Source organism: Blastococcus sp. TF02-09 (assembly GCF_003319105.1).
Classification (GTDB): Bacteria; Actinomycetota; Actinomycetes; order Mycobacteriales; family Geodermatophilaceae; genus Blastococcus.
Genome location: NZ_QOHH01000002.1, coordinates 451,517 through 506,299 on the forward strand (window position 1 = coordinate 451,517; position 54,783 = coordinate 506,299).

Annotated in this window: 62 protein-coding genes and 4 tRNA genes (2 of these 66 only partly in view); 22 read left to right on the top strand and 44 right to left on the bottom strand. The window is 73.0% G+C overall.

All coding sequences use genetic code 11. The features are described 5' to 3' along the window. Positions 1-178: the 5' portion of a hypothetical protein gene (locus tag DQ239_RS04690; protein ID WP_113833206.1), read on the bottom strand. The gene continues 26 nt to the left of window position 1, outside the view; 178 of the gene's 204 nt are visible here — the first part of the coding sequence; the start codon lies at positions 176-178; the stop codon falls past the left edge of the window. A 310-nt stretch (positions 179-488) separates the two neighbouring features. Between DQ239_RS04690 and DQ239_RS04695 the strand changes: the two genes are divergently transcribed. The 3 genes from DQ239_RS04695 (at position 489) to DQ239_RS04705 (ending at position 2,615) form a co-directional block, all read left to right on the top strand. Continuing rightward, positions 489-797: a hypothetical protein gene (locus tag DQ239_RS04695; RefSeq protein ID WP_113833208.1), complete on the top strand. Its 309-nt coding sequence runs from the start codon at positions 489-491 to the stop codon at positions 795-797. 878 nt (positions 798-1,675) lie between these two features. Continuing rightward, complete coding sequence (locus DQ239_RS04700) at positions 1,676-2,059, top strand: hypothetical protein (RefSeq protein ID WP_113833210.1); 384 nt, start codon at positions 1,676-1,678, stop codon at positions 2,057-2,059. Between the two features lie 145 nt (positions 2,060-2,204). Then, entirely contained in the window at positions 2,205-2,615 is a 411-nt protein-coding gene (locus DQ239_RS04705; protein WP_113833212.1) for a hypothetical protein, read from the top strand. Between the two features lie 199 nt (positions 2,616-2,814). Here DQ239_RS04705 and DQ239_RS04710 read toward each other — a convergent pair. Then, positions 2,815-2,887, bottom strand: a tRNA-Lys gene (locus tag DQ239_RS04710). Positions 2,888-3,103: 216 nt separating this feature from the next. On the opposite strand from DQ239_RS04710, the gene DQ239_RS04715 reads away from it, so the two are divergent. Next, positions 3,104-3,475 (top strand): hypothetical protein, encoded by a 372-nt coding sequence (locus tag DQ239_RS04715; protein WP_113833214.1) that lies wholly within the window; start codon positions 3,104-3,106, stop codon positions 3,473-3,475. Between the two features lie 21 nt (positions 3,476-3,496). On the opposite strand, the gene DQ239_RS21145 is transcribed toward DQ239_RS04715, so the two are convergent. Beyond that, on the bottom strand, positions 3,497-3,628 hold the full coding sequence (locus tag DQ239_RS21145; RefSeq protein WP_255411194.1) for a hypothetical protein: 132 nt from the start codon (positions 3,626-3,628) through the stop codon (positions 3,497-3,499). Between the two features lie 192 nt (positions 3,629-3,820). Beyond that, the gene (locus DQ239_RS04720) at positions 3,821-4,702 is read right to left on the bottom strand and encodes a Rieske (2Fe-2S) protein (protein WP_113833217.1); all 882 of its coding nucleotides are present in this window, start codon (positions 4,700-4,702) and stop codon (positions 3,821-3,823) included. Between the two features lie 175 nt (positions 4,703-4,877). On the opposite strand from DQ239_RS04720, the gene DQ239_RS04725 reads away from it, so the two are divergent. The 6 genes from DQ239_RS04725 to DQ239_RS04750 all read left to right on the top strand — a co-directional run bounded on the left by DQ239_RS04725 (position 4,878) and on the right by DQ239_RS04750 (position 7,617). After that, the gene (locus DQ239_RS04725) at positions 4,878-5,402 is read left to right on the top strand and encodes a GtrA family protein (protein WP_233488749.1); all 525 of its coding nucleotides are present in this window, start codon (positions 4,878-4,880) and stop codon (positions 5,400-5,402) included. 49 nt (positions 5,403-5,451) lie between these two features. Next, the gene (locus DQ239_RS04730) at positions 5,452-6,915 is read left to right on the top strand and encodes a metallophosphoesterase (protein WP_233488751.1); all 1,464 of its coding nucleotides are present in this window, start codon (positions 5,452-5,454) and stop codon (positions 6,913-6,915) included. A 23-nt stretch (positions 6,916-6,938) separates the two neighbouring features. After that, complete coding sequence (locus tag DQ239_RS04735) at positions 6,939-7,265, top strand: hypothetical protein (protein WP_113833328.1); 327 nt, start codon at positions 6,939-6,941, stop codon at positions 7,263-7,265. An 89-nt stretch (positions 7,266-7,354) separates the two neighbouring features. Next, a tRNA-Glu gene (locus DQ239_RS04740) sits at positions 7,355-7,427 on the top strand. A gap of 17 nt (positions 7,428-7,444) precedes the next feature. Next, a tRNA-Asp gene (locus DQ239_RS04745) sits at positions 7,445-7,521 on the top strand. A 22-nt stretch (positions 7,522-7,543) separates the two neighbouring features. Further along, positions 7,544-7,617, top strand: a tRNA-Phe gene (locus tag DQ239_RS04750). A 147-nt stretch (positions 7,618-7,764) separates the two neighbouring features. Here DQ239_RS04750 and DQ239_RS04755 read toward each other — a convergent pair. From DQ239_RS04755 to DQ239_RS04785, 7 genes are read right to left on the bottom strand one after another with little or no spacing between them, the layout of a single operon-like run. Beyond that, positions 7,765-8,337, bottom strand: a complete 573-nt coding sequence (locus tag DQ239_RS04755; protein ID WP_113833221.1) for an alkaline shock response membrane anchor protein AmaP — start codon at positions 8,335-8,337, stop codon at positions 7,765-7,767. Then, on the bottom strand, positions 8,334-8,861 hold the full coding sequence (locus DQ239_RS04760; protein WP_113833224.1) for a DUF6286 domain-containing protein: 528 nt from the start codon (positions 8,859-8,861) through the stop codon (positions 8,334-8,336). The genes DQ239_RS04755 and DQ239_RS04760 overlap by 4 nt, the downstream gene beginning before the upstream one ends. A gap of 34 nt (positions 8,862-8,895) precedes the next feature. Continuing rightward, the gene (locus tag DQ239_RS04765) at positions 8,896-9,342 is read right to left on the bottom strand and encodes an Asp23/Gls24 family envelope stress response protein (protein WP_113833226.1); all 447 of its coding nucleotides are present in this window, start codon (positions 9,340-9,342) and stop codon (positions 8,896-8,898) included. Beyond that, positions 9,339-9,524 (bottom strand): hypothetical protein, encoded by a 186-nt coding sequence (locus DQ239_RS04770; protein WP_113833228.1) that lies wholly within the window; start codon positions 9,522-9,524, stop codon positions 9,339-9,341. Before DQ239_RS04770 ends, DQ239_RS04765 begins: the two co-directional genes overlap by 4 nt. A gap of 34 nt (positions 9,525-9,558) precedes the next feature. After that, positions 9,559-9,807 (bottom strand): hypothetical protein, encoded by a 249-nt coding sequence (locus DQ239_RS04775; RefSeq protein ID WP_113833229.1) that lies wholly within the window; start codon positions 9,805-9,807, stop codon positions 9,559-9,561. A gap of 14 nt (positions 9,808-9,821) precedes the next feature. After that, positions 9,822-10,166 (bottom strand): hypothetical protein, encoded by a 345-nt coding sequence (locus tag DQ239_RS04780; RefSeq protein WP_113833230.1) that lies wholly within the window; start codon positions 10,164-10,166, stop codon positions 9,822-9,824. Continuing rightward, positions 10,163-10,615, bottom strand: a complete 453-nt coding sequence (locus DQ239_RS04785; RefSeq protein WP_113833231.1) for an Asp23/Gls24 family envelope stress response protein — start codon at positions 10,613-10,615, stop codon at positions 10,163-10,165. Before DQ239_RS04785 ends, DQ239_RS04780 begins: the two co-directional genes overlap by 4 nt. A 209-nt stretch (positions 10,616-10,824) precedes the next feature. On the opposite strand from DQ239_RS04785, the gene DQ239_RS04790 reads away from it, so the two are divergent. Both DQ239_RS04790 and DQ239_RS04795 read left to right on the top strand, forming a co-directional pair. Further along, positions 10,825-11,346: a sigma-70 family RNA polymerase sigma factor gene (locus DQ239_RS04790; protein WP_158544783.1), complete on the top strand. Its 522-nt coding sequence runs from the start codon at positions 10,825-10,827 to the stop codon at positions 11,344-11,346. 5 nt (positions 11,347-11,351) lie between these two features. After that, positions 11,352-11,936: an Asp23/Gls24 family envelope stress response protein gene (locus DQ239_RS04795; protein ID WP_147251996.1), complete on the top strand. Its 585-nt coding sequence runs from the start codon at positions 11,352-11,354 to the stop codon at positions 11,934-11,936. A gap of 16 nt (positions 11,937-11,952) precedes the next feature. On the opposite strand, the gene DQ239_RS04800 is transcribed toward DQ239_RS04795, so the two are convergent. Together DQ239_RS04800 and DQ239_RS04805 are read right to left on the bottom strand one after the other, a co-directional pair. Beyond that, entirely contained in the window at positions 11,953-12,981 is a 1,029-nt protein-coding gene (locus DQ239_RS04800) for a glycosyltransferase (protein WP_113833234.1), read from the bottom strand. Positions 12,982-13,148: 167 nt separating this feature from the next. Further along, positions 13,149-13,835 (bottom strand): phosphodiesterase, encoded by a 687-nt coding sequence (locus tag DQ239_RS04805; protein WP_113833235.1) that lies wholly within the window; start codon positions 13,833-13,835, stop codon positions 13,149-13,151. Positions 13,836-14,065: 230 nt separating this feature from the next. Here DQ239_RS04805 and DQ239_RS04810 point away from each other — a divergent pair, with 230 nt between their 5' ends. Next, a complete protein-coding gene (locus DQ239_RS04810) occupies positions 14,066-14,281 on the top strand; it encodes a hypothetical protein (protein WP_113833236.1) in 216 nt (71 codons plus the stop codon). Between the two features lie 61 nt (positions 14,282-14,342). Here DQ239_RS04810 and DQ239_RS04815 read toward each other — a convergent pair whose 3' ends face one another. The 12 genes from DQ239_RS04815 to DQ239_RS04865 all read right to left on the bottom strand — a co-directional run bounded on the left by DQ239_RS04815 (position 14,343) and on the right by DQ239_RS04865 (position 27,187). Next, positions 14,343-15,317, bottom strand: a complete 975-nt coding sequence (locus DQ239_RS04815) for a phosphotriesterase (RefSeq protein ID WP_113833237.1) — start codon at positions 15,315-15,317, stop codon at positions 14,343-14,345. Positions 15,318-15,411: 94 nt separating this feature from the next. Then, on the bottom strand, positions 15,412-16,884 hold the full coding sequence (gene mftG / locus DQ239_RS04820) for a mycofactocin system GMC family oxidoreductase MftG (protein ID WP_233488753.1): 1,473 nt from the start codon (positions 16,882-16,884) through the stop codon (positions 15,412-15,414). Between the two features lies 1 nt (position 16,885). After that, a complete protein-coding gene (locus DQ239_RS04825; RefSeq protein WP_113833239.1) occupies positions 16,886-17,422 on the bottom strand; it encodes an AAA family ATPase in 537 nt (178 codons plus the stop codon). Beyond that, positions 17,415-18,389, bottom strand: a complete 975-nt coding sequence (locus DQ239_RS04830) for a thymidylate synthase (RefSeq protein ID WP_113833240.1) — start codon at positions 18,387-18,389, stop codon at positions 17,415-17,417. Before DQ239_RS04830 ends, DQ239_RS04825 begins: the two co-directional genes overlap by 8 nt. After that, on the bottom strand, positions 18,379-19,305 hold the full coding sequence (locus tag DQ239_RS20090; protein WP_147251998.1) for a hypothetical protein: 927 nt from the start codon (positions 19,303-19,305) through the stop codon (positions 18,379-18,381). The genes DQ239_RS04830 and DQ239_RS20090 overlap by 11 nt, the downstream gene beginning before the upstream one ends. 19 nt (positions 19,306-19,324) lie before the next feature. Continuing rightward, positions 19,325-20,182, bottom strand: a complete 858-nt coding sequence (locus DQ239_RS04835; protein WP_113833241.1) for an HAD family hydrolase — start codon at positions 20,180-20,182, stop codon at positions 19,325-19,327. A gap of 273 nt (positions 20,183-20,455) precedes the next feature. Continuing rightward, positions 20,456-21,775 (bottom strand): AMP-binding protein, encoded by a 1,320-nt coding sequence (locus DQ239_RS04840; protein WP_233488755.1) that lies wholly within the window; start codon positions 21,773-21,775, stop codon positions 20,456-20,458. Beyond that, the gene (locus DQ239_RS04845) at positions 21,772-22,641 is read right to left on the bottom strand and encodes an MBL fold metallo-hydrolase (protein ID WP_113833242.1); all 870 of its coding nucleotides are present in this window, start codon (positions 22,639-22,641) and stop codon (positions 21,772-21,774) included. The genes DQ239_RS04840 and DQ239_RS04845 overlap by 4 nt, the downstream gene beginning before the upstream one ends. A gap of 27 nt (positions 22,642-22,668) precedes the next feature. After that, a complete protein-coding gene (locus tag DQ239_RS04850) occupies positions 22,669-24,012 on the bottom strand; it encodes a M23 family metallopeptidase (protein ID WP_113833243.1) in 1,344 nt (447 codons plus the stop codon). Between the two features lie 300 nt (positions 24,013-24,312). Beyond that, positions 24,313-25,122 carry an ATP-binding cassette domain-containing protein gene (locus DQ239_RS04855; RefSeq protein ID WP_113833244.1) on the bottom strand — a complete coding sequence of 270 codons (810 nt, stop codon included), beginning with the start codon at positions 25,120-25,122 and terminating at the stop codon, positions 24,313-24,315. Then, on the bottom strand, positions 25,119-26,036 hold the full coding sequence (locus DQ239_RS04860; protein ID WP_233488757.1) for an ABC transporter permease: 918 nt from the start codon (positions 26,034-26,036) through the stop codon (positions 25,119-25,121). Before DQ239_RS04860 ends, DQ239_RS04855 begins: the two co-directional genes overlap by 4 nt. 164 nt (positions 26,037-26,200) lie before the next feature. Further along, positions 26,201-27,187 carry a sugar ABC transporter substrate-binding protein gene (locus DQ239_RS04865; RefSeq protein ID WP_113833245.1) on the bottom strand — a complete coding sequence of 329 codons (987 nt, stop codon included), beginning with the start codon at positions 27,185-27,187 and terminating at the stop codon, positions 26,201-26,203. Between the two features lie 135 nt (positions 27,188-27,322). Here DQ239_RS04865 and DQ239_RS04870 point away from each other — a divergent pair, with 135 nt between their 5' ends. Then, a complete protein-coding gene (locus DQ239_RS04870) occupies positions 27,323-28,387 on the top strand; it encodes a Glu/Leu/Phe/Val dehydrogenase dimerization domain-containing protein (protein WP_113833246.1) in 1,065 nt (354 codons plus the stop codon). 154 nt (positions 28,388-28,541) lie between these two features. Continuing rightward, a complete protein-coding gene (locus DQ239_RS04875; protein WP_091769198.1) occupies positions 28,542-28,769 on the top strand; it encodes a DUF3073 domain-containing protein in 228 nt (75 codons plus the stop codon). Between the two features lie 106 nt (positions 28,770-28,875). On the opposite strand, the gene purM is transcribed toward DQ239_RS04875, so the two are convergent. Then, a complete protein-coding gene (purM, locus tag DQ239_RS04880; protein ID WP_113833247.1) occupies positions 28,876-29,940 on the bottom strand; it encodes a phosphoribosylformylglycinamidine cyclo-ligase in 1,065 nt (354 codons plus the stop codon). Continuing rightward, a complete protein-coding gene (gene purF / locus DQ239_RS04885; RefSeq protein ID WP_113833248.1) occupies positions 29,937-31,475 on the bottom strand; it encodes an amidophosphoribosyltransferase in 1,539 nt (512 codons plus the stop codon). Before purF ends, purM begins: the two co-directional genes overlap by 4 nt. A 205-nt stretch (positions 31,476-31,680) precedes the next feature. Here purF and DQ239_RS04890 point away from each other — a divergent pair, with 205 nt between their 5' ends. Next, the gene (locus DQ239_RS04890; protein WP_113833331.1) at positions 31,681-32,301 is read left to right on the top strand and encodes a DUF5701 family protein; all 621 of its coding nucleotides are present in this window, start codon (positions 31,681-31,683) and stop codon (positions 32,299-32,301) included. Between the two features lie 11 nt (positions 32,302-32,312). Here DQ239_RS04890 and DQ239_RS04895 read toward each other — a convergent pair whose 3' ends face one another. Both DQ239_RS04895 and DQ239_RS04900 read right to left on the bottom strand, forming a co-directional pair. Continuing rightward, positions 32,313-32,921, bottom strand: a complete 609-nt coding sequence (locus DQ239_RS04895) for an MBL fold metallo-hydrolase (protein ID WP_113833249.1) — start codon at positions 32,919-32,921, stop codon at positions 32,313-32,315. Further along, complete coding sequence (locus tag DQ239_RS04900; protein ID WP_113833250.1) at positions 32,918-34,003, bottom strand: S-(hydroxymethyl)mycothiol dehydrogenase; 1,086 nt, start codon at positions 34,001-34,003, stop codon at positions 32,918-32,920. The genes DQ239_RS04895 and DQ239_RS04900 overlap by 4 nt, the downstream gene beginning before the upstream one ends. Positions 34,004-34,207: 204 nt before the next feature. Here DQ239_RS04900 and DQ239_RS04905 point away from each other — a divergent pair, with 204 nt between their 5' ends. Together DQ239_RS04905 and DQ239_RS20555 are read left to right on the top strand one after the other, a co-directional pair. Then, positions 34,208-35,623 (top strand): OFA family MFS transporter, encoded by a 1,416-nt coding sequence (locus DQ239_RS04905; RefSeq protein WP_113833251.1) that lies wholly within the window; start codon positions 34,208-34,210, stop codon positions 35,621-35,623. After that, positions 35,620-35,778: a hypothetical protein gene (locus tag DQ239_RS20555; protein WP_199582628.1), complete on the top strand. Its 159-nt coding sequence runs from the start codon at positions 35,620-35,622 to the stop codon at positions 35,776-35,778. The genes DQ239_RS04905 and DQ239_RS20555 overlap by 4 nt, the downstream gene beginning before the upstream one ends. 62 nt (positions 35,779-35,840) lie before the next feature. On the opposite strand, the gene DQ239_RS04910 is transcribed toward DQ239_RS20555, so the two are convergent. From DQ239_RS04910 to rsgA, 11 genes are all read right to left on the bottom strand, one after another. Further along, positions 35,841-36,608, bottom strand: coding sequence for a thioesterase family protein (locus DQ239_RS04910; RefSeq protein WP_113833252.1), 768 nt, complete (start codon positions 36,606-36,608; stop codon positions 35,841-35,843). Between the two features lie 56 nt (positions 36,609-36,664). After that, positions 36,665-37,054 (bottom strand): sterol carrier family protein, encoded by a 390-nt coding sequence (locus DQ239_RS04915; RefSeq protein ID WP_113833253.1) that lies wholly within the window; start codon positions 37,052-37,054, stop codon positions 36,665-36,667. Continuing rightward, the gene (gene purL, locus DQ239_RS04920) at positions 37,054-39,339 is read right to left on the bottom strand and encodes a phosphoribosylformylglycinamidine synthase subunit PurL (RefSeq protein WP_113833254.1); all 2,286 of its coding nucleotides are present in this window, start codon (positions 39,337-39,339) and stop codon (positions 37,054-37,056) included. The genes DQ239_RS04915 and purL overlap by 1 nt, the downstream gene beginning before the upstream one ends. After that, positions 39,336-40,007, bottom strand: coding sequence for a phosphoribosylformylglycinamidine synthase subunit PurQ (gene purQ / locus DQ239_RS04925; RefSeq protein WP_113833255.1), 672 nt, complete (start codon positions 40,005-40,007; stop codon positions 39,336-39,338). Before purQ ends, purL begins: the two co-directional genes overlap by 4 nt. A gap of 11 nt (positions 40,008-40,018) precedes the next feature. Next, the gene (purS, locus tag DQ239_RS04930; RefSeq protein ID WP_113833256.1) at positions 40,019-40,258 is read right to left on the bottom strand and encodes a phosphoribosylformylglycinamidine synthase subunit PurS; all 240 of its coding nucleotides are present in this window, start codon (positions 40,256-40,258) and stop codon (positions 40,019-40,021) included. 124 nt (positions 40,259-40,382) lie between these two features. Then, entirely contained in the window at positions 40,383-41,204 is an 822-nt protein-coding gene (locus DQ239_RS04935; protein ID WP_113833257.1) for a DUF559 domain-containing protein, read from the bottom strand. Positions 41,205-41,380: 176 nt separating this feature from the next. Then, entirely contained in the window at positions 41,381-42,235 is an 855-nt protein-coding gene (locus tag DQ239_RS04940) for a phosphoribosylaminoimidazolesuccinocarboxamide synthase (RefSeq protein WP_113833333.1), read from the bottom strand. After that, positions 42,235-43,542, bottom strand: a complete 1,308-nt coding sequence (purB, locus tag DQ239_RS04945) for an adenylosuccinate lyase (protein WP_113833332.1) — start codon at positions 43,540-43,542, stop codon at positions 42,235-42,237. Before purB ends, DQ239_RS04940 begins: the two co-directional genes overlap by 1 nt. Before the next feature lie 78 nt (positions 43,543-43,620). After that, positions 43,621-45,042 carry a selenium-binding protein SBP56-related protein gene (locus DQ239_RS04950; protein ID WP_113833258.1) on the bottom strand — a complete coding sequence of 474 codons (1,422 nt, stop codon included), beginning with the start codon at positions 45,040-45,042 and terminating at the stop codon, positions 43,621-43,623. Between the two features lie 92 nt (positions 45,043-45,134). After that, positions 45,135-46,412 (bottom strand): phosphoribosylamine--glycine ligase, encoded by a 1,278-nt coding sequence (gene purD, locus DQ239_RS04955; protein ID WP_113833259.1) that lies wholly within the window; start codon positions 46,410-46,412, stop codon positions 45,135-45,137. A gap of 24 nt (positions 46,413-46,436) precedes the next feature. Beyond that, positions 46,437-47,468 carry a ribosome small subunit-dependent GTPase A gene (gene rsgA, locus DQ239_RS04960; protein ID WP_113833260.1) on the bottom strand — a complete coding sequence of 344 codons (1,032 nt, stop codon included), beginning with the start codon at positions 47,466-47,468 and terminating at the stop codon, positions 46,437-46,439. A gap of 264 nt (positions 47,469-47,732) precedes the next feature. Between rsgA and DQ239_RS04965 the strand changes: the two genes are divergently transcribed. Continuing rightward, complete coding sequence (locus tag DQ239_RS04965; RefSeq protein WP_113833261.1) at positions 47,733-48,758, top strand: glycerophosphodiester phosphodiesterase family protein; 1,026 nt, start codon at positions 47,733-47,735, stop codon at positions 48,756-48,758. A gap of 72 nt (positions 48,759-48,830) precedes the next feature. On the opposite strand, the gene DQ239_RS04970 is transcribed toward DQ239_RS04965, so the two are convergent. Next, positions 48,831-50,120: an adenylosuccinate synthase gene (locus DQ239_RS04970; RefSeq protein ID WP_113833262.1), complete on the bottom strand. Its 1,290-nt coding sequence runs from the start codon at positions 50,118-50,120 to the stop codon at positions 48,831-48,833. A gap of 61 nt (positions 50,121-50,181) precedes the next feature. Between DQ239_RS04970 and DQ239_RS04975 the strand changes: the two genes are divergently transcribed. The 3 genes from DQ239_RS04975 to DQ239_RS04985 all read left to right on the top strand — a co-directional run bounded on the left by DQ239_RS04975 (position 50,182) and on the right by DQ239_RS04985 (position 52,762). Next, positions 50,182-50,796, top strand: coding sequence for a hypothetical protein (locus tag DQ239_RS04975; protein ID WP_113833263.1), 615 nt, complete (start codon positions 50,182-50,184; stop codon positions 50,794-50,796). A gap of 92 nt (positions 50,797-50,888) precedes the next feature. Then, complete coding sequence (locus tag DQ239_RS04980; RefSeq protein WP_233488761.1) at positions 50,889-51,959, top strand: ABC transporter permease; 1,071 nt, start codon at positions 50,889-50,891, stop codon at positions 51,957-51,959. Next, positions 51,956-52,762, top strand: a complete 807-nt coding sequence (locus DQ239_RS04985) for an ATP-binding cassette domain-containing protein (RefSeq protein ID WP_113833264.1) — start codon at positions 51,956-51,958, stop codon at positions 52,760-52,762. Before DQ239_RS04980 ends, DQ239_RS04985 begins: the two co-directional genes overlap by 4 nt. Before the next feature lie 52 nt (positions 52,763-52,814). Here DQ239_RS04985 and DQ239_RS04990 read toward each other — a convergent pair whose 3' ends face one another. From DQ239_RS04990 to DQ239_RS05000, 3 genes are all read right to left on the bottom strand, one after another. After that, on the bottom strand, positions 52,815-53,237 hold the full coding sequence (locus DQ239_RS04990) for a DUF3151 domain-containing protein (protein WP_113833265.1): 423 nt from the start codon (positions 53,235-53,237) through the stop codon (positions 52,815-52,817). A gap of 2 nt (positions 53,238-53,239) precedes the next feature. Next, on the bottom strand, positions 53,240-54,274 hold the full coding sequence (fbaA, locus tag DQ239_RS04995; protein WP_113833266.1) for a class II fructose-bisphosphate aldolase: 1,035 nt from the start codon (positions 54,272-54,274) through the stop codon (positions 53,240-53,242). A 64-nt stretch (positions 54,275-54,338) separates the two neighbouring features. Continuing rightward, positions 54,339-54,783 carry the 3' portion of a pentapeptide repeat-containing protein gene (locus DQ239_RS05000; RefSeq protein ID WP_199582631.1) on the bottom strand. It continues 176 nt past the right edge of the window, so the window shows 445 of its 621 coding nt (coding positions 177-621); the start codon falls outside the window, past its right edge; it ends in the stop codon at positions 54,339-54,341.

Here is a 54,783-nt window from a genome sequence, read left to right on the forward strand (position 1 = left end):
CCACCACCACGAGCACGATCATCACGAGCGCCAGCGGCGCCCAGCCCGGCAGGCCGAACTGCCCCAGGAGCAGCTCGGCGACGAACAACAGCAGCTGGAAGCCGACGAAGATGCCGACGAAGAGCACCAGGATGAACAGCACCGGGCTCTCCGCCTGGAGGCGGCGAAGGTAGTTCATCGGTCTCTCCTCGATCCGGGCCGTGACGAGCGGGGTGCCCCGCGTCCCGAGCTTCGGCCGCGCACCGGGGCGATTCAAGCCGTACGCGCGACGCTCCCCCCACTATGGGCCACCGAGCGGCCCGCGCGCCGCTCCCGCGGCCGTCGGCCTCGACGACGGGCGTCGCGCGCGGCCGTCGACGCAGGGTGCGGACACGCCGGGGCCGCCCCCTCGCGCGGCGCGAACCCATCCGGCGCCGCGCCGTCGGACTAGCGTCGGCCGCCCGTCCGGCGAGCCCGCCGGGCGGGCCCGGACGGATGCGGAGTTCGTCATGACTTACGGGCTGGTCGTGGATTCCCCGGGACCGATAGAGTTCTACGACGCCTTGCACGCCGAGGTGAAACACCGGAGCGCGGGTACCGCCGACGGCCTGCTGCTGCACGTCGGCAGGGCCACGACCGGTGGCTTCCAGATGCTGGAGATCTGGGAGTCCAAGGAGAAGTTCGAGCGCTTCTTCGGTGAGGTCGTGCTCCCCGCGATGGAGGCGGTTTCGGGCGACCGTGCGCCGGCGAGCCAGCCGGTGATGGAGGAGTTCGAACCGCGCGGCCTGGTCGTCCCGAGCGCGGTCATCGCCGTCTGACCGTCCGCGGTGGCTGTTCCCCGACCTTGTGCCGGGTCAGCGCGGGTGGGCCCCGTGGGGATCGAACCCACAACCCGCGGATCGTCGTCGTCCAGGACGCGCGTCGGTCGTCAGCCCGAGCCCGAGCAAGACGACGTGGGCGAGCCAGATGACCATGACCACAGCCATGTACGCCCTGGCCAGGCGTTCGGACAGGTGTCACTCCTCGGTGGGAGGCGCTGGGCGCGGGACCGCTGACAGCCGGCCTCTTCCTACCTGTCGCGCTTCCGACGTCTGTTGTGCCTCACCCCGAGGACAACGAGCGTCACCCAGGCGATCACGAAGAGGACCTGCGCCCACACCGGCCACTCCGGGCCACCACTCGGGATCGGCGCAGACAGCACGCTGGTCATCTGGCTTTCCAACCGCCCAGCTCCACCCCACGCCTCGAAAGTCCAGCGTGTGACGCCCCCTACCACCACGCGAGCCATGCTCAGCCGACAAGATCATTGGAGCAACTTGGCAGTGGTTCCGCCCTGAGCAGGCCGGGTCAGCCTCCTGTCCGTGGATCCGCCTTCAGGGTCATAGGTGACGGCGCACCAACCCGCAAGGCGGCTCCCGTCCTCTGATCCGAGCCCCCGGACTCCACACCTGGATCGACGTCTACGAGTGAACATGCTGGTCGGAGTCTTGCGCGGTGGGCCCCGTGGGGATCGAACCCACAACCCACGGATTAGTTGGCAGGGGCTCACGCGCTTTCACGCTGAGCACTGACCGTGCTGGTCAGCTCCGGGAAGTGTCACTCGCGGCTCATCGAGACTCACGGCGACTCCCGCTGAAAGTGAGGGGTTTTCGATGGGCTGCAACGCCTTGGCCGATAGGCGGGAAAGACTTCGCGCATGAGCGCGGTCTTCGTCTTCGACACCAGCGGTGACATGAACGTGTTCGCATCCGAGGACCACGCTGCTGGATGGATGGAGGCCATCGACGTCGACGACGGCGAGTACGCGGCCGCCTACCTCCACGACGGCACTGTGATCGAGCTTGGGACCGCAGATGAGCGGGTCATCCTGCGACGGACGAACCGGAAAGACCTGCCCGCACTGATGGCTGGTCTGCGCGCTCACCAACGCGCTGTCGGCGGTCCGGAGGAAGTGGGCGACCTGGTGGCCTTCGCCAACGACATCCTGCGGATGGAGTGGGAAGGTCGCTGGCCACGTCCGCCTCGCTGGTTGAAGCGGTGGTTCCCGGGCAAGGGGCCGCCGCAGGTTGCGGAGACATGACCCTCTGCGCAGGAGTGCTCCATGCGGTTCCGCCTCGCGGGTGCCTGCACGACCTGTAGCGCATGTGGCCATCACTGGTACCGCTGTCCCTGAACGGCCCACTATGGGACACCCCAGTCCGGGGCTGACCTGGAACAATGCAGAGGTGCAGATGGACGACCCGGTCTGGCAGATGCTTGAGAGGCCACGTGCCCTCTCGCAGGCGGAGTGCCGGGTCATTGCGCGACTAGCGACTGCCGTCGATGAGCCGTTGTTGCACCGCCAGGCGGCCTCAGCCACCGTGGCGGCGGTGTGCCGCTGCGGGTGCTCCTCGATTCGTTTGAACTCTGATGAGCAGCCCATCCCCGAGCCTCGGGTCGTGGAGTTGTCCCAGGACGACCGCCCGGACTACTTCCAAGTGAACGGTTTCGGCCACACCCCGGACTTGCTCGACGTGCAGGTGGTCCTGCATGTCATCCAGGGCCGCGTCTACGAGCTTGAGGTCTTCGCCGGGGAAGAAGGCGTCGCGGTTTCACTTGCCAGCCTGTCTGATCTGGCCGACGTCACTGTGGACTGAGCGGGCCCTCAGGGTGTCCCTGAAGCCGCCTTCAGGGACATGAGTGGCGGCGCACCTAACCCGCAAGACAGGCTCTCGTCCTCTGATCCGAGCCCGCCCCGAGAAGCAAAGTGAGGGGTTTGTGAGGGATCAGCCCCCGGACTCCACACCTAGATCGGCCCCTGGCTGACGAAACATGCTGGTCAGGTGCCGTGTTACGTGGGCCCCGTGGGGATCGAACCCACAACCCGCGGATTAAAAGTCCGCTGCTCTGCCAGTTGAGCTAGAGGCCCCGGTAGGTGCAGAAGCCTCCGGAGGCCCCACGGACACCGCCGTGAGACATCTGCGGCCCTGCGCCCCGCTGCGAGGCTAGCGCGTCGCCCGAGCCGCCGACCGGTCGATACGCCGCCGGCCCCACCCGCCGTCGGCGCTCCCCCACCAGGCAGGACGCGGCCCGCGCGGGGATCGAGCACGCCCTCGGACCCGGCGGCGAGGCCTAGCGTCTGCGCATGGTCCTCGGACTGCTCCAACTGGTGCTGGTCCTCGCCGTCCTCTGGATCCTCGGGATCCTCGGCTGGACGATCTGGACCGCCGTGCGCCCGCGTGACCCCGGGTCGACCCTGCCCGGCCGGCAGCGCGCCGAGCTCGCCGCCGCTGTGGCCCGAGCGCGCTGGGTGCCGGCCCACGACGAGGTCGACGGCACCACCCGGGTGCTCGTGCGCCGGACCTACACCGGGCTGGACGGTCTGCCGGCGGTGCTCGACGAGCGGGTGCTGGAGACCTTCCCGGCGCAGGACCCGGCCTGGGAGGCCCGGTTCACCGAGGCGATGGCCGCCGCGCGGTACCGCTGCACCTATTTGAACGCCGAGGAGTCGCCGTGACGCCGTCCCCGGTAGGGCGGCTCACAGCACGTCGAAGGCCACGAGCAGGAGCAGGGTGAGCAGGGCGGAGACGGCGAGCGAGCCGAGGCAGCCCAGACGGCTGGAGAAGAGGAAGAACACCGGCGGGCCGTGCCCGCCGAGCCGGCCCGCCAACCGCGGACGGCCGCGGGCGCGTGCTTTCCGTCACCTCGGCGTCCGCGTTACACCCGTTCAGGGGATCGCCCCGGTCGGTCCCGGTTACATACAGTCATCAACGTCCCGCCCGGGCTGCACGCACGGGTGGCCACGAACCCCGGCCCGGCCGACCCGTTCCCCCCGGGCCGGCCGGGCCGGCTTCTTCCCGGCTCAGCGGTGCCGGCTGGGCACCCGCGCCATCACGCGCCCGGCCTGCATCCGGACCTCGAGCTTCTCCTGCGGGTTCGCGGCCGGCCCGCGCCGCGGCTCCCCGTTGTCCAAGTCGAACGCCGAGCCGTGCCACGGGCAGACCAGGCACTGCGAACCGCGCACGTCCTCGACCGTCCCCTCGTGCAACGGGCCGGACAGGTGCGAGCAAGCCCCGACGAAGACGTCGACCCGAGCGCCGCGCCGCACCACCGCGAGCGGGACGTCGGCCGAGCCGCCCGTGCCGGTGCGCAGCGCCGGTCGGCCCTCCGGGAAGTCGTCCAGCGGGCCGAGGTCCAGCCAGTCCGTCGACAGGGCGCGGACCGCCGCCGCGGCGTGCGAGGCCCCGGACGACTGCGCGTACGACATGTGGCCGCCGATCGCCGCGGAGCCACCGGCGAGGGCCAGCCCGCTGTAGGACAGCACCCGCCCGAGCGCGCCCCGGTCCTTGCCCCGCGCCGCGAGCGAGCCCACGTACAGCGCGAGGGCGGCGGAGTTGAGGACGGCGTGCAGCGCCCCGAGCCGGCGCACGCCGGTGCCCTGCTCCGACCAGTCGGCCGCCCCGGACGCCGCGGCCGGCACGGCTGCGGCCACCCCGACACCGATGAGGGTCGTGGCCGCCGGCCGCATCCTGGGGACGGCGTCGAGCAGGCCTGCGGAGACCCAGCTGCCCACCGGCACCTGCACCAGGACCGGGTGCAGCGGGTGGCCGAGCCACGTGCCGTGGAGGAGGTCCTTGACCACCGGCGGCCTGAGGGCGCCCAGCACCGCGCGGCGGGCCGGCTCGATCACCTTGTCGAACGTCGCGACGTCCGCGACCCGGTCGAGGAACCCCATGAGACTCATCGCCGTCCTCTACCCGCGACGCCCGGTGACGACTCCCGGTCACGAGGTGGTCTCGTCCGGGTGCTTTTCAGCCACATCCAAGCGTTCCGCCAGCAGTGACGGGCATGCTGACCGGTGACGACGCGTTGTCAGGTACGACTGCTGACCCCGCACCACCTGCGCCAGAAGGATTCCCGTGACCCGCCAGACCCTGTTGCGCCGCTGTGCCCCGGGCCGCGACGCCGTGGGCGTGCCGGTCGAGGGGATCGCCACCCCGCCCTCCCCGTGGACCGAACGCCTGCTCCACCGGCTGCGGCAGGACGACACCCTGGCCCAGTTCACCCGGTTCCTGCTGGTCGGCGGCTCGACCACGCTCGTCTACGCGCTGCTCTTCATCCCCTTCCGGGGGCTGGGCTACCTGGCCGCACACCTCATCGCGACCGTCGCGTCCACGGTGCTGGCCAACGAGATGCACCGCCGCCTGACCTTCCACGCCGAGGACCGGGTGGGCTGGTTCACCGCACAGGTGGAGGCCAGCACCGTCGCCGCGCTCGGCCTGCTGGCGACCAGCGCCACCCTGGGCTGGATCAACACGACGGCGGCCGAGGACGAGGTCTGGTTGCAGATCACCGCCGTGGTGACCGTGACGGCGATCATCGGCCTGTTGCGCTTCATCGCGCTGCGCTGGATCTTCCGCCGGCCTGCCCTGTCCGAGGGCTGACCGGCCGCTGTCCCGGGCCGGCGCCTCGCTGCGTCACTAGCCTGGGCGGGTGGAGCAGCCGCAGGACGTCGCGTCGCCGTGGCGGCGCAGAGGACGGATGGCCGGCCGCTGGGCGGCGAGGGTCGCGCTGGCGCTCGCCGGCGCGCTGATCGCCGTCCTCCTGTTCGCGCGCATCTCCGCACCCATCGGCCCCTTCGACGCCACGCTCTCGATCCGCCCGGGCTCCGGCGGCGCCGAGGTCGCCGTCCCCCCGCTGGGCTCGCTGGCCGCCGACGTCTTCGACGGGCCCCTGCGCCTGGACGTCGAGCTACAGCGCGTGGACCAGTCGCGCGCCGAGGCGCTGGCCGAGGACCCGGTCCGCCTCGCCGGCGTCGTCGACCGGGTCACCGCGGACCTGCAGGACGCCGTGGTGAAGCTGGTGGTCATCACCGTGCTCGCGGCACTGGGCGGCGCGGCCCTGGTGTCCTGGGTGGTGCTGCGGCGGCGGCGCGAGCCGGCCATCGCCGCCGGCCTCGCCGGAGCGCTGCTGCTGGGCATCGGGGGCGTCGGGGCCACCACCTGGCGGCCCGAGGCGCTGTCCAGTCCCACGTACACCGGGCTGCTGGTCAACGCCAACAGCCTCATCGGCAGCGCCCAGGACCTCGTCGCCCGGTTCGACGCCTACCGCGCCTCCCTGACCGATCTCGTCGCGAACGTCGGCTCGCTGTACAGCACGTTGTCCGCGCTGCCGGCCCCCGGCGCGGACGACGACACCGTCACGCTGCTGCACGTCTCCGACCTCCACCTGAACCCGGCCGGCTTCGACCTCGTGCGGCAGGTGACCGAACAGTTCCAGGTGGACGGCGTGCTCGACACCGGCGACATCGTCGACTGGGGCAGCCCGGTGGAGAACCGGGTGGTCACCGACGTCGGCGCCCTGGACGTGCCGTACGTCTTCATCCGCGGCAACCACGACTCGGCGGTGACCGCCGACCGGATGGCGGCGCTGCCCAACGTCACCGTGCTCGACGACTCGCAGGTCGAGATCGCCGGGCTGTCCGTCGTCGGCGCGCCGGACCCCCGGTTCACACCCGACAAGAGCACCGGGGACGACGACGCCGGGCCCGAGGTGCTGACCCGCTCGGGCGAGCGGCTGGCCGACCTCGTCGAATCGCTGGACGAGCCGCCGGACGTCGCCCTCGTGCACGACCCCCGGCAGGCGCCCCCGCTGGACGGGCTCACCCCGGTGGTCCTCGCCGGCCACACGCACGACCGCGACGTCTCCGAGCTCGACGACGGCACCCTGCTCATGGTGCAGGGGTCGACCGGCGGAGCAGGACTGCGCGCGCTGGAGGGCGAGTACCCCGAGCCGCTGACCTGCACGGTGCTCTACTTCTCGGCCTCCACCGGGCGGCTGCAGGCCTACGACGACATCACCCTCGGCGGTCTGGGCGAGTCCGAGGTGACCATCGAGCGCACCGTCGTCCCCCCGGCGGGAGACGACGGCGGTACCCCGGCCAGCCCACCCGGATGACCGCGCGCCTCTACCCTCGGACCATGTCCGCGACGAACTCCCGCTCCCGCCTCGCCGCCGGCCTGTTCGCCTGCGGGCTGGGTCTCCTGACCGGCTGCACCTTCGGCTCGGAGAACGTGCAGTGCTCCCCCAGCTCGTGCACCGTGACCCTCGAGGGCACCGACGCGCAGGTCGAGGTCCTGGGCACCACGCTGACCTTCTCCGGCACCCAGGACGGCCGGGCCTCGCTCGGCGTCGCCGGCGCCAACGTCTCCTGCGCCGAGGGCGAGAGCGTCACGGCGGGTCCGCTGGACCTGGAGTGCACGTCGGTCACGGAGGACGCCGTGGAGCTCACCGCCTCGCTCGGCTGAGGACGGCGCGGGGGAGCGGCACGGTCGATGCCCCTGTGCGGAGGGCGCTCCGGCGGCATGTATTGTTTCCCCTGCCCCCGGCAGAACGAGCCCTCATCGTCTAGTGGTCCAGGACGCCGCCCTTTCAAGGCGGTAGCACGGGTTCGAACCCCGTTGGGGGCACAGCATCACCACAGCAAGGCCCTGTAGCGCAGTTGGTTAGCGCGCCGCCCTGTCACGGCGGAGGTCGCGGGTTCGAGTCCCGTCAGGGTCGCCACCCGGTGCGCGAGCACCGGGAGGGGCAGGTAGCTCAGTCGGTACGAGCGCTCGCCTGAAAAGTGAGAGGTCGGCGGTTCGACCCCGCCCCTGCCCACCCTCTTCTCTTCCCCGCCGCCGGATCCCGGCCGCGGGTCCTCCCGCGCCGCTCTGCCTCAGCAGCAGGCCGCTACGACCGCCCCGTGACGCCGATCGCCGCAGCGGGGCGGCCCGCTGCGGCGATCGGAAGTGCTTGACGCGTCGGTCAGCGCAGGCCGCGCCCGCCCGACCGGCTCGCGCTGGGCCGCAGCTCCACGTCGACGAGCAGGTCCGGGTCGTCGACGGCCTGGCGCGTGTGGGCGACCACGCGGTCCTCCACCGCCGAGCGCACCTCGGCGATGTCCGCGTACTCGGCCAGGTCCACGTCCAGCACCAGCCGCCGTCCCCGCCGGTCCAGCAGGTGGGCCGACGCACTCACGACCCCGCGGAGCTTCTCGGTCTCGGACTGCACGGCCTCGGTCAGCGCGCCGCCGCGGACGGAGGTCACGCCGTCCCGGTCGTCCGTGGTGAGATCCAGCCGGCCGACCCGGTCGGTGGCGAGCTGGGCCAGCAGCCAGCGGAGCGCGAGCAGCGCGATGAGCAGGCAGACGCCCGCGACCGCCCACCAGAACCAGGGCTGGTCCGAGGCGACGTCGCGCAGCTCCTGCGGCACGAGCGGTCGCTCGCCCTGCCCGAAGGCACCGAAGCTGTAGGCCAGGCCCAGACCTCCCGCGGCCAGCAGGAGCAGGCCCAGCAGCGTGAGCACCGTGCGGTTGACGCCGTTGACGCGAGAGCTCATCGGGACCTCTCCTGGGAGACGGTGATGCGGGGGCGCAGGACGCCGGACAGGCCCAGCTCCTCGAGCCGCTCGGTGACACCGGCGGTGATCGGCTGCCGCACGTCGCCGGACCGGACGCCGGTCGTCGCGGCCACCTTGACGGTGCGCCGTCCGACCTTCGCCCGGGCGCTGCGCACGCCGTCCACGCGGCGGGCGGAGGTGGCGATCGAGCGCTCGATGCCCCGGCGCGAGGCGGTCACCGAGACGCCGTCGCTGCGCTCCGGCAGCGGGATCGACCCCGGCTTGCCCCGGCGCAGCCCGACCACCAGCAGCAGGAGGCCGGCGAGCACCAGGCCGATCAGCACGGCGCGGACGACACCTGCGGTGAAGGACTCCCCGGTCAGCGTCTCGCTCCACTCCTGGTGCGGGACCAGCCACGGCGGCCGGTCGAGGCCGGCCAGCACGATCTCGACGACCGCGAGCAGCCCGCCGAGGAACAGCGCCAGCGCGACGAGCGCGGCGAGGACCCGGTTCAGCACGGTCACGTGCGCTCCTCTGGTCTTGGGGTGGGGGCGGTGGTCACTGGACGCGCCGCCGTGCCGACGGAGGGGCGCTCAGGCTCACCACGTCGATGTCGACGTGGGCGACCCGCACGCCGGTGATGCGCTCGACGTCGTCGCGGACCTGGCGCCGCAACCGGTCGGCGACCGTGCGCACCGAGGCGGGCCAGCCGACGGCGACCGAGGCCGCCACGGTGGCGACGTGCCCGTCGACGCGGGCGTCGACCGAGGCCGCGCGGTCGTCCCGGCTCTCCCCCACCGAGACGCCCAGCACCCGGCGGGGTGCGGCGCTCGCACCCTCGACGAGGGTGACGGCGTGGCCGGCGACGCGCTCGACGACCCGGTCGGCGACGGTCAGGCTGCCCCGCTCGGCGGGGTCACCGAGGGCAGGGAGACCCGGGCCGTCGGTGGGCGTCCCGGTGTCGGGCGAGGACGGTTCCGGTGCGACGTCGACGGCGGTGCTCATCGAGAGCCGCGGCCGCCGCCGCCGAGGTAGGTGGTGAGGTCGAGCTGGCCGGCGGCGACCTTGCCGACGACGAAGCCGACGGCGCCCAGCAGGGCGGTGCCGAGGAAGGCGTCGAAACCGGCGACGACCCAGGCGATGCCCAGCAGGAGGCCGGTGAACAGACCGATGACGGACAGGGGCATGGGGTCCTCCAGGACCGAGGGGGGACGGATCAGGTCAGTGCACGCGCGGGGGGCGCCGGCGGCGCCGGTACCAGGCGGTCAGCCGCCCGAGGCCGCGCGGCCGCCGGACGAAGCGGACCTCGTCGCCGAGGCGGGTGGGCGTCGCCGGAGGGCGACGCCTACCCGTCCCGAGCTCGGCCGCCACCCGGATGAAGTCCACGGCGTTCCCGCCGAGGTCCGGGTGGTGGGCCTTGAGGACCTGCCGGCGTCGGCGGCGCTCCTCGCGACCGGGGTCTGGGGTCACCGGACGCCGCCGGCTCAGGCCGGTGCCGCGGGCGGCAGTGCGGGCGGTTCCTCGGCGAGCCGTTGCAGGTCGGCGACGTGCACGTCGACGCGCCGTCCGCCGGCCAGGGGCGCGACCGCGCTGCGCACCTGGTCGGCGAGCAGCACGACCGGGATGCCCTGCCGGCCGACGACGGACACGGCGATGCGGTCGTCGTCGACGCGCACGCCGTCGACCCGGCGTCCCGGCAGGTAGGTCACCGTCCGGTGCAGCAGCCCGCCGGGGTGCAGCGCGGCCACGGCCGGGCACCGCAGCACGGCCGCAGCGACCGCGTCAGCGGTGGTGGCCTCGACCGTCACCGGGCTGGGCGACCCGCTCATCGGACCCGCGCAGGCTCCTGCTGGCCCTCGTCCTCCGTGGGCAGGTGGATGTCGTTGACCGAGATGTTCACCTCGGTCACCTGCAGGCCGGTCATCCCCTCGACCGAGGAGATGACGTTGCGGCGCACGGAGCGGGCCACGTCGGCGATCGGGGCGCCGTACTCGGTCACCAGGTCCAGGTCGACGGCGGCCTGCCGCTCGCCCACCTCGACCGAGACGCCCTGGCCGATGGACTGCGACGCGCCCGGGATGCGCTCGCGGAGGGCACCCAGCGTGCGGGCGGCGCCGCCACCGAGGGCGTACACACCGGACACCTCGCGGGCGGCGAGACCGGCGATCTTCTGGACGACGTCCTGGGCGATCGTGGTCGTGCCCTGGCTGCTCTGCAGACCGGAGGGGGCGGCGGTGGCGACGGCGCTCGAGGAGGCGGTGCCGGAGGACTCAGTCACGGTTTGGACCTTCTTCTGCTCGGGGATTTTTCGGCCACGGGTCGCGAGCCCGGGGGGTTCCCGGCTCTTCAGCGGCCCACACTCCAGTTGGACACCACGGAAGCGGGAGGGTTACCGCAGATGGCCGAGAACTTTGCGTCCCTCCCCGTTCACACCGCGTGACCCGCCCCGCGGGCGGAAGCAGCCGGGATCCCCTGGAGGCCGCTCGGGTGGACCTGGCGCGCCGGGGGGACGAGGACGCCTTCGCCGCGCTCGTCCGCACGCACCAGGACCAGCTGTACCGGGTCGCGCTGCGCATGACGGGCAACCCCTCGGACGCGCAGGACGTCGTCCAGGAGACCTTCCTCCAGGCGTGGCAGCACCTGCCCGGCTTCCGCGGTGAGTCCGGGTTCTCCACCTGGGTGACCCGCATCCTGATCAACCGGTGTCACAACGCGCGCCGGGCACAGGACCCGGTCGTCCCGCTGTCCGAGCAGGACGAGTCCGCTGCCGGGATGCCCCGGTCCCCGGGCGCCGAGACCCTGGCGATGACGGCCCAGAGCCGCGACGCCGTGCGGCGCGCACTGCTGGAGCTGCCGCTGGAGCAGCGGGCACCGCTGGTCCTCACCACCTTCGCGGGATACACACACGCCGAGACAGGGCGCATCCTCGGTATCAGCGAGGGGACGGCCAAGGTCCGCGCCCACCGTGCCCGCCGAGCGCTCGCGACCCTGCTGGAGGACTGGAGGTGACCGGCATGAGCAACCCCGCCACGACGCGCGACGAGCGGCTGCCGTGCGGCGCGCACTCCGCGGACCTGCTCGCCCAGGTGGTCGACGGCGCGGCCCCCCGGGACCCGGAGCACCAGGCGCACTGCCCGCACTGCCGCGCCACCCTGGCCTACCTCACCGAGCTGTGGGCCCCGGTCCTCGACGTCGCCGCGGAGGACGTGCGCGCGCCCGCGGGGCTGCTGCAGGCCGTGATGTCCGAGGTGCGCGTGCTCGCCCGCGCCGGATGGTCGGCCGTGCTGCGCGAGGAGGGTGGGCAGACCCGGATCGCCGCCCGGGTCGTCGGGGCGGTCGCCCGCCTGGCGGCGGAATCGGTCCCCTCCGTGAGCCTGGCCCTCGGCGGCGGGCGGATCGCCACCACGGACGTCGGCCTGGCGGGGGACCGGGTGGTCGTGGACGTGCAGATCGCCGTCGACTTCGGGGTGTCGGTGCACCGCGTCGCCCAGCAGGTCCGCGACCGGATCGCCGCGCACCTGCACGCCCAGACGGGCCTGACCACGACCGAGGTCAACGTCGTCGTGGTCGACGTCCGGCTCCCGCCCGGCACGGCCTGATCCGGGCCCGCCGCCGTCAGACCCAGCTGCGGTCGGCCGCCACCTGGGCGTAGACCTCGGCGTGCACCCGCCGGACCGCCTCCGCCTGCTCTTCGCGCCAGCCGCGATCGGCCGGCCGCGGCATCGGGCTGGTGAGCGCCACGGACACCGCCGCGGTGAGCGACACCGGGTCCAGGCCGTCGACCTCGTCGTTGGCGTACGTGACCACCTCCGACCACTGGTCGGCGAAGAACCCGCAGCTCGGCGCCACCACCCGGGTGCCGACGTCCCGGCACACCTCGACGTCCCGGGAGTGCGTGCCGCACCGCTCCGGCAGGACCGCCACGTGCAACTGCTGCAGCTGGGCGGCCAGGTCTTCGCGCCGGTGCACGACCAGTTCCAGCTCGCCGTGCTCGGCCATCGCGCGCACGCCCGGGTCGATGTCGGACCCCACCCGGGCCAGCACCCGCAGGCGCCCGCCGCCGGAGACCGCCCCGGACGCCGCGGCCCGCGCGACCGCCGCCGGGTCCGGCACGGCCGGGGACGCCGGACCGAGCGGCACGCCGACGAGGCCCCGCTCGGCGCCCAGCTCCGGGTCCGGCACCGCCATCGAGGGGTGGGCGAGGACGATCGCGGTCCGTCCGTAGCGCTCGGCGATCTCGTCCGCGGCCGACGGGGTGAGGGTCAGCACCACCTCCGCCGTCCCGAGGACCGCCCGCAGGTGGGCGTCGTGTCGGCTCCGGGTGCCCTGGCCGGCGTCGCGCAGCTGGTGCACCGTGACGACCAGCGGGACGCCGAGGCGCCGCACGGTCTCCGCCCAGCGCTCGATCTCCCGGACGCCCAGGTGCCCGTAGCCGGAGTGCAGGTGCAGCACGTCGACCTCTCCGGCGTGCGCCACGAGGAACTCCTCGTCCAGCCAGCGGCTGGGCTCCTGCTCCGGCCCCACGCGCACCGCGCCCGGGGGCAGGACGGCGTCGACGTACCGGTCGCTGAACGGCACGCTGGCCACGCGGAGCGGGGCCGGCTCCCCGGGGACGGGCTCGCCCCGGGACGGGTCGACGGACATCACTGGCTGGGTTCTGCTCCTCGTGCGGTCGAGCACGGCGTCGCTCGGTGAGCTCGACGCGGGGCCCCGGTCAGATGGTTCCGTCGGGGGCGGCTTCTCTCCCTACCCTGCCAAAGCGCAGCCAACCCGTGCTCGACTCCATCGGGTGATCGACCGGATCCGGGCGGTCAGCGGCGGTCCCGGGCCTCCTGCGCCGCGGCGTAGGCCGGTGCACGGAACCGGGCGAGCGGGCCGTCGGCCACCAGGCCCGGCGGCGGGTGGCGCACCGCGTCGAACCGAAGGTCCGGGTCCAGGGGCTGCGCGGGCTCGCCGACGACGAGCCGGCCGAAGGGCGCCCAGTCGCCGAGCCCGCGCGCGGCGGCGAGCACGAAGACCAGCGGCCGTCGGCGCACGGCGGTGGCCAGGGGTGCGGGGTCGGAGGGCACCCCGTGGCCTTCGGGGAGCGCCGCCAGCCGGATCGGCCCGGCCGTCGAGCGGTAGGCCATGATCGAGCAGTAGACCGAGGCGGCGTCGCGCCGGAGCACGGGGACCACGCGGGTGAGCGCTCCGCGGCCGGTCGTGGACAGCAGCAGGTCGACCGGCCGCCCCTCCCCGCCGTCGAGGCGGACGGCCAGGCCGAGCAAGTCGGGCAGCGGCGCCGGCAGGCCCGCGCCGCGGGAGAGCCGGACGACGACGTCGTGCCGGCCGGTCCCGTCGAGGAAGGGCACGCCCCACGGGCGGTCGCTCCCGTGCCGCTCCAGGACCGCGTCGAGCACCGCCCCCCGCGGGTGCATGGGCTTGCCGTTGCGCCACCGGGCCAGCGCGGCCAGCGGCGCGGCCACCACCCGGCCCGCCGCACGGGGCAGATCTGCCACGTCGTCGCTCCCCTCGCCGCGCCGTCCCTACCCGGGCCGGCGGGGACCACGCGGCCCCGTCGCGCGGGAACGACCGGTCCGCCGGGCGCTTGTTGCCCACGTCGGTGTGACAGACGGGACGAACTCCCAGGCCAGGAGGCGAATTCTGCGGATCGGGCCGGTCAGGTTCGGCGCATTCTGACCGCCGCGTCCCGGTGACACGAACCGATCCGGCCCACTACTTTCTGTGCATGCTCTCGACGCTCCTCGTTCTCTGCGCCGTCTTCGTGGGGCTGCTCGTCCTGCTGGCCCTCATCGTCAGCCTCAGCGCCCGGCCGGCCACGGTGGCCCGGTCGTCGGCCACCGGACGCACCGAGCCGTGGGTCGCCCAGGCGGGCCGGCCGCACCCCGACGCGTGGGCGCCGCTGAACACCACCACGACCAGCGAGCTCCCCGCCGCCCGCTGAGGAACGGCCTCCCGCTGAGGAACGGCCTCCCCGCCGGCGGCGAGGAGGCCGTTCGGCCCCGTCACGTCTCGAAGTAGCGCCGCGGGTTGGCCACCAGCATCGTCTCGATCTGGTCGTCGGTGACGCCGTGCTCGCGCAGGTACGGCAGCACCTCCTCGTGGATGTGCGTGTAGTTCCACTGCGGCATCAGCGCCATGACCTGCGGATCGATCCAGTCGATGTAGCACGAGGCGTCCTGCGAGAGCACCATCCGCTCGGCGTAGCCCCGCCGGCACATCTCCACCACGGTGTCGGCCCGCGCCTCGAACGTGGTCGCGAGGTTGATGCCGAACCGGTCCATGCCCAGCACGAAGCCGGCGTCGGCCAGCGCGCTGAGGTGGTCGACGTCGGCGCTGTCCCCGCTGTGCCCCAGCACGACGCGGCCCGGATCGACGCCCTCCTCGCCGAACACCCGCTGGACGTCCAGCCCGGTCCGGTTGCCCGGGTGGGTGTGCACGGTGATCGGCGCGCCCGTCCGCTGGTGCGCCTTCGCCACGGCGCGCATCACACGTTCGACCCCCGGCGTGAGTCCCGGCTCGTCGATCGCGCACTTGAGGAACGCCGCGCGCACCCCGGTGCCGGCGATGCCCTCGGTGATGTCGCGCACGAACATGTCGACCATCGGGTCGGGGACCTCGGCGCCGACCGCGGCGTTCAGGGCCGGGCCGCGGTGGTGGAAGAAGAACGGGACGTCGTCGTAGGTGTAGCAGCCGGTGGCGACCACGATGTTGAGGTCGATCTGCTCGGCGATGCGCTGGATGCGCGGGATGTAGCGGCCCAGCCCGATGACGGTCGGGTCGACGATCGTCCGCACCCCCACGGCCGAGAGCGCGGTGAGCTTCCCGACCGCGTCGGCGACCCGCTCGTCCTCGCTCCCCCACTCCTCGGGGTAGTTCTGCTGTACGTCCGCAGTGAGCGTGAAGACGTGCTCGTGCATGAGCGTCTGGCCGAGCTCGGCGGTGTCGACGGGGCCTCGGACGGTCTGGACCTGCGGCACTGTTCCTCCTGACGGGACGGGCGCGGTCGGTGACCGCCCTCACATCGCAGGTGATCATGCCGCGACCGATCGCGCGGCCGACCACCGCCTCCGGTCAGGCGCCGGCGAGCTCAGCGGCGCGCTCGCCGACCATCACCGCCGTCGCCGCCGTCCCGCGGCTCGGCACCCACGGCAGCACCGAGGTGTCGACGACGCGCAGGCCCGTCACCCCGCGGACCCGCAGGTGCTGGTCCACGACGGCATTCGGATCGCTGTCCGGGCCCATCGGCGCGGTGCCCGAGAGGTGCACGGCGGTGCCGACGCGGGCGGCGATCCAGCGGTCCAGCGCGCCGTCGTCCTCGAGCACCGCGGCGGACAGCCCGGCCGCGAGCTCAGCGGTCCCGGCGACGGCGTCCGTGCCCAGCAGCGCGGCCGCCAGCCGCACGCCGGCACGCAGCCCCCGCCGGTCGGCGTCCTCCCCCAGGTACCGGTACGCCAGCCGCGGCGGTCCGGCCGGGTCACCGGGGTCCAGGCGGAGCCGGCCGCGCGCGAGCGGGTTCTGCAGGCCCACCCCGACCATCGGCTCGGCGTCGCCGGCGAACGGCCGCAGCCAGGGCAGCACCTCGACCTCCCCGCCGTCGACGGGTGCGTGCAGGACGCCGTGCAGCGGCCCGTCGGGCGCGGGCAGCCCGGCCGCGGACCGGTAGGGGACGTAGACGATCGGGTGGTCGCTGAAGGCCGCCCCCACCCCGGGCAGGTCGGCGACGACGCCGATGCCCGCCGCCGCCAGCTCGGCGGCCGGCCCGAGCCCGGAGGCCAGGAGCAGCTGCGCCGAGCCCACCGCCCCCGCGCTCAGCACCACCTCGCCGGCCCGCACCGGCCCCTCGTCGGTGAGCACGCCGACGGCCCGCCCCCGCTCGACCAGCACGCGGCGCACCGCCACGCCGCCGCGGACGGTCAGCCCCGGCCGGTCCCGCCGTGGAGCGAGGTAGGCCATGGCGGCGTTGACCCGCACGCCGTCCCGGACGTTGAACGGGATGGGCCCGTGACCGGGTTCGGCGTCGCCGTTCTTGTCCGGCTCCGCCGGGAACCCGAGCTCCGCGGCGGCAGCGGCGAAGGCGCCGGCCAGGACCGGGCAGCCGGCGGGGCGGCGCACCGGCACCGGTCCGTCCGCGCCGTGCCCGGGCAGGTCGCCGTAGTCGGCGTCGGCCTCCGACCGGCGGAAGGCCGGCAGCACCGCGTCGGAGCCCCAGAGCGGGTTGCCGGCGGCCGCCCAGCCGTCGAGGTCGCGGCGCGTGGCACGGATCCAGACGGCGGCGTTCAGGGCGCTGGAGCCGCCGGCGATCCGGCCCCGCGGCACCCGCACCGAGCGGCCGGGGACGACCTCGGCGGCCAGGTCCCAGTTGGCCGGGTGGCCGGGCGCGGTCGCCGCCAGGCTGGTCGCGTCCCGGATCTCGGCCGGCCAGTCCGCCGCCGTCGCGGGCACCCGGCCGGCCTCCAGCAGCAGGACGGTGCGGCCCGCGTCGGCCAGCCGGGCGGCCAGCGCGCACCCCGCCGTGCCGGCGCCGACCACCACGACGTCGGGCATTTCAGACAGCCAAGTTGTTCAGCAGTGCTTGCATTCGGTCTGCACACTCTGCCAAGCCACCTGAGTTCTCCAAGACTAAAAGTGGGACACGGAGACGCTTGGCGGTCGCAATTGCAAGTTCTCTGTAGGTTGCAGTGGAGAGACCGGGAACGAGCCCCGTCGAACCCAAACGACCCTCGGCCTCGATCAGCACGATGGCGGATGGATCGAGCGATTCCAGGATTCCAGCTGGGAAGCCAGGCACAAGCCCCTCAGGGCCCTTCACCTGTAGATGCGCTACTACTAGGATGCGTGAAGCGCTAGCCGAAGCGAACGACTCCACAGCGGCCGCCTGAAGTTGAGCGCGGATCGGCGCAGGAAGCATAGGTAGAGCCGCATATCCGCTAATGATTCCCATGTCTGTCGCTAGCTCCGCCATCCGACGGCCAACTTCTACGACGAGGACCTCAGGATCACGTGCGGCAAGCTCCGCGCTGACCGTCGATTTGCCCGACCCCGGCATGCCGGTCACAAGCACAATTCGCGAGAGTTCACCCACCGGGCGCCAGCTCGTCGGGCCAGGACTGAGGGTCCGTGGATGCAGTGGACAGCCGCCTCAGACCGGCTTCAACCAAGATCCTTTTGCAGACATCAATGAGCGGCCACGCCTCTTCTGCCATCAGAATCCGCTTCAGCTCAGCGGTGTTGCCAACCTGAATGGCACGGCGAGTTTCGGCCTCGACTCCGATCAACCGCCTGATGCATGCGCGCGCGCCCGGCCCGCGCGGAAAGTTGGGAAACTCAAGGGTTTGGACCGCTTCGTGCATAACGCGCTGCGCTAGGTCGACTTCCGCCTGGTAGATATGCAAGGTTCCCGAAAAGTGGACATATTCTCCTACCTTGAGATTCAGCATGCCAGCAATGGCGCTATGTATGCCCCTGAACAAGAACAAATCATAGGGAAGGACGGTAAGGGCGTGCTGGGCCCTCATGACGGTCAGAAAGTGCAGCTCCTCGCCCCGACGAAACAACTGGATTCCGCTCGCACAAGGGTACTCTCGAGACGTATTAACGTTATCTTCCGGGATTGCAATGGGCAACCAGGTTCGCCGGGAGGCTGGATCCTCACTGAGCCGTCCAAGCACGGAGGAAAGCTGGCCATCAGGTCCCCCTAGTTTCAGGAGTCGCCGCCCAAAGGCCCCACAAAGGATGCCGGCGTCGTCCGCGAAGTTTCGTGCTCCTGACCGGTAGAACTCCAACGAGCCGACGTCCTGTCGACCGTCGAGAGACCACGCAAGGAGTCCAATACAGTAAGGTGCGCTAATCTGCACTGAAGCAGGCTGAAGAAGCGCAAGCGGGCTCTCCTTCACGTCAAGAGACTGGGCGAGTACCTCAAGGCTTGGCCGATCCCCAATTCCGAAGTTGGAGGCGATCGAAAGGGGATCCCGGACCGACTCGACTGCCGACCCCTCAAGCACGCTGGCTAGCGCCTGGCGGTAGGCCTGTGCGTCGCTCCTAGGCGCCATCGCCGCTTCCCTTCGACCCACCAACGGCTTTGAACACTGCCACCAGAGCTGCTATCGAAACAGCAACCATAGACAGACATACCACGCCTATGATCATCCATACAATCCACGACTCGACGCTTGACGACGAGTCGAGCGCCCCTGGGACCGTTTCGATCAGAAACGCTGATATGGCGGCAAGAATCGTGGAACTCACAAGATAGACGCCGAACGAGACTAGCGCGTTAGACGCATTTTGCACGCGAGACACCGTTTCGTTTACGGCCGCTACCCGCTGCTCGAGGCCTGCAAGTTTTGTTCGCACGGACAAGACACTCTGAAAGTATGCGAGGCCTGTGCCGCCACCTGTGTCGGTGAAGAGTCGGTCCTTTAGCGCATCGAATCCTTCACTCGACACCTCTCGCCTCTCCGCATTGGCGACCTCAAACAGCTGCAACACCGCAATACTGTCGGTACCTGGGCGAAGACTAACCGAGTCCGAGCCAACGTTCGCGACGAGGAAGTTCAGACGCGTGTCGTCTGCAGGAGCCCACACGCCATTAGGAAGCCGCTCCCGCCCATATCCTGGGTCGACAGCTAGACCGGTCAGAATCATGAGTCCACGTGCTAGAAGACTGAACTTGGCGCCAAGATTGCCAGCGATGTCCCAATCGAGGCTGACTCGCTCCATTGTGGAGAACAGGGCAGTCTCACCTGGAGCGAGGATCACTTCCGTATGCCGGTGGACGCCCCGTTCATAAACTACGTGTCCACCAGGCGCGGGCACAACCATGAGGTCGGTGGCGATCCTGAGGTCGTAGCCGGCGCCACGCACGTTCTCGTGAGACCAGCTCCCCAGGCGGAAGATCCGTTCGCCTGGATCCGTAAGGGCGGTCTTCAATCGCTCCCCGGCGAGCAACCCCTGTCTGGTGAACACTCCGGCACTATGCCAGAGTTCACGTTCTCACATCAACAAGGCCGTCAAGCTCCGTCGAGAGAAAGATCTGGCGAAGGAACTCGACGACACCGTCGTGATCGTTCGATAGCGTCCTTAGTGAAACGCTGGAAAGAATAGATGGGTGAGCGTTAGCAACGGCGACCCCCAAGCCACTTGCTGTCAACAAGTCCAGATCGTTCGGCATATCACCGAAGGCGACAACGTCGCGAAGTGGGATGTGTCGGCTCGAGCTCCACCAGTTAACAGCATCCAATTTGCTCGCTGCCACCGCACCGAACTCGATTAGCCCGTAGGCCGACGACGTAGCAAACGGCCGAAGGTGCGAAGGAACCTCGCTCACACTCGTCCATGCTCCTAGAACCATCAGGCACATGGTCGGATACTCCGGCACCTCGTCAGCCGCGAGTGGCCAGAGGGAAGCTTGGCCGGGAACCGAGAGAAATTGCCGCGGCCATTCGGGATCGACTATACGACCGGCTACCGTATCGAAAGCCAGTTTTGCTTCCGGGTGACGCAGTCGGATTTCCGCAACGATGGTGCGCAACCGCGGTCCGGGCAGATAAGCGACTCTAGAGAACCTTTTGGCCTGAACATCATACCCGACAGCACCATTGGAGCAGATCAAGTAACTGACAAAAGGCATGTCAGCCAGGAGATGACGCGCTGCCCGATATGGTCTGGCGGTCGCCAGAACGACGTCCACGCCCAGCCGGTGTACTTGCTTAAGGACCTCTGCCGAGTTTTGGGAAAGTCGCCCATCGGAATGCAGCAAAGTGCCATCTAGGTCTGAAACGACGCATCGGGGCCGTCCTGAATCGGCCGTCAACCTGGCGACGATTGACGGGTCCGTATTCACGGCACCCTCCTGTGCATGCCGTCACCGTAGACCGACCGCCCTGTGGAACACATGTTGACGACACGCCGCTGACCGACCCACGGGAGGGCTGCGTCTGTGGACTTCTTCTTGAGGAAACCAACAGGCATGCGCCCCTCCCTGTGGGCTGCACAGGCGCGCCCCTGTGGACAGTCTTTTTCCAATCGAACGTTTGTTCGGACCAGTATGTCCCTGTCAGATATCCCGGTCAACCAGCAGAGGTGCGACCGGGGCCGGGTGGGGCCGGGGCATCGCTCAGGCCCCGTCAAGCCCGAGCACGCCGGGCAGGTCCAGCCGGCGCACCTTCCCGGTGGAGGTGCGGGGCAGCTCGGCCACCGGGTGCAGCGCCTTGGGGCGCTTGGCCGCCGCCAGCCGCTCGCGGGCCCAGCCGGCCAGCTCCCCGGCCTCGGCCTCACCCACGTAGGCGGCGACCACCCGCTGGCCCCACTCGGCGTCGGGCACGCCGAACACCGCGCTCTCGACCACGCCGGGGTGCGCATCGAGCACCGCCTCGACCTCGGCCGGGTAGACGTTCACGCCGCCGGAGATCACCAGGTCCTCGCGGCGCCCGTCGAGCCAGACCACGCCGTCGTCGTCGACGCGCCCGAGGTCGCCGACGGTCACCCGGTCCCCGCGCCAGGCCGCCGCCGTCTTCTCCGGCGCCCGCCAGTACTCGAACCGCGCCCAGCGGGGCACCGCGCACCACAGCTGGCCGCGCTCGTCGGTCTCCAGGCGCCGCCCCGGCCGGGCCCGGCCGACGCTGCCCGGGTGGGCCAGCCAGTCCTCCGGCGAGCAGACGGTGAACTGCGCCTCGGTGGAGCCGTAGAACTCCCACACGCTGCCCTCCGGGAGCGCCTGCAGCACCGCGCGCTTGAGCGGCTCGGGGCAGGGCGCGCCGGCGTGCACCAGCCGGCGGAACGACGACCAGTCGACGCCGTCCTGCGCGAGCAGGCGCTGCAGGTGCGTGGGCACGCAGAAGGTCGTGGTCGGCCGCAGCTCGGTGATGGCGCCGGCGGCACGGGCCACGTCGAACGGCCCCGGGAGCAACACCTCACCCCCGGCCAGCAGGGTGTGGATCGCGAACCGGAGCGGTGCGCTGTGGTGCAGCGGCGAGAGCACGAGGTGCCGGTCCTCGCGGTGGAAGCCCCAGAGGTCGATCTCCTCCGCGGCCAGCGCCCGCGCGTCGTCGTCGGCCAGGACACCGGACCACACGCCCTTGCGGCGCCCCGTCGTCCCGGACGTGTAGTGCATGGGGCGGGCCAGCGGCACGTCGGCGAGCTCGGCCTCCGCGGTGCCGGTCAGCAGCCGGGCGGGGTGGTCGGCGACGTCGAGGGCGGGATCGGCGTCCGCGGCGAGGGCCGCGCGCTCCGCGGCCGGCAGGCCGGGATCCAGGACGACGGGGACGACGCCGGTGCGCAGCGCGCCCAGCACGACGGCGAGCAGGGCCGGTGACGCCGCGGCCGAGACGAGCAGCCGGTCCCCGCGACGGACCCCGGCGTCGGCGAGGGCCGCGGCCGCCCGGCGCTGGTCCCGCTCGCTCGCAGCCGCCCCGACCACGGGCACGGGACCGCTCACGCCGGGCGCACCGTTCCGTCGGCGGCCTCGGTGACCCTGCCCTCCGCCCGGAGCTTGTCCAGGGTGGCCCGCGTCGACTGGGCGGCGGCGAACCACACCTCGCGCGGCACGTCGGCGTAGATGTCGGCCACCAGCTCGTCGACCGTCGTCGCACCGCCCTGCAGCGCGGCCAGCACCTGCCCCTCCCGGTAGGCCCGGTGGGCGAGGTAGTAGTCGAGCACCGCGCCGACGTCCTCGGTGAGCTCGGGCCCGTGACCGCAGTAGAGCGCGGCCGGACCGAGGTCGCGCACCCGGCGCAGCGACTCGAGGTAGGCCACCACGTCGCCCTCCGGATGGGTCACCACCGACGTCCCGCGGCCCAGCACGTGGTCGCCCACGAGCACCGCACCGGACTCGACGCGGAAGGCGAGGTGGTCCGAGCAGTGCCCCGGCGTCGGGACGACGTCGACCGTGGTGCCGGCCAGCTGCAGCCGGTCGCCGCCGCTGAGCACGCGTCCGCCCGGACCCGCCACGTCACCGCTGCCCGCCATCACCTGGGCGCCGAACCGGGCTCCCCAGGGCAGCGCGGCCTCGGCGTGGTCGCCGTGGTGATGGGTGACCAGCACCGCCGCGCACCGGGCGCCGCGCGCGGCCAGGGCGGCCTCCACCGCGTCCAGGTGGGCGGGGTCGTCGGGGCCGGGGTCGACCAGCACCGCCGCACCGCTGCCGGGCGCCCCGACGAGGTAGCTGTTCGTGCCGTCGAGGGTCATGCCGGACGGGTTGGGCGCCAGCACCCGGGTGACCAGCGGCTCGAGGTCCGCCGTCCGCGGCATCGCGCCGAACGCCGGGAGCTGCCAGGTGCCACGCGGATCGACGGGTGCGGTCACGCGGGGCACGCTAGCCCCGGTGCCGCGTCAGCACGCGCCGAGGTGGATGCCGCGGGCGTCGAGCCAGTCGACCGGGTCGACCTGCCCGCCGTACATCACGCCGTTCGGATGTGCCTCGAAGTGCAGGTGCGGCCCGGTGGACTGCCCGCGGTTGCCGACCTCGGCGATCTCCTCGCCGGCCCGCACCCGCTCCCCCGCCTGGACGAAGTACCGGTTCACGTGCCCGTAGACGGTGACGTAGCCGTCGTCGCCCAGGATGTAGACGGCGTAGCCGAAGCCGGTGGCCGTGCCGGCGCGCTGCACCACGCCGGAGTGGGCGCTGTAGACCGGCGTCCCGATGGGGGCGGCGATGTCCACGCCCCCGTGGAAGGTGCCCCACCGCCGGCCGAAGCAGCTCGACACCCGTCCCGACGTCGGCTGCACGTAGGACCCCGACGACACACTGCCGCCGGATGCGCGGGACCCCCCGCTCGCGCCGTTGCGGGCCGCTGCCGCCGCCGCGGCGGCCTCGGCCGCGGCGCGCTGGGCGGCCGCCCGCTGCTCGGCCTCCTCGGCCGCCTTCTGCTGCTCCCACGCCAGGTGCGCGTTCCGCGCGCCCTGCAGGCGCAGCAGCTCGACGTTCGCGGCGTCGTACTGCTCCTCGTAGACGGCCTTCTGGGCCTCGATCTCCGCCTTCGCCCCCTGCTGGACCGCGACCTTCGCGTCGGCCTCGGACTTGGCCGCCTCCGCGGCCTCCTCGGCGGCGGCGCTCTCGTCCCGGGCGGCGCGCGCGTCGGCCTCTGCGGCGGCCTGGGCGATGCGGGCGGTCTCCATCGCGGCCAGCACGTCGACCTTGTCGGCGCCCACGTACTCCAGCATCGCGGCGCGCTCGATCAACTGGGACGGCCCCTGCGCGTCCAGCAGCGCGGCCGCGCCGCTGAATGCCGATCCGGACATGTAGCTGTCCCGGGAGAAGTGCGCGATCCGCGCCTGGGCGGCGGCGACGGCGGCCATCGCCTGCTCCAGCAGCGCGGCGGCGCGGTCGGCCTCGGCCTGGGCGGCCTGCAGCTGCTCGTTGGCCACCTCGTACGCGGTGCCGGCCGCCTCGGCCTGGAGGGCCAGGCGCTGCAGCTCGGCCTCCGCGGCGGTCACCAGCCCGGCGATGCGCCCGACCTCGGCCGCGGCGGCGTCCTGCTGCGACTGGGCCGCGCCGATCTCGCTGTCCGTCGGGTTGGGCGGCGGGGGCGGCACGGCGAGCGCGGGGGCGGCGGTGCCGACGAGGGTCGCTCCGGCCAGGACCGCGACCAGCCCGGACCGGACCGAACGGGCCGGCCGGCGCCGGCGGGCGCCGGGGCGCTCGGTCGTCGCGGGCGACGGACGGCGCTGGAACATGACTGGCTCCCGGGGAAGGGGAAGGGGGTGTGGTGCCCGACGAGAGTCGCAGCGTCACCGCCAGTCACATAGGCAACACGCGCAACCTCGGACACGCCGCGCCAACTTCGATCAGTCACCGCCACGGCACGGTCGGTATGTCGACACGGCGGGTCGGCGAGGGCCTTCGCCCGGCGCCGTCGGGTGGGCGCGCACCCGACCGCGCGGTGGAGCAGCGAGCCGCGCGGTCGACGGCGAGGGCGGCTGCCGCACCGCAGGGTCGAGGTCGTGCACCGCGGCCGGACGACTGGCCCGACGAGCTCAGGTGGCGGGGCGCTCCAGCTCGTGCGCCAGCTGGTCCAGCTCCGCGCCGCCGGCCATGAGCCGGGTGAGCTCGTCCCGGCTCACGTCGGCCTTCGCGAACGACCCCAGGCTGCGCCCCCGGTTGAGCACCAGGAACCGGTCCCCCACCGGGTGCGCGTGGTGCGGGTTGTGGGTGATGAGCACGACGCCCACCCCGCGGTCGCGGGCCCGCGCCACGTACCGGAGGACGACGCCGGCCTGCTTCACGCCCAGGGCGGAGGTGGGCTCGTCCAGGATCAGCACCCGGGCGCCGAAGTGCACCGCGCGCGCGATGGCCACCGACTGGCGTTCACCACCGGAGAGCGTGCCCACCGGCTGGTCGGGGTCGCGGATGTCGATGCCCATCGCGGCCAGCTCGCGGCGGGTGGTCTCCTTCGCCGTCGCGGCGTCGAACCGCCGGAACGGGCCCCGGCCCTTCGTGGGCTCCGCGCCGAGGAAGAAGTTCCGCCAGATCGCCATGAGCGGGATCATCGCGAGGTCCTGGTAGACGGTGGCGATGCCGGCGTCCAGCGCCTCGCGGGGCGAGCCGAAGTCGGCCGGCCGCCCGTCCAGCAGCAACTGCCCGCGGTCGGCGCGGTGCACGCCCGCGAGGATCTTGATCAGCGTGGACTTGCCCGCCCCGTTGTCGCCCAGCACGCAGGTCACCTCGCCCGCGCGCACGGTGGTGCTGACGCCGTCGAGGGCGATGACCGAGCCGTAGTCCTTGCCGACGTCGCGGAGCTCGAGCAGGGGTGCGTCGGTCGTCGGTCGGGCGGGGAGGGGAGTCACCGGCGGGCCGCCTCTGCGTAGCGGCGCACCAGCCGGTTGGCCAGCACTGCGAGCAGCAGCATCGCGCCGAGGAAGAAGTAGAACCAGTCGGCGTCCCAGCGCAGGTAGGGGATGCCGAGCTGGGTCATGCCGAAGATCAGCGCACCCAGCGAGGCGCCGATCGCCGAGCCGAACCCGCCGGTGAGCAGGCAGCCGCCGATGACGGCCGCGACGATGTAGATGAGCTCCTGGCCGGTGCCGGTGTTGGCCTGCACGGAGGTCAGCCGGACCGCCAGCGTGGTGCCGACGAACCAGGCCGCCGTCGCCGTGGTCATGAACAGCGTGATCGTCGTCCGCCGCGCCGGGACGCCCACGTTGCGGGCCGCGACCTCGTCACCGCCGGTGGCGAACACCCAGTTGCCGAAGCGGGTGCGCAGCAGCACCCAGGTGGCCAGCGCGGTGAACAGCACCCACCAGAGGACGGCGACGCGCACCTCGGCCCCGAGCACCGTCATGCGCGAGGCGAAGACCCACTCGGCGCTCGCGTACCCGGGCACCGAGGCCAGCCCGCCGGCGGTGACCGTGCCGGTGAGGTATTTCGTCATGCCCAGGTTGAGGCCCTGGAGCATCAGGAAGGTGCCCAGCGTGATGATGAAACTGGGCAGGCCGGTGCGGGTGACCAGCCAGCCGTTGAAGAAGCCGAGCAGCAGGGCCACTCCCAGCGAGACGGCGATGGCCACCCAGATGTTCTGCTCGAACTCGACGGCGACGATGGCCACGACCAGCGCCGTCGTCCCCGTCATGACGCCGGCCGACAGGTCGAAGCGCCCGCCGATCATCAGCAGGGCGACGGCGACCGCCATGATGCCGAGCGTCGAGGCCGGATCCAGCCAGTTGGCGATGCCCCGCGCGGAGCGGAAGACGTCGGACTGCACGGCGAAGAAGGCGAAGACCGCGATGGCGCCGACCAGCGCACCGAGCTCCGGCTTGACCAGCAGGCGGCGCAGCGGGCCGACGGCGCTCAGCCGCTCGTCGGCCCGCCGCGTCGACGGCTCGCCCGCCGCGCCGGTGCCGACCGGCTGCGGCGCCCCCGCGGTGCTCAGCGCGTGCCGGCCGAGGCGAGGTCGGCGATCTCGTCGACGTTCGTGGAGTCGACGATGCCGGGGCCGGTGAGCACCGGCTGCCCGCCGCCGACGGTGTTCAGGTTCTCCGCGTAGAGCTGCAGCATCACGATCGGCAGGTAGCCCTGCTCGTACTGCTGCTGGTCGACGGCGAAGGCGATCGACCCGTCCTGGATGCCGCTGATCACGTCCTGGTTGAGGTCGAAGGTGGCGACGGCGGCGTCCGAGCCGGCGTCGGCCAGGGACTCGGCGGCCACCGCGGCGACGGCGGAGTTGAGGGTGAGCACCGCGTCGATCGCCGGGTCGCTCTGCAGCTGCGAGGTGATGGTCGACTGCGCCCCGGTGAGGTCGTTGATGTCGACCTGCAGGGTGCGGACCTCGGTGCCCAGCCCGGTGCTGGCGCCGTCGCAGCGCTGCTCGAGCCCGATGTTGCCGGCCTCGTGGATCACGCACAGCACGGAGCGCGCGCCGTCCTCGGCGAGCTCGCGACCGGCGCCCTCGCCGGCGATCGCCTCGTCCTGGCCGACGTGCCCGATGGCGCCGAACTCCGTCGAGCGGTCGCCGCCGGAGTTGATGGTGACCACGGGGATGCCGGCGGCCACCGCGGCCTCCACCGAGTCCTGGAGGGCGTCGGGGTTGGCCATCGAGACCACGATCCCGTCCACGCCCTGGTTCACCGCGGCGTCGATGAGCTGCGCCTGGCGCGTGGGGTCGCCGTCGCTCTGGTAGTCGACGTCGATGCCGAGGTCCTCGCCGGCGGCCTCGGCGCCGTTCTGCACGACGTCCCAGAACGCGTCGCCGGCCGAGCCGTGCGTGATGACCGAGAAGCTGAGGTCGCCGTCCCCGCCGCCGCCGCTCTCGGAGCCACCGCCGTCGCCGCCGGACTCGTTGCTGTCGGTGGTGCACGACGCCAGCAGGAGCGGCGCGGCCAGCGCGATCGCGAGCAGTCGCCTGGGTGCGGGCATGGCAGTCCTCCTGTGTGCTGCGGAGGTGCCCTCCGCCGGGTGTCCAACGGGACATGATGCCTGGCCGCGCGGCGCAGTTCCTGCCCGGCCGGTGCGACTCTCCGGGACCGCCTGCCGTCGTCCTAGGCTCGGGGCGTGGAGATCTTGCGCTCGGGTCACGAGCAGGTCGTCTTCTGCAGCGACCCGGCATCGGGGCTCCGGGCGATCATCGCCGTCCACTCGACGGCCCTGGGCCCGGCGCTGGGCGGTACCCGCTTCCACCCCTACGCCACCGAGGACGACGCCGTCGCCGACGCGCTGCGCCTGTCGCGGGCCATGTCGTACAAGAACAGCCTGGCCGGGCTGGACCTCGGCGGCGGCAAGGCGGTGATCATCGGCGACCCCCGGACGGACAAGACCGAGGCGTTGCTGCGCGCCTACGGCCGGTTCGTCGAGGCGCTCGGCGGGCGCTACCTGACGGCCTGCGACGTCGGCACCTTCAACGCCGACCTCGACGTCGTCGCCCGGGAGACGCGCTTCGCGCACGGTCGCTCGCTGGCCTACGGCGGCTGCGGCGACTCCTCGGTGCTCACCGCCTACGGCGTCTTCCAGGGCATGCGGGCGGCCGCGGAGCACTGCTGGGGGCAGCCCTCGCTGACCGGCCGCACCGTGGCGGTGGCCGGCGTCGGCAAGGTCGGCTCCGAGCTCGTCGACCTGCTCGTGGCCGACGGCGCCGAGCTCGTCATCACCGACGTTGACGCCGCCGCGGTCGACCGGGTGCGCGCCCGCCACCCCCAGGTGCGGGCCGTGGCCGACACCGCCGAGCTGGTCGGCACGCCGCACGACGTCTACGCGCCCTGCGCCCTCGGCGGCGCGCTGGACCCGGGCACGGTGGCCGCGCTGCCGGCCCGCATCGTCTGCGGCGGCGCCAACAACCAGCTCGCCGCGCCCGAGATCGCCGACCAGCTCGTCGCCCGCGGGATCCTGTACGCCCCCGACTACCTGGTGAACGCCGGCGGCGTCATCCAGGTCGAGGACGAGCGGCACGGCTTCTCCTTCCCGCGGGCGCAGGCGCGGGCCGCAGGGATCTTCGACGTCGCCCTTCGGGTGTTCCGGGCGGCCGACGCCGAGGGGGTCCCGCCCGTCGTCGCGGCCGACCGGCTCGCCGAGGAGCGCATGCGCTCGGTCGGCCGGCTGGCCACCCTCCGCCTGCCCGGCTGACGGGGCGCGTCCCCGTCCGGGGGAGGGGACGTGTGCTCACCGTGGACGCGTGTCGTAAGGTTGTCCGAGACACAGTCACTCAGTCGGGGTCGCCACGCGGGCCGTCCAGCCGCGGGCTGGGCCGCCGTACTCCGGTAACGAGGGGGTCGAGCCAATGGGGCGCGGCCGAGCGAAGGCCAAGCAGACACGCGTGGCCCGTGAGCTCAAGTACAGCTCACCCAACACCGACCTCACCGCGCTGCAGCGCGAGTTGGCCGGGTCGTCGTCGACCTACACCGCGCCGAGCGCGGCCACGGACGACGACGACGAGGATGAGGACGACGAGTACGCCGACCGCTGGGCGGACGACGACTCCGGAGACGACTGGGCCGCCACCCGCTGACGCGGCGACGCTGAACCTGCTCCTCTGACGCGAGAGCACCGCCTTCCTCGGGGAGGCGGTGCTCTCGTGTGCCCTCCGGGGACTTTCGGTACCGAAAGTCCGCTGGTCAGCGGTAGGTGCCGACGAGGCGCGCGGCGGGGGCGGTGGCGTCCGTGCGCTCCTGCAGCGTGCCGGCCACCCAGGACGGCACGCCCGTGGCGGTGAGCTGCGCGACGACGCCGTCGGCTACCTCCGGAGCGACCGCGGCGACCATGCCGACCCCGCAGTTGAACGCGCGCTCGGACTCCTCGCGGGGGACGCCGTGCTCCTCGAGCAGGTGCACCGCCGGGGGCAGCGCCCACGTCGAGCGGTCCAGCACCGCCTCGAGCCCGTCCGGCACGACGCGGGCGGTGTTGCCGGCCAGGCCCCCGCCGGTGATGTGCGCGAAGGCGTGCACCGCCCCGACGCCGTGCCGGGCGACCAGCGCCAGGCAGTCGCGGGCGTAGATGCGGGTCGGCTCCAGCAGCTCCTCCCCCAGCGGGCGCGAGAGCCCGGCCGGGGTGGCGTGCAGGTCCAGACCGGCAGCGGCGACGACGCGGCGCACCAGCGAGTAGCCGTTGGAGTGGAACCCGGACGACGCCATGGCCACGACGGCGTCGCCCTCGCGCACGCGCTCCGGGCCGAGGACGGCGTCGGCCTCCACCACGCCCACGGCGGTGGCGGCGAGGTCGTACTCGTCGGCGTCCATCAGGTCGCCGTGCTCGGCGGTCTCCCCGCCCACCAGGGCCGCGCCGGCGAGCGTGCAGCCCGCGGCGATGCCCGTGACGATCGCGGCGATCCGCTCCGGCACGACCTTGCCGCAGGCCACGTAGTCCTGGAGGAACAGCGGCTCGGCGCCGCAGGCGACCAGGTCGTCGACGACCATGGCGACCAGGTCGATGCCCACGGTGTCGTGCCGGTCCAGCTGCCGGGCCAGCGCGATCTTCGTGCCGACGCCGTCGGTGGAGGAGGCCAGCAGCGGCTTCCGGTACTTCTGCACGTCGAGGGCGAACAGCCCGGCGAAGCCGCCCAGGCCGCCCACCACCTCGGGCCGGTTGGTCTTCTCGACCGCGGCCTTCATCAGCGTGACCGCGCGCTCGCCGGCGTCGATGTCGACGCCGGAGGCCGCGTAGGTGAACGTCCCCTCGGTCACGGGCGGAGCAGGGCGTCCTCGGCGCCGCCGGGGACCGTGGCGCTACCGGCCTGCTGACCGGTCCAGCCGGTGAGCGCCCGGTTGCCGATGCCCTCGAGCACGTGCTTGCCGAGCACCTCGGGCTGCTCCAGCGGGATCGGGTACGTCCCGGTGAAGCAGGCGGTGCACAGCCGGTTGGCCGGCTGCTCGGTCGCGGCGATGAGCCCCTGCTCGGAGACGTAGCCGAGCGAGTCGGCGTTGATCGAGGCGCGCACGCCGTCGATGTCCAGGCCGTTGGCGACCAGCTCGGCCGGGCTGGCGAAGTCGATGCCGTAGAAGCACGGCCACTTCACCGGCGGCGAGGCGATGCGGACGTGCACCTCGACGGCGCCGGCCTCGCGCAGCATGCGCACCAGGGCGCGCTGGGTGTTGCCGCGGACGATCGAGTCGTCGACGACCACCAGGCGCTTGCCGCGGATGACGTCGCGCAGCGGGTTGAGCTTCAGCCGGATGCCCAGCTGCCGGATGGTCTGGCTCGGCTGGATGAACGTGCGGCCGACGTAGGAGTTCTTGACCAGGCCCAGGCCGTACGGGATGCCCGAAGCCTGGGCGTAGCCGACGGCAGCCGGGGTGCCCGACTCCGGGACCGGGATGACCAGGTCGGACTCGACCGGGTGCTCCTGGGCCAGCCGGCGGCCGATCTCGACCCGGGCCGCGTGCACGCCGCGGCCGGAGATCGTGGTGTCCGGCCGGGCGAGGTAGACGTACTCGAAGACGCAGCCCTTGGGCTGGGCCGGCGCGAAGTGCTGGCTGCGCAGCCCGTTCTCGTCGATGGCGATCAGCTCGCCGGGCTCGACCTCGCGGACCACCGAGGCGCCCACGATGTCCAGCGCGGCGGTCTCGCTGGCCACGACCCAGCCTCGCTCCAGCCGGCCCAGCACCAGCGGACGCACGCCCTGCGGGTCGCGGGCGGCGTAGAGGGTGTCCTCGTCCATGAACGTGAGGCTGAACGCGCCGCGCAGCTGCGGCAGCACCTCCATCGCGGCGGCCTCGACCGAGAGGTCGGGGCGGGCAGCGACGAGCGCGGTGATCAGGTCGGAGTCGTTGGTCGCCACGAAGGCACCGGGCACCCCGGCGTCGGCGGCCTTGACGGCCAGCTCGGCGGTGTTGACCAGGTTCCCGTTGTGGCACAGCGCCAGGCCGGTGCCGGCCTCGGTCGTGCGGAACGTCGGCTGCGCGTTCTCCCAGGTGGAGGCACCGGTCGTGGAGTAGCGGGTGTGGCCGACCGCCTGGTGGCCCCGCAGGCTGCCCAGCGTCGCCTCGTCGAAGACCTGGCTGACCAGCCCGAGGTCCTTGTAGACGACGACGGACGTGCCGTCGGACACCGCGATGCCGGCCGCCTCCTGACCGCGGTGCTGGAGGGCGTACAGACCGAAATAGGTCAGCTTCGCAACCTCCTCCCCCGGCGCCCAGACACCGAAGACGCCACAGGCGTCCTGGGGTCCGGGAGAGTGGGGGTCGAGGTCGTGCGTCAGCCGTCCATCACCGCGAGGCACCCGCCCACCGTACCGGCGCGGGGACCGTTCCCGGGCGCCGGTGGGGTGGATCCGGTCACCCCTCCGGCATGTCCGCCCTGCTCATCGCCGGTGTCGCACACGGGAACCGGTCGAGCGGGTCGCGCGTTGAGTCGTGTCCGCCGTCGCCCCGGAGGTCGCCGTGCCCGTCGCCGTCCCGTCCGCGTCCGCCCCCGCCACGTGGCCCGTGCCTTCCCCGTCCGCGCAGGCCGACCGCCTCGTGGCCCTGGGTGTGCACGAACGCGCGGGCCTCGCCGCCGCCGAGCTGCGGTCGGCCGCCGGTGCCGCGACCGAGGGCGCGCTGCTCGTCGTCTCCCCCGCGCTGGCCCCGCCCTCGGTGCTGGCCCCGCTGCTGTGCCTGGACGGGCGGCCCGGTTTCGTCGTCGAGGACATGACCGACGTGGACGCCTTCGCGCCGCAGCCGCCCATCGTCCTGCCGGACGACCCGGTCTACGCCGTCGCCGGCCTGGACCGCGGCGACGCGATGGCCGGCTGGAGCCCGGACGAGGCGCTGCCCGCGATCGTCGGCGCCGACCGGACGCCGCTGACGCTGGGCGAGGGCATCGCCTGGCTGCTGCAGTGCCCCGACGTCCTGGCGCGCAACGCCTGCTTCATGACCATCGGCTCGCGGCTGCGCCGTCCGGACGGGCGGCTGGACGCGCGCACGCCCGCGCTGTGGATCAGCAACGGCACCGGACGGGACGGGAACGCGCGCACGGGCGCCCCCAAGGTCGGCTGGTGCTGGGCGGGCAACCGGCACACCTGGCTCGGCTTCGCCTCCGCCGCCCGCCGCGAGCCGCTCGCCTGACCCCCAGGCGGTCAGCGGACGGTGCGCAGCTCCGCGGCGATGGTGGTGTCGTCGCCGTGGCCGGTCCTCACGACGGTGTCGCCGTGCAGGCTGAACAGCTCCGAGCGGATCGACCTCAGAATCGTCGGGTGGTCGCTGAACGAGCGGCCGGTCGCGCCGGGCCCACCGCAGAACAGCGTGTCGCCGGTGAACACCGTGGTGAGGTCCGCGGCGTACAGGCAGGTGCTGCCCGGCGAGTGCCCCGGTGTGTGCAGCGCGGTCAGCGTCGTCCCGGCGACGGTGAACCGCGTGCCGGCGGCGAGGTCGTGGTCCGGCGCCGCGTCGGCGTGCGTCATGTCCCAGAGCATCCGGTCGGCCGGGTGGAACCAGATCGGGGCGCCGGTGGCCTCGCGCAGCGCGGGGGCGGCGGTGATGTGGTCGTTGTGCCCGTGGGTGAGCACGATCGCGGTCACCCGCCGGCCGCCGATGGCCTCGACGATCGGGGCGGCGTCATGCGGGGTGTCGATCACCAGCACCTCGTCGTCGTCCCCGACGAGCCACACGTTGTTGTCGACGTCGAAGTCCTGGCCGTCGAGGGAGAAGACGCCGCTGACGACGACCCTGTCGATCCGGGCGGTCACAGGACCACCACGCTGCGCAGGACCTCGCCCCTGTGCATCTTCTCGAACGCGGCCTCGACGTCGTCCAGCCCGATCGTCTCGGAGACGAACGCGTCGAGGTCGAAGCGGCCCTGCAGGTACAGGTCGATGAGCATCGGGAAGTCGCGGCTGGGCAGGCAGTCGCCGTACCAGGAGGACTTGATCGCGCCGCCCCGGCCGAAGATCTCGATCGCCGGCAGGGTGATCTCCATGCCCGGGGTCGGGACGCCGACCATGACGACCCGGCCGGCGAGGTCACGGGCGTAGAAGGCCTGCTCGAACACCTTCGGGTGGCCGACGGCGTCGATCGCGACGTCGACGCCGAACCCGCCGGTGGCGGCCTTGATCGCCTCGACCGCGTCGGTCTGCGACGAGTTGACCGTGTGGGTGGCGCCGAACGTCTTCGCCCACTCGAGCTTGGTGTCGCTGATGTCGACGGCGACGATCGTCGTCGCGCCGGCGAGCTTCGCGCCGGCGATGGCGGCGTCGCCGACCCCGCCGCAGCCGAAGACGGCGACGCTCTCGCCGCGCTGCACGGCGCCGGTGTTGATGGCCGCACCGACACCGGCCATGACGCCGCAGCCGAGCAGACCCGCGGACGCCGGCGGGGCGGCCGGGTCGACCTTCGTGCACTGGCCCGAGTGCACCAGCGTCTTCTCGGCGAACGCTCCGATGCCCAGCGCCGGGGAGAGCTCCGTGCCGTCGGCCAGCGTCATCTTCTGCGCGGCGTTGTGGGTGTTGAAGCAGTACTTGAGCTCGCCCTTGAGGCAGGCGCGGCACTGCCCGCAGACCGCCCGCCAGTTGAGGACGACGTAGTCGCCCACCGCCACGTTGGTGACGCCCTCGCCCACCGCGGCGACCGTGCCGGCGGCCTCGTGGCCGAGCAGGAACGGGTAGTCGTCATTGATGCCGCCCTCCCGGTAGTGCAGGTCGGTGTGGCAGACCCCGCACGCCGCGATGTCGATGACCGCCTCGCCCGGGCCGGGATCGGGCACCAGGATCGTCTCGATCGTGACCGGCGCACCCTTGCTGCGGGCGACGACGCCCCTCACCTCGTAGGCCATGGCCCGAGCCTATGCGGGGAGGCGCGGCCCGCCCCGGCGGCCCTCGGCGCTCACACCAGGTCACGCGTGGGACACGGTCGGCCGTTGAACGCGCGAGTACTAGCGGGGCGACGTAGGTTCTCCTCCGGCTGTGACCGGCACCACCGGAGCAGCCCCGGTGCGTCCGACCGGCCGCGCCGCGTCCCGCCTCCGGAGGTCCGACCCGTGGCCGTTCCCGCCTTCCTGGCCCGCGAGCGCATCGTCGCCCGGCCGGGCTTCAACCGGTGGCTGATCCCACCGGCCGCTCTCGCCGTCCACCTGTGCATCGGCCAGGCGTACGCGACCAGCGTCTACAAGACCGCGCTGGTCGCGCACTTCGACGCCACTCTCACCTCGATCGGGATCATCTTCTCGATCGCGATCGTCATGCTCGGCCTCTCCGCCGCCCTGTTCGGCACCTGGGTGGACCGCAACGGCCCGCGCGCGGCGATGTTCACCTCGGCCGTCTTCTGGGTGACCGGCTTCCTGGTCGGCTCGCTCGGCATCGCCAGCGAGCAGCTGTGGCTGGTCTACCTGGGCTACGGCGTCATCGGTGGCATCGGCCTGGGCATCGGCTACATCTCGCCGGTGTCGACGCTGATCAAGTGGTTCCCCGACCGCCCGGGCCTGGCCACCGGCATGGCGATCATGGGCTTCGGTGGTGGCGCACTCATCGCGACGCCGCTGTCCCGCCAGCTGATGGCCTTCTACGACCCGGACTACGTGGCCAGCGGCCCGGGCGCGAACGTGGCCAGCGGCGACGCGGTGGCCAAGCTCTTCCTGACCTTCGCCATCGTCTACCTCGTCTACATGATGTTCGGCGCCTTCATCGTGCGGGTGCCCGCCGACGGCTGGAAGCCCGACGGGTTCGACCCCTCGACGGTCAAGCAGAAGGCGCTGGTGACCACGAGCAGCGTCTCGGCGGCCAACGCCATCAAGACGCCGCAGTTCTGGCTGCTGTGGATCGTGCTGTTCTGCAACGTGACTGCCGGCATCGGCATCCTCGAGCAGGCGGCACCGATGATCCAGGACTTCTTCCGCGACGGAGGGTCCTCGGCCGTCGCCGCGACCGCGGCCGCCGGCTTCGTCGGCGTGCTGTCGCTGTTCAACATGGCCGGGCGGTTCGTCTGGTCGTCGACGTCGGACTACATCGGCCGCAAGCCGATCTACATGGTCTACCTCGGCGTCGGCATCGTCCTGTACCTGATCCTGGCGACGCTCGGCAGCTCGGCGACCTGGATCTTCGTGATCACCGCCGCGGTGATCATCTCCTTCTACGGCGGCGGCTTCGCCACCATCCCGGCCTACCTGCGCGACCTGTTCGGCACCTACCAGGTGGGTGCCATCCACGGCCGGCTGCTGACCGCCTGGTCGGCCGCCGGGGTCGCCGGCCCGCTGATCGTCAACGGCGTGCTCGACATGGCCGAGGGCGAGCCCGGTGAGCTGGTCGCGGGCGACTACCGGCCGGCGCTGTTCATCATGGTCGGCCTGCTGGCGATCGGGTTCGTCGCCAATCTGCTGGTCAAGCCGGTCGCCGACAAGTGGCACGAGCCGGCCTCCGCCCCCACCCCCGAGACCAAGGAAGCGAGCGCCGTCCGATGAGCTCCTCCGCCTCGACCGGCACCCCGGCCGGCAACCGGCAGCCCACCCACACGCCCGCGGCGCTCATCGCGTTCGCGTGGACCTTCGTGGGCGTCCCGCTGGCCTACGGCCTCTACCAGACCGTGAAGACGGCCAGCTCGCTGTTCGGCGGCTGAGCCCGCCCGCGGCGCGCTCCTCGACGCCCCCGTCCGCACCTGCGGGCGGGGGCGTCGTGCGTTCACCGGTGGCGGGCCTGGATCCGCGGATCGGGCAGCGCCGCGGCGACGCAGTGGCCGATCCGGCCCTCCCGGTCGTACATCCACGTGGTGCCGAACCCGATGCCGTCGGCGCCGAGGTGGCCGGTGCTCTCCATGCCGATCCACTCCCCGCGCGGGTCGCGGGTCAGGTACATCGTGACGTCGACGTTGATGAACGCCAGGCCGTCGGTGCCGGAGTTGGCCAGCGGGTTGGTGAAGTCGGCCATCAGCGCGGCGCGCAGCATCGGGGTGAGCGGCTCGCCCGCGACGAACTCCGCCGTCTCCCGCATCCACACCTTGCCCGGGCCGCCGTCGCCCCACGGCGTGATCCGGCGGATCTCCCACGCCATCGGCCCGCCCGCCGGGCCCTCGATCTGCTCCGGCGGCGGCACGTCCCAGGGCTCGGGCGCCCACGGGTCGGCGTCGGGGTGCTCGGCGCGGCGGAGCAGCAGCGCCGAGCCGCGGATCACCTCGACGTCGCCGTCCAGGACGCTGACGTCCAGCACCCGCAGCCGGCGTCCCTCCCGGCCGGGCCTCGTCTCGACGCGCAGCGGGCGCATCGGGACCGCCCGGACCATGTCGACGGTCAGGCGGGACAGCTGGAGCCCGGGGTCGGGTTCGTCGCGCTGCACGCCCCACGCCACGAGGCCGCCGATGTGGTGGCCGTTGACCATCTCGTCCGACCAGGGGCTGGCCGCGGTCGCCGTCGGCACCAGCAGGTCCCCGTCGGGCGTGAACGACGCCTGCATGACACCTCCGTACCCGGCGGCCGGTCCGCCCGCGGTCCGAGCATGCCCGACGGCGATCAGGGGCGGGTCAGCGGCCGCAGCGGCAGCAGCCCGGAGAGGTCGGCGCGGTTGCCGCTGGCGCTGACCTTCCCCTCGGCGACGGCGTCGGCCCAGGTGAGCCGGCCGCTGGCCAGGCGCAGCCAGGTGGCGGCGTCGGTCTCGACGACGTTGGGCGGGGTGCCCCGGGTGTGCCGCGGCCCCTCGATGCACTGGACGGCGACGTGGGGGGGCACCCGCAGCTCGACCGACCGGCCGGGCACCTGCTGGGCGAGCCACCGCGCGCTGGTCTTCACCGCCGCGCCCACCACGGCCCGCGGTGGGCGCTCGCCCTCGTCGTCGAGCCAGGCGCGCACCGGCTCGAGGGCGGCGCGCAGCTCGTCGGCGGGGATGGGCGCGGTGCCGGCCATCAGCTGGTCGGGACGGCGCCCGCCGGGACGGTGAGCGGGGTGCTGTGCTCCGGGCCGCCGAACAGCGCCGGCAGGGTGGCGGTCCACGCCGCGCGCAGCTCGGCCAGCGGCAGCTCCGGCAGGCCCTCGACGGCGAGCGCGTCGCCACCCGTCGTCCCGAGCTCGGTGACCGGGACGCCGGCCCACTCGGCGGCCAGCTTCACGCCGCCGGGGTCGGCGGTGGTGACGACGACGCGCGCGGTGGACTCGCTGAACAGGGCGGTGAACGCGTCGCCGGGCAGGGCGAGGCGGGCGCCGGTGCCGTAGCGCAGCGCCGACTCGGTGAGCGCCTGGGCCAGGCCGCCGTCGGCCAGGTCGTGGGCGGAGCTGACCAGCCCCTGCTTGGCGAGCGCGGCGAGCAGGTCGGCCAGGGTGCGCTCGGCCGCGAGGTCCAGCGCCGGCGGGCGGCCGCCGAGGTGGCCGTGCACGACGCTCGCCCAGGCGGAGCCGCCGAAATCCGGCCGGGTCTCGCCGAGCAGCAGCACGGTCTCGCCGGCCGTCCGCCAGCCGGCCGGCACGCGGGTGCGGACGTCCTCGTGCACGCCCAGCACGCCGATGACCGGCGTGGGGTTGATGGCAACGTCGCCTGTCTGGTTGTAGAGGCTCACGTTGCCGCCGGTGACCGGCAGGCCGAGGGCGCGGCAGCCGTCGGCCAGACCCCGCACGGCCTCGGCGAACTGCCACATGACCTCGGGGTTCTCCGGCGAGCCGAAGTTCAGGCAGTTGGTGACCGCGAGCGGCTTCGCGCCGGTGGCCGCGACGTTGCGGTAGGCCTCGGCCAGGTTCAGCTGCGCGCCCGTGTAGGGGTCGAGGCGGGCGAACCGGGCGTTGCCGTCGAGGGAGAGCGCGATGCCGCGGTTCGACTGCTCGTCGATCCGCACCACGCCGGCGTCCTCGGGCTGGGCGAGCACGGTGTTGCCGCGCACGTAGCGGTCGTACTGCTCGGTGACCCAGCTCTTGTCCGCGCCGTCCGGGCTGCTGACGACGGCCAGCCAGTGCGCCTGCAGCTCGGCCGGCGTGGTGGGCCGGGGCAGGCGGGCGGGGTCGTCGGCCTGGAGGGCGTCGAGGTCGGCGGGGCGGGCCATCGGCCGCTCGTACACCGGGCCCTCGTGCGCGACCGTGCGCGGCGGGACGTCGACGATCCGCTCGCCGTGCCAGTCGACGGTGAGCCGGTCGCCGTCGGTGACCTCACCGATGACGGCGGCGCGGACGTCCCACTTGCGGCAGACGGCGAGGAACTGCTCGACCTTGCCCGGCTCGACGATCGCGCACATGCGCTCCTGCGACTCGCTCATCAGGATCTCGGCGGGCGTCAGGGTGCTGTCGCGCAGCGGCACCGCGTCGAGGTCGACGTGCATGCCGCCGGTGCCGGCGCTGGCCAGCTCGGACGTGGCGCAGGACAGGCCGGCACCGCCGAGGTCCTGGATGCCGGTGACCAGGTCCTGGGCGAACAGCTCGAGGCAGGCCTCGATGAGCAGCTTCTCGGTGAACGGGTCGCCGACCTGGACGGCGGGGCGCTTGGCCGGGCCCTCGGCGTCGAAGGTCTCGCTGGCGAGCACGCTGACGCCGCCGATCCCGTCGCCGCCAGTGCGGGCGCCGAACAGGATCACCTTGTTGCCGGCGCCCTCGGCCTTGGCCAGGTGGACGTCCTCGTGCTTCATCACGCCGACGCACAGGGCGTTGACCAGCGGGTTGCCGGTGTAGCACTCGTCGAAGAGCAGCTCGCCGCCGATGTTGGGCAGGCCCAGGCAGTTGCCGTAGCCGCCGACGCCGGCGACGACGCCGGGCAGCACCCGGGCGGTGTCGGGGGCGTCGGCGCGGCCGAAGCGCAGGCTGTCCATGACCGCGATCGGGCGGGCGCCCATGGTCAGGATGTCCCGGACGATGCCGCCGACGCCGGTCGCCGCGCCCTGGTACGGCTCGACGTAGCTGGGGTGGTTGTGGCTCTCGACCTTGAAGGTGACCGCGTAGCCGTCGCCGACGTCGACGACGCCGGCGTTCTCGCCGATGCCGACGAGCAGCGCGTCGGACGTCGGGAGGTCGCCGAAGCGGCGCAGGTGGACCTTCGAGCTCTTGTAGGAGCAGTGCTCGCTCCACATGACGCTGTACATCGCGAGCTCGGCCGTGGTGGGGCGGCGGCCGAGGATGTCGCGGATGCGGGCGTACTCGTCGTCCTTGAGCCCGAGCTCGGCGTACGGCTGCTCGTCGTCGGGGGTCTTCTCTGCGTTCTGGACGGTGTCGATCATGCGTTGACGACCGCCTTCAGCACGCTCGTGAAGAAGCCCAGGCCGTCGGTGCTCGGGCCGGTGAGGTCCTCGACCGCGTGCTCCGGGTGCGGCATCAGCCCGACGACGCGGCCGTTCTCGCTGGTCACGCCGGCGATGTCGCGGCTGGACCCGTTGGGGTTGCCGCCGACGTAGCGGAAGACGACCCGGTTCTCGCCCTCGAGCCGGTCGAGGTCGGCGTCGGAGCCCACGTAGCGGCCCTCGCCGTTCTTGACCGGGATGAGGATCTCCTGGCCGTCGGCGTAGTCGCTGGTCCAGGCGGTGTCGGTGCGCTCGACGCGGAGCAGCTGGTCGCGGTTGCGGAAGTGCAGGTGGCTGTTGCGGGTCAGCGCACCGGGCAGCAGGCCGGCCTCGCAGAGCACCTGGAAGCCGTTGCAGATGCCCAGCACCGGCAGGCCCTGCTTCGCCGCGCTGACGACGTCCTGCATCAGCGGCGAGCGCGCGGCGATGGCGCCGGCGCGCAGGTAGTCGCCGTAGGAGAAGCCACCGGGGAGGACGACGGCGTCGACGTCCTTGAGGTCGTGGTCGCCGTGCCAGAGGGCGACCGGGTCACCACCGGCGAGCCGCACCGCGCGGGCGGCGTCGACGTCGTCCAGGGAGCCCGGGAAGGTGATGACACCGATGCGCAAGGTGCGGTCCTTCAGTCGGTGGGGAGGTGCAGCTCGACGTCCTCGATGACCGGATTGGCCAGCAGCGTCTCGGCGATCTGCTTCAGCTCGGCCTCGTCGGGCGTGCCGTCGACCTCGAGCACGAAGTGCTTGCCCTGGCGGACGCTGCGCACGCTCTCGTGGCCCAGCCGGCCGAGCGCTCCGAGCACCGCCTGCCCCTGGGGGTCGGAGATCTCCGGCTTGAGGACCACGTCGACGACCACCCGGGACACGTCGACGAGCGTACCGGCCGCCCGACATCCCCCGTCCCGCCGCCCGTCACCTCCGCACAGCCCTCCCGAGATCTGCACACTCGGGGCTTTGCGGGCCCTGAAAGCCCCGAGTGTGCAGATCTCGTCAGCGGAGGGCGGCGCGGATGGTCGCGATCACGTACTCGGGACGACCGAGGACGTCCGCGGAGGTGAACCGCAGGATCGTCCATCCGGCAGCGACCAGACCGTTCTGCCGGCGGAGGTCGTCGACGAAGGTCTTCCGGTCGCGGTGGTGATCACCGTCGAACTCGACGAGCACCTTGTGCTCGAGCCAGACGAAGTCGCCTCGGCCGAGGAAGATCCCCCGGTCGGAGCGGACGTCCACCTGCAGGTCGGGCATCGGCAGCCGGGCGTCGTGGATCAGCCACCGCGTCCACGACTCCATGACCGATTCCGAGCGGGCGTCCCCGACAGGCAGCACGTCGCGGGCCCGCGCTGCGCCCCGGCCGGACGGCTGCAGTCGCAACTGCCGCTCCAGATCCTCCATCGAGCAGCCGGCAGCGAGGACCTGGTCGGTGACGGCGAGCAGCGCCGGCCGCTCGAGCAGACCGGCGAGATCCCGCCAGGTGCGCGGCAGGCACGTGACCGGCACCCCGCGCTCGACGGTGACCTCGCCCGGCTCCAGCGGGCGCCTGTGGATCACCCGGTCGGCCCGGCCCCGGACCGCGGACCCCGTCGAGACGGTCACGTGCACGCGCTCGTCGTCCACGATCGGTAGGTCGATCCGCCAGATCCCGGCTGCAGTGAGATGACTGACCACCGCGCCGTCCGGGGCCGTGAGGAGCACGGCCTCGATGCGTGTCCGCAGGTCGTCAGCGATCGCACGGGGCACGTACGTGTCCCGCGACAGCCGGACGACGTCGCGACGACGAAGCGCCTCGTCGCTGATCCCGGCCTCGCGCGCCATGCGCCTGGTCGTCGGACCCGTGAGTCGGGTGGGGAGGTGTCGTCGCGGCACCGCAGAAGCGTGCCGAAGCCGCCGCCGCAGCACCGATCGTTTCCACAGCCCTCGCCAGATCTGCACACTCGGGGCTTTTACGGACCCTGAAAGCCCCGAGTGTGCAGATCTCGCGGGGAGGAGGGTCAGGTGAAGGGGGTGCCGGTGAGGCGTTCGTAGGCGGTGACGTAGCGCTCGCGGGTGGCGGCGACGACGTCGTCCGGCAGCTCCGGCGGCTCGGAGGCCCGGTCCCAGCCTGAGGAGGTCAGCCAGTCGCGGACGAACTGCTTGTCGTAGGAGGGCTGCACCGATCCCGGCGCCCAGGACGACGCCGGCCAGAAACGGGACGAGTCCGGGGTGAGCACCTCGTCGCCGAGCACCAGCGAGCCGTCGGCCAGGCCGAACTCGAACTTCGTGTCGGCCAGCACGATGCCGGCGTCCCGGGCGATCTCCGCCCCGCGCCGGTACAGCGCCAGCGTCAGCTCGCGCAGCTCCTCGGCGCGCTCAGCGCCCACCAGCGAGACCACCCGCGGGAAGTCGATCGGCTCGTCGTGCTCGCCGAGCTCCGCCTTGGTCGACGGCGTGAACACCGGCGCGGGCAGCTGCGAGCCCTCGACCAGCCCGGCCGGCAGGACGACGTCGCGGATCGAGCCGGTGCGCTCGTACTCCGCGGTGCCGCCACCGGAGAGGTAGCCGCGGGCCACGCACTCCACCGGCAACATCTCCAGCCGGCGCACGAGCATCGCCCGGCCGTCGACCGCGGGCGGCACGTCGGTCGCCGACACCAGGTGGTGGGTGGCGCCGAACTGCGCCAGCACCGGCGCGAGCTGGTCGAACCACCACACCGACAGCTGGGTGAGCACCCGCCCCTTGTCCGGGATCGGCGTCGGCAGCACCCAGTCGTAGGCCGAGATGCGGTCCGAGGCCACCAGCAGCAGGCGGTCGGGGCCGGCGTCGTAGACCTCGCGGACCTTGCCGCGGGCGACCAGCGGGAGATCGATCACGTCAGCGCCGCGAGCCGGTCGAACAGCGGGCCGAGGTTGGCCACGTAGCGCTCGGGCCGGCAGATCTCGTCCAGCCGCGCCTCGTCCAGCGTCACGCCGGAGGCGGCGGCACGGTCGCGGAGGGTGGATCGGAACGGCGTCCCGGAGTTCCACGTCTCCATCGCCGCCGACTGCACCAGCGCGTAGGCGTCCTCCCGCGACAGCCCCCCCTCGACCAGCTCGAGCAGCACCGACGACGTGTAGATCAGCCCGCCGGTGGACTCCAGGTTGGCGCGCATCCGGTCGGCGTCCACGACGAGGTTCTCGACCAGGCCCGTGGTCAGGTGCAGCAGGTAGTCGGTGGTGATCGCGGCGTCGGGCAGGAACACCCGCTCGGTGGAGGAGTGCGAGATGTCACGCTCGTGCCACAGCGGGATGCCCTCCATCACCGGCACGATCGCCGCCCGCACCACGCGCGCGAGGCCCGCGATGCGCTCGGAACGGATCGGGTTCTTCTTGTGCGGCATCGCGCTGGAGCCCTTCTGCCCCGCGCCGAAGGCCTCGGAGAGCTCCCGCACCTCGGTGCGCTGGCCGTGCCGCACCTCGAGCGCGATCGCCTCGCAGACCGTGGCGATGATCGCCAGCGCGGACACCCACTCGCTGATCGAGTCGCGGATGACCACCTGGGTCGAGGCGTCGGCGGGCCGCAGGCCCAGCGCGTCGGCGACGTACACCTCGACCGACGGGTCGATCAGCGAGTAGGTGCCGACGGCGCCGGAGATGGCGACGACGCCGACCCGCTCGCGCGCCGCCCGCAGCCGGTCGCGCGAGCGGGCCATCGCGAAGGCCAGGTCGGCGACCCGGTGCCCCCACACGTCCGGCTCGGCGTGCACGCCGTGCGTGCGCCCCACCTTGATCGTGTCGCGGTGCTTCAGCCCGTGGTCGCGCAGCGCGGCGACCAGCCGGTCGGCCTTCTCGAGCAGGACGTCGGTCGCGTCGGTGAGCTGCACGGCGAGTGCGGTGTCCAGCAGGTCCGACGACGTCATGCCGTGGTGCACGTAGGCGGCGGCCGAGCGCGGCTCGGTGTTGTCGGCCCAGGCGGTGAGGAAGGCGATGACGTCGTGCTGCGTCGTCTCCTCGATCTCCGCGACCCGCTCGGGGGTGGGCGGGGGCGCGTTGCGCACCGGCTCCACCACCTCGGCGGGCACCCGGCCGGCGGCGGCGTGCGCCTCGAGCACCAGGGTCTCGACCCTGCACCACAGCTCGTACTTGTGCGCGTCGCTCCAGACGCGGCCCATCTCCGGGAGGGTGTAGCGCTCGATCATGCGGGGCACCGGTCAGCTCGTCGCAGCACGGGGACAGTCTCCCCGAGGGCCCGCGGGATGACGAACACCCCCCGATCCTCAGCGGTAGCAGTAGGAGTCCGACGAGGCGTCCCCGCCCTGCAGCCGGGTCTGGTGCGGGCGCAGGCCCCGCCAGTCGTCGCCGTGCGGGAAGAACCGCTCGTCCAGGGTGAGCCCGCCGGCCGCGGGGTCGGTGTCGACCTTGGCCATCCAGGAGCCGACGCCGGCCGGGAAGAACTGGTCGTCCCACGCGCCGTAGAGCGAGTTGGTCAGGTAGATCCGGCGGCCGTCGCGGCTGACCTCGACCATCTGGGGCCCGCCGGCCAGCGGCTCGCCCGGCGCCGCCGGGTGGTCGGACTGCCGGACGATCCCGCCCAGGTGCACCGAGCCGACCTCGCGCGGGTGCGCCGGGTCCGCGACGTCGTACTGCTTGAGCTCGCCGGTGCCCCAGCAGGAGACGTACAGCATCCGGTCGTCGACCGAGAGGTCGATGTCGGTGACCAGCGGCGGCACCGCGCCGAACGGCTGCAGCGCCGGAGGGAGGTCGGCGGGATCGGCCGGCTCGGCCGGGATGGTGATGACCTTCTCGACCTGCCACCGCTCGCCGTCGCGGAACCAGCGCCACACCGAGGCGGACAGATCCGCCGTCGACACGACCACGCCGACGAAGCCCCAGGTGGCGTCGGGATCGTGGAAGGGGCGCAGCTCCAGCACCATCTGGTGCTCAACGCCGAGGTCGACGGTCTGCAGGTTGCGGCCCTCGGCGAGGTCCCAGAAGTGCAGCCGGTGCCCGTACTCGCCACCCAGCAGCAGCTCGGGCACGAGCCCGTTCTCCACCATCGCCGGGGTGCCCCACTCGCTGGAGACCAGCGGGTTCTGGTTCAGGTGCCACCAGGCGTCGTAGGCCAGGTACTGCGGGCCGCGGTCGGTCTCCCAGGCGCGGAGGACGTCGAAGGTGCTGTGGTCGAGCAGCGCGATGCCACCCGGACCCTCGCCGTTGCCGTTCGCGCCGCCCAGGCAGGTCAGGAACACACCGTCCGGGCCGCAGTGCAGCGTGTGCGGCCGCGAGTAGCCGGCCTTCTCCGCCAGCTCCTTCGCCCCGACCGTCTTGTGCAGGACGGGGTTCCGCGGGTCGGGGTGGGTGTCGTAGACGTGCAGGTTCGAGCTGCGCAGCCCGGGCAGCAGGAGGTAGCGGCGCTGCAGCCCGTCGGCGCCCATGTCGTGGCCCTGGTGCTTCAGCGCGCTGGAGCAGGCGTTCCAGCCGAAGTGGTGCAGCTCGTCGCCGACGGTCGGCAGGTCGGTCCAGCCGACGATCCGGCCGTACGTCGGGGAGGCGGCATCGGTGTCCACGATCGTGAGCGCGTCCGGTTTCTGCCCCGCGCGGTCGAAGGCGACCACGTAGGCCAGCTGCTCGGCCGGCGCCGCGATGGCCTCCGACGGGGTGCGGTAGAAGGTCGGGTCCATCGCGTGCGGCGCGGTCATGAGGGTTCCCCATCCCCTGGCTCAGGAGTCGTCCCCGTGCGACGGCCAGCGTGCGCCGAGCCGGCCGGGACGGGAAGGGCCGCCCGCGCGGGTCAGGCCTCCGGCGGGGAGATCCGCCCCTCGACGGCGGCCAGCGCGATGTCGGTGCGCCAGTGGGCGTCGGCCAGCCGCACGCCGGCCACCCGCTCGTAGACGGCCTGCCGGGCGGCGGCGAGGTCGTCGCCCACCGCCGTCACCGCCAGCACCCGGCCACCTGCCGAGACCACGGTGCCGTCGTCGGCCAGGGCCGTGCCGGCGTGCAGCACGCCCTCGCCGTCGGCACCGGTCACCGGGTCGCCGGTGCGCGGCGCCTCCGGGTATCCGGCCGCGGCGACCACCACGGTGACGGCGGACCCGGCGCGCCACTCGAGCGGCGGGTGGGCGGCGAGGGTGCCGGTCGCCGCGGCGTGCAGCAGGCCGGCCAGCGGCGTCGCCAGCAGCGGCAGCACGACCTGGGTCTCGGGGTCGCCGAAGCGGGCGTTGAACTCCACCACCCGCACGCCGCGGGAGGTCAGGGCCAGGCCCGCGTAGAGCAGACCGCTGAACGGCTCGCCACGGCGGGCCATCTCGTCGACGGTCGGCTGCAGCACCGCGGCGAGCACCTCGTCGACCAGCCCGGCCGGCGCCCAGGGCAGCGGCGCGTAGGCGCCCATGCCACCGGTGTTCGGGCCGCCGTCGCCGTCGTCCCGGCGCTTGAAGTCCTGCGCGGGCACCAGCGGCAGCACCGTCGTCCCGTCGGTGACGGCGAACAGCGACACCTCGGGGCCGTCGAGGAACTCCTCGACCAACACCGCTCCCCCGGCGTCCAGGACGGCGCGGCCGTGCGCCAGCGCGGCGTCGCGGTCGGGGGTCACCAGCACGCCCTTGCCGGCGGCCAGGCCGTCGTCCTTGACCACCCAGGGCGCCCCGCCGGTCAGCGCGGCCACCTCGTCCAGCGCCGTCTCCAGCTCGGCCGGACCGCCGACCGGCCAGGCCTGCGCCGTGGGCACGCCGGCCGCGGTCATCACGTGCTTGGCGAAGGACTTGCTGCCCTCCAGCTGGGCGGCCTGCTCCGACGGGCCGAAACAGGCGATGCCGGCATCCCGGACCGCATCGGCCGCGCCGGCCACGAGCGGGACCTCGGGGCCGACGACGACGAGGTCGGCCCGCCACTCCCGCGCCAGGGCGGCGATCGCCTCGGGGTCGCGGACGTCGACGGGGTGCGGCTCGGCGAGCGCGCGGGTGCCCGCGTTGCCGGGCGCGCAGGCCAGCGCCTCGACAGTGGGGTCGGAGGTCAGAGCCACGCACAGGGCGTGCTCCCGGGCACCGGAGCCGATCACCAGGACGCGCACCCGCCGAACGCTACCGACGACGGGTCAGCGCGTTCTGTACGGCTGGTCGCGCAGGGAGCGGTGCAGGGCGCGGAGCCGGGCCCGCTCCTCCGCCCGGGCGCGGGCGTCCACGCGCAGCAGCTGGCGGTGCTGCTCGGCCTGCAGCTTCCGCCAGCCGAGGAAGCGGGCCGGGTCGAGCCGGCCGTCGTCGATGGCGGCGGCCACCGCGCACCCGGGTTCGCCGCCGTGGCCGCAGTCCCGGAACCGGCAGTCCTGGGCCAGGTCGGCGACGTCGGCGTAGGTGGCCGCCACCCCCGCGGCGTCGTCGTGCAGCGCCAGCTCTCGCATGCCCGGGGTGTCGACCAGCAGCGCCCCTCCGGGCAGCAGGTGCAGCTCGCGGGCGGTCGTGGTGTGCCGGCCGCGCCCGTCCCCGCGGATCTCGCGGGTGCCTGCGACCGCGTCCCCTGCCAGCGCGTTGAGCAGGCTGGACTTCCCGACCCCCGACGGCCCGACCATCGCCGCCGTCCGGCCCGGACCGAGCAGTCCGCCGACGGCGTCCAGCCCCTCGCCGGTCCACGAGCTGACCGCGAGCACCTCCACCCCCAGGGCGTCCTCGCGCACCGCCTCGACCCCGGCGGCGACGTCGTCGCAGAGGTCGGCCTTCGTGAGGACGACGACGGGCGTCGCGCCGCTGCTCCAGGCGACGGCGAGGTAGCGCTCGACGCGGCGCAGGCGCGGATCGGCCGTCAGCGCGTCCACCACGAGGACGACGTCGAGGTTCGCCGCGACCACCTGCGCCGTGGACGTGCGGCCCGCGCCCGTGCGCACGAACGCGCTGGTCCGGGGCAGGAGGGCGACGGCCAGCTCGCCCCGCAGCGCCACCCAGTCGCCCACCGCGGGACCGCCCAGCGCCGGGTCGGCGTGCAGGCCGGCGCCGGGGTGCACGCGCCGTTCGCCGTCGGCGGCGAGGACCGCCAGCCGGCCGCGGTCGACCCGCGCCACCCGGGCGGGCACCGTGCCCGGGAGCAGGTGCTCCGCCAGCTCGGGGCGCCAGCCCAGGGACGACAGGGGGTTCACGTCGCCGATGGTGGGCGCCGGTCGGGTGCGGTGTCATCCGAATTGCGCGGCCCGAACCGGCCCCTGGGCGCGACACGCGTGACGAGCGGGGCGGACGGGACGACGCGGCTCACCCGGCGTCGCGCCGCTCCCTGGTGCACACTGTGTGACATGGGTCACTGAGCCGGTGAACCGTCGCAGGTCAACACGCTGTGTTTCCGATCGTGCGCAACACGTTCCCTTCAGTTCGCCCATCGGCCATCCGATTGATGTGTTGTGGGATCCATGCACGCGACCGAGTCGCTGGCCATGCCGCCTGTGACACGCCTTCCCCGGCCCGTCGTCATCGGGCACCGCGGTGCCCCCGCCTACCGCCCCGAGCACACGGCCGCCAGCTTCGAGCTGGCGATCGACATGGGCGCCGACCTCATCGAGCCCGACGTCGTGGTCAGCCGCGACGGGGTCCTCGTGGTCCGCCACGAGAGCGAGCTCTCGCTGTCGACCGACGTGGCCGACCGCGCGGCCTTCGCCGACCGGCGCACCACGCGCACGGTCAAGGGCAAGGAGGTGACCGGCTGGTTCACCGAGGACTTCACGCTCGCCGAGCTGCGCACCCTGCGCGCCGTCGAGCGGATGCCCTCCCTGCGGCCGCTGAACACCGCCTACGACGGCCGGTTCGGCATCCTGACCCTCGCCGAGGTCGTCCACCTGGCCCGGCGCCGCTCCACCCCCACCCGTCGCATCGAGGTGCTGGTCGAGCTCAAGAACGTGACCTGGCCGGACGGCTCCGGCCCGACGCTGTCGGCCCTGGCGGCCGCCGAGCTGCGCCGGCTCGGCGTCGCCTCCGCCGCGGGCCCGGTGATCGTCCAGTCGTTCGACGCCGGGCTGCTGCGCGACCTGCGCGCCCGGCTCGGCGAGAACGGCCCCCGGCTGGTCCAGCTCGTCGACGACGGCGCCGAGGGCGACCGCATGGTCGGCCTCGCCGGGCTGCGCGAGATCTCCACCTACGCGCAGGGCATCGCACCCAGCCGCCGACGGATCCTCACGGCCTGCGGCGCCGACGCGCGGGGGTGCCGCCTGGTCGAGGAGGCCCACCGCGCCGCGCTGTCGGTCTTCTGCTGGACGCTGCGGGCGGAGAACGCGTTCCTGCCCGAGCAGCGGCGCCGCGGGAACCGGCCCGGCGCCCGCGGCGACGCCGTCGCCGACGCCCGGCACCTGCTGGACCTGGGCCTGGACGGGCTGATCACCGACTCGCCCGACCTCGCCGTCACCGCGCTGCGGAGGAGTCCCCGCCAGTCCGCCGTCGCTTGATGGGTGTTCCTCGCGCTCCGGAGGTCCTGCAGGACCCCCGGAGCGCGAGGACGACCCCCGCGGCGGGCGAACTCAGCCCAGCAGGTCGTGGATGACCACGTTCTCCTCGCGGCCGGGGCCGACGCCGATCACGCTGATGCGCGCACCGGACAGCTCCTCGAGCCGGCGCACGTAGGCCTGGGCGTTGGCCGGCAGCTCGTCGAAGGTCCGGCAGTGCCGGATGTCCTCGAACCAGCCCGGCATCTCCTCGTAGACCGGCGTGGCGTGGTGGAAGTCGGTCTGCGTCATCGGCATCTCGTCGTGCCGGACGCCGTCGATGTCGTAGGCGACGCAGATCGGCACCGTCTCCAGGCCGGACAGGACGTCGAGCTTGGTGAGGAAGTAGTCGGTGATGCCGTTGACGCGGCTGGCGTACCGGGCGACGACGGCGTCGAACCACCCGCAGCGGCGGTCGCGCCCGGTGGTCACGCCGACCTCGCCGCCCTGCTTGCGCAGGTACTCGCCCCACTGGTCGTGCAGCTCGGTCGGGAAGGGCCCCGAGCCCACCCGAGTCGTGTAGGCCTTGAGGATGCCGACCACCCGCTCGATGCGGGTGGGGCCGACGCCGGCGCCGACGGCCGCACCACCGGCGGTCGGGTTGGACGACGTGACGAACGGATACGTGCCGTGGTCGACATCGAGCAGCGTGCCCTGCGAGCCCTCGAGCAGCACCCACTCGCCGGCGTCCAGCGCCTTGCCCAGCAGCAGGCGGGTGTCGGCGATCCGGTGCCGCAACTGGTCCGCGTACGTCGCATACTCAGCGACGACCTCGTCGACGTCGATGGCCTTGCGGTTGTAGACCTTGACCAGGATCTGGTTCTTCTCCTGCAGCGTGCCCTCGAGCTTCTGCCGCAGGATCGAGAGGTCCAGCAGGTCCTGCACGCGGATGCCGGTGCGGGCCACCTTGTCGCCGTAGGCGGGGCCGATGCCGCGGCCGGTGGTGCCGATCTTCCGCTTGCCCAGGAAGCGCTCGGTGACTTTGTCCAGGGCGCGGTGGTGCGGCATGATCAGGTGCGCGTCCGAGGAGATGGTCAGGCGCGAGGTGTCCACGCCCCGCTCCTCCAGGCCGGCGAGCTCCTCGATGAGCACCTCGGGGTCGATGACGACGCCGTTGCCGATGACCGGCGTGCAGCCCGGCGTCAGGATCCCTGACGGGATCAGGTGCAGCGCGTACTTCTCGCCGTCCGGGGTGATCACCGTGTGGCCGGCGTTGTTGCCGCCCTGGTAGCGGACGACGTAGGGGACGCGCCCACCGAGCAGGTCGGTGGCCTTGCCCTTGCCCTCGTCGCCCCACTGGGCGCCGATCAGCACGACTGCGGGCATGGGGAAAGGTCTCCTCGGGTGCATCGGGGCTGGCGGACCGGTCGGATGGCAGGGTATCCGCATGGGTTCGGTGGAGCTGGATCTGCGGCGCCTGGGAGCCGGGGAGGCCCCGCGCGCGGCCTCCGTGGCAGGAGCCGCCGAGGCCGAGTCGGTGCTGGTCCGCGGTCCCGTGGCGGGGCTGGCCGCGGCGCTCGGCGTGCTGCTCAAGGCAGGACGGACGGCGGAGGTCCCGGTGTCCTGGGAGCCGGCCGCCGACAAGGACTCCCAGGGCCTGGCCCGCGACCTGGGCATCGGCACCGGTGGCCCGCGGGAGCTCACTCTCGTGCGCGACGACCACGGCGGCGTGCTGCTGCACCACGGCCGGATCGAGGCCGACGGCGACGGGCGCCGGTCGCTGAGCCGCCGGCTGGGGCTGCAGGCGCACCACGACGACATCCGGGTCGCCGACGGCGAGATCACCCGCATCGACGTCCGCCCCGACTGGACCGCCGTCGACACGATCGGCGTCACGGTCATGACCCTGCCGCTGCGGCCCACCCGCCGGACGAGCGGCCGGGCCCTGCAGGTCGCCTGCGACCCGGCGCGGATCATCCGGGACGGCGTCCGGTACCCGCGGGCCGTGCAGCGCTGGACGTGGTTCGCCGACGACCGGGTCCGCTGGCTCCTCCACCCCTAGCCGGAAGTGCCGCCTGAGTCGTGGACACTGGGGGACACGCTCGTCGAGGAGGCCCCGCTGCCGTCGTCCACGGATCCCGCCGGACCCCGCCGGTGACTGTCGGCCGCCTGTCCTCGTCCGTGGCTCCGCACCGCGCGCGCCCGGGCCGCGTGGACGGCGGGCGGGTGCTGCGGCAGGCGTTGACCCGGCCGAGCCTCCCGGCGCTCGTCGTGCTGGCGCTCGTGCTCGCGTTCTTCGCCGTCCGGGCACCGGAGCTGCTGACCTCCGGTGGTCTGGCCGGCGTCCTCGACATCGCGGCCACCCTCGGCATCGGCGGTGTCGCGGTGGCGCTGCTGCTCGTCGCGGGCCAGTTCGACCTCTCGGTCGGCGTGCTGGCCATGTCCAGCGCCGCCGTGACCGCGGTGCTCATCGGGCAGGCCGGCTGGGGCACGTGGCCGGCGCTGCTGGCCTCGCTGGCCTGCGCCCTGCTGGTCGGCGTCGTCAACGGCGTGCTGGTCGTGAACACCGGGCTGCCGAGCTTCCTGGTCACGCTGGCGACGTTCCTCGTCCTGCAGGGGACGACGCTGGCCGGCGTGCGCGCCGTCGGCGGCTCCGGGCGGATCGACGGCCTGGACGAGGCGCCGGGCTGGTCGTCGGCCGCCGCGGTGTTCGGCTCCACCGCCCAGCTCGGCGACGGCCGGTTCCGCGTCTCGCTGCTGTGGTGGCTGGGCGTCACCGCGGTGGCGACCTGGGTGCTGTGGCGCACCAGGTTCGGCAACGCGGTGTTCGCCAGCGGCGGGGCGCGCACCGCCGCCCGGGAGCTGGGCGTGCCGGTGCGCCGCACCACCGTCGCGCTGTTCTGCCTGAGCGCCACCGCGGGGTGGCTGATCGGCACGCTGAGCCTGGTCCGCCTGGACGGTGTGCAGGTGAGCAGCGCCGACCTGGCCACCGGCCTGGACTTCCTCGTCGTGGCCGTGCTGGGCGGCTGCCTGCTCGCCGGCGGGTACGGCTCGGCGTTCGGCGCCTCGGTCGGCGCGCTCCTGTACGCCGTCTCCTGGCAGGGGATCGTCCTGGCCGGCTGGGACCCGCCCTGGTTCCAGGCGCTGCTCGGCGTCCTGCTGGTGGTGGCGCTGGTCGCCAACGGCGTGGTCGGGCACCGGCTGAAGGGGGTGCCCCGCTCGTGACCGGGAGCGGCGCGCGGGGGCTGGAGCTTCGCGGGATCACGGTGCGGCACGGCAGCGTCCCGGCGCTGTCGCGGGTGAGCGCGACCTTCCCGGCCGGCGAGATCAGCTGCGTCCTCGGCGAGAACGGCTCGGGCAAGTCCACGCTGGTCGCCCTGCTGTCCGGCTTGCGCCGGCACGACGAGGGCGAGCTGCTGGTCGACGGGACGGCGGTGCGCTTCCGCTCGCCACGGACGGCGCGGGCCGCCGGCGTCGCCACCGTCTGGGAGGACCTCGCCGTCGCCCCGCTGCTGTCGGTGTGGCGCAACTTCTTCCTGGGCGCGGAGCCGACCCGCGGGGTGTGGCCGCTGCGCCGGCTCGACCTCGAGTCCGCGCGGGCGACGACGGCGCGCGCGATGGAGCGGGTCGGCATCCCGGGGCTGGACCCCGACCAGCCGGCCAGCCGGCTGCTGGCCGGCGAACGGCAGAGCCTGGCCGTGGCCCGGGCGCTGCACTTCGGTGCCAGCGCGCTGGTCATCGACGAGCCGACGGCGCCGATGACCGTGGCCCGTCAGACGCTGTTCGGGCAGGCCATCCTCGCCGCACGCGCCCAGGGGCTCGCCGTCGTCGTCGTCACCAACAACCCGCGATACGCCCACCTCATCGGCGACCGGTTCCTGCTGCTGGCCGACGGCCAGGTGGCCGGCAACCTCACGCGGGAGGACGTCGACGCCGACGGCCTGACCGCGCTCATGGCCGGCGGCGCCCAGCTGGGCGTGCTCACCGACGCGCTCACCGAGCTCCACCCGGAGCTCGGCGAACGTTGACCCCGGCTTCTCCGCGGAAAAGCGGTCTGCTTTTCCGCGGAGAAGCAGGGGTCTACGGCGCGAGGGTGGGGTCGCAGTCCCGCAGCAGCTGGGTGCAGCGCTCCTGCTCGTCGTGCTCGCCGATGGCCTCGGCGGCCGCGGCCAGCACCGTGACGCAGCGCAGGAAGCCCCGGTTGGGCTCGTGCGACCACGGCACGGGCCCGAAGCCCTTCCAGCCGTTGCGGCGCAGCGCGTCCAGCCCGCGGTGGTAGCCGGTGCGGGCGTACGCGTAGGCCTCGATGGTGTCGGGCAGCAGCCGCTCGGTGCGGTTCAGCGCCTCCTCGGCCAGGGCCGCCCACGCGGCGCTCACCGTGGGATGCCGGGCGGCGACCTCGGCGGCGGGGGTGCCTTCGGCCAGCTCGCGGTCGGCCTCCGGGTTCGCCGGGAGCAGGGTGGGGTCCGGCTCGCCGAGCAGGTTGCCGTGCGCGTGGGACATGATCAGGCGCCCTGCGACTGGCCGGCGGACAGCAGGTGCTCGCACGCCTCGACGACGCGGGCGGCCATGCCGGCCTCGGCGGCCTTGAGGTAGCTGCGCGGGTCGTAGGCCTTCTTGTCGCCGACCTCGCCGTCGATCTTGAGCACGCCGTCGTACTTGCTGAACATGTGCCCGGCGATCGGGCGGGTGAAGGCGTACTGGGTGTCGGTGTCGACGTTCATCTTCACGACGCCGTACGAGATCGCCTCGCGGATCTCGGACTCCGCGGAGCCCGAGCCGCCGTGGAAGACCAGGTTGAACGGCTTGGCTCCCTCGCCCAGGCCGAACTCCCGCGCGACGACGTCCTGACCCTGCTTGAGGATCTCGGGGCGGAGCTTGACGTTGCCGGGCTTGTAGACGCCGTGCACGTTGCCGAAGGTGGCCGCAAGCAGGTAGACGCCGCGCTCGCCGAGGCCGAGCTTCTGGGCGGTGCGCAGGAAGTCGCCGTCGGCGGTGTACAGCTTCTCGTTGATCTCGGCGACGACGCCGTCCTCCTCGCCGCCGACGATGCCGATCTCCAGCTCGAGGACGAGCTTGGCGGCCGCGGACTTCTCCATCAGCTCCTCGGCGATGTCGAGGTTCTCGCCGAGCTCGATGGCCGAGCCGTCCCACATGTGCGACTGGAACAGCGGCTCCTGGCCGGCGTCGACGCGGTCCTTCGACAGCGCGATGAGCGGGCGGACGTAGCCGTCGAGCTTGTCCTTGGGGCAGTGGTCGGTGTGCAGCGCGACGTTGACCGGGTACTTCTCGGCGACGACGTGCGCGAACTCGGCCAGCGCCACCGCGCCGGTGACCATGTCCTTGACCTTGGTGCCCGAGCCGAACTCCGCACCACCGGTGGAGAACTGGATGATGCCGTCGCTGCCGGCGTCGGCGAAGCCCCGCAGGGCCGCGTTGATCGTCTCCGACGAGGTGCAGTTGATCGCCGGGTAGGCGAAGCCGCCCTCCTTGGCCCGGCTGATCATGTCGGCGTAGACCTCGGGGGTCGCGATGGGCATGCGGGGCACTCCTCCGTAGCGATGCACTGCGCTGTACGTCGTGATCAGTATTGCGCCGCGGCCGTCATCCCGGGGCGTCGGGGCCGACCCGCATCCCCAGGGTGGTGACCAGCACGACCGCCTGGGTCACGTCGATCTGCGCGCCGGCGAGCTCGGCGTCGCGCGGGTCGAGGGCGCTCAGGTCGCTGCCGCGGAGGTCGGCGCCGGCGAAGTCGATGCCCGACAGCTCGGCCGCGGAGAGGTCCAGCCCGCGCAGCGTGGCGCCCGCCGCCCGCACGCCGGTGAGGTCGGCCTCGCGCATCCGCGCACCGGCGAGGGTGGCGCGGGCGAGGTCGGCCCCGGGCAGCAGCACGAACGACCAGTCCCCGCTGTCGACGCTCATCAGGTCGAACGTGCACCGCTGGGACCGGCTGCCGACGAACTTGCACGCGGTGAGCTCGGCCTGGAAGAACGAGCAGCCGGTGAACGAGCAGTTCAGGAAGGCGGCATCGGTGAAGCGGGTGGCGGTG

Coding starts and splice junctions, on each gene's coding strand:
- DQ239_RS04695 (WP_113833208.1), top strand. CDS start 489: ATGACTTACGGGCTGGTCGTGGATTCCCCGGGACCGATAGAGTTCTAC.
- DQ239_RS04700 (WP_113833210.1), top strand. CDS start 1,676: ATGAGCGCGGTCTTCGTCTTCGACACCAGCGGTGACATGAACGTGTTC.
- DQ239_RS04715 (WP_113833214.1), top strand. CDS start 3,104: ATGGTCCTCGGACTGCTCCAACTGGTGCTGGTCCTCGCCGTCCTCTGG.
- DQ239_RS04720 (WP_113833217.1), bottom strand. CDS start 4,702: ATGAGTCTCATGGGGTTCCTCGACCGGGTCGCGGACGTCGCGACGTTC.
- DQ239_RS04735 (WP_113833328.1), top strand. CDS start 6,939: ATGTCCGCGACGAACTCCCGCTCCCGCCTCGCCGCCGGCCTGTTCGCC.
- DQ239_RS04755 (WP_113833221.1), bottom strand. CDS start 8,337: ATGAGCTCTCGCGTCAACGGCGTCAACCGCACGGTGCTCACGCTGCTG.
- DQ239_RS04765 (WP_113833226.1), bottom strand. CDS start 9,342: ATGAGCACCGCCGTCGACGTCGCACCGGAACCGTCCTCGCCCGACACC.
- DQ239_RS04770 (WP_113833228.1), bottom strand. CDS start 9,524: ATGCCCCTGTCCGTCATCGGTCTGTTCACCGGCCTCCTGCTGGGCATC.
- DQ239_RS04780 (WP_113833230.1), bottom strand. CDS start 10,166: ATGAGCGGGTCGCCCAGCCCGGTGACGGTCGAGGCCACCACCGCTGAC.
- DQ239_RS04795 (WP_147251996.1), top strand. CDS start 11,352: ATGAGCAACCCCGCCACGACGCGCGACGAGCGGCTGCCGTGCGGCGCG.
- DQ239_RS04800 (WP_113833234.1), bottom strand. CDS start 12,981: ATGTCCGTCGACCCGTCCCGGGGCGAGCCCGTCCCCGGGGAGCCGGCC.
- DQ239_RS04810 (WP_113833236.1), top strand. CDS start 14,066: ATGCTCTCGACGCTCCTCGTTCTCTGCGCCGTCTTCGTGGGGCTGCTC.
- mftG (WP_233488753.1), bottom strand. CDS start 16,884: ATGCCCGACGTCGTGGTGGTCGGCGCCGGCACGGCGGGGTGCGCGCTG.
- DQ239_RS04830 (WP_113833240.1), bottom strand. CDS start 18,389: ATGGCGCCTAGGAGCGACGCACAGGCCTACCGCCAGGCGCTAGCCAGC.
- DQ239_RS04850 (WP_113833243.1), bottom strand. CDS start 24,012: ATGTTCCAGCGCCGTCCGTCGCCCGCGACGACCGAGCGCCCCGGCGCC.
- DQ239_RS04865 (WP_113833245.1), bottom strand. CDS start 27,187: ATGCCCGCACCCAGGCGACTGCTCGCGATCGCGCTGGCCGCGCCGCTC.
- DQ239_RS04875 (WP_091769198.1), top strand. CDS start 28,542: ATGGGGCGCGGCCGAGCGAAGGCCAAGCAGACACGCGTGGCCCGTGAG.
- DQ239_RS04900 (WP_113833250.1), bottom strand. CDS start 34,003: ATGGCCTACGAGGTGAGGGGCGTCGTCGCCCGCAGCAAGGGTGCGCCG.
- DQ239_RS20555 (WP_199582628.1), top strand. CDS start 35,620: ATGAGCTCCTCCGCCTCGACCGGCACCCCGGCCGGCAACCGGCAGCCC.
- DQ239_RS04910 (WP_113833252.1), bottom strand. CDS start 36,608: ATGCAGGCGTCGTTCACGCCCGACGGGGACCTGCTGGTGCCGACGGCG.
- DQ239_RS04915 (WP_113833253.1), bottom strand. CDS start 37,054: ATGGCCGGCACCGCGCCCATCCCCGCCGACGAGCTGCGCGCCGCCCTC.
- purL (WP_113833254.1), bottom strand. CDS start 39,339: ATGATCGACACCGTCCAGAACGCAGAGAAGACCCCCGACGACGAGCAG.
- DQ239_RS04935 (WP_113833257.1), bottom strand. CDS start 41,204: ATGGCGCGCGAGGCCGGGATCAGCGACGAGGCGCTTCGTCGTCGCGAC.
- purB (WP_113833332.1), bottom strand. CDS start 43,542: ATGATCGAGCGCTACACCCTCCCGGAGATGGGCCGCGTCTGGAGCGAC.
- DQ239_RS04950 (WP_113833258.1), bottom strand. CDS start 45,042: ATGACCGCGCCGCACGCGATGGACCCGACCTTCTACCGCACCCCGTCG.
- DQ239_RS04965 (WP_113833261.1), top strand. CDS start 47,733: ATGCACGCGACCGAGTCGCTGGCCATGCCGCCTGTGACACGCCTTCCC.
- DQ239_RS04970 (WP_113833262.1), bottom strand. CDS start 50,120: ATGCCCGCAGTCGTGCTGATCGGCGCCCAGTGGGGCGACGAGGGCAAG.
- DQ239_RS04975 (WP_113833263.1), top strand. CDS start 50,182: ATGGGTTCGGTGGAGCTGGATCTGCGGCGCCTGGGAGCCGGGGAGGCC.
- DQ239_RS04990 (WP_113833265.1), bottom strand. CDS start 53,237: ATGTCCCACGCGCACGGCAACCTGCTCGGCGAGCCGGACCCCACCCTG.
- fbaA (WP_113833266.1), bottom strand. CDS start 54,274: ATGCCCATCGCGACCCCCGAGGTCTACGCCGACATGATCAGCCGGGCC.